This is a genomic window from Marinococcus luteus (assembly GCF_034497705.1).
GTDB classification, from domain to species: domain Bacteria; phylum Bacillota; class Bacilli; order Bacillales; family Marinococcaceae; genus Marinococcus; species Marinococcus luteus_A.
On record NZ_JAXRUV010000001.1, the window covers coordinates 688569 to 744300 of the forward strand.

63 protein-coding genes and 2 riboswitches (2 of these 65 only partly in view) are annotated in these 55732 nt (G+C 49.8%); of the genes, 7 read left to right on the top strand and 56 right to left on the bottom strand.

From position 1 onward, the window contains the following. The 19 genes from aroB to cmk form a co-directional block, all read right to left on the bottom strand. On the bottom strand, positions 1-864 hold the 5' portion of the coding sequence (gene aroB, locus Q9M42_RS03505) for a 3-dehydroquinate synthase (protein ID WP_322525139.1). Its footprint begins 216 nt before the window's first position; 864 of the gene's 1080 nt are visible here — the first part of the coding sequence; its start codon is at positions 862-864; the stop codon falls past the left edge of the window. Between the two features lie 3 nt (positions 865-867). Next, positions 868-2040, bottom strand: coding sequence for a chorismate synthase (aroC, locus tag Q9M42_RS03510; protein WP_322525140.1), 1173 nt, complete (start codon positions 2038-2040; stop codon positions 868-870). Between the two features lie 113 nt (positions 2041-2153). After that, positions 2154-2969 (bottom strand): CheR family methyltransferase, encoded by an 816-nt coding sequence (locus tag Q9M42_RS03515; protein WP_322525141.1) that lies wholly within the window; start codon positions 2967-2969, stop codon positions 2154-2156. A 173-nt stretch (positions 2970-3142) separates the two neighbouring features. Next, positions 3143-3316, bottom strand: coding sequence for a YqaE/Pmp3 family membrane protein (locus Q9M42_RS03520; RefSeq protein ID WP_322525142.1), 174 nt, complete (start codon positions 3314-3316; stop codon positions 3143-3145). A gap of 69 nt (positions 3317-3385) precedes the next feature. Then, positions 3386-3835, bottom strand: coding sequence for a nucleoside-diphosphate kinase (gene ndk / locus Q9M42_RS03525; protein ID WP_322525143.1), 450 nt, complete (start codon positions 3833-3835; stop codon positions 3386-3388). 85 nt (positions 3836-3920) lie between these two features. After that, complete coding sequence (gene hepT / locus Q9M42_RS03530; RefSeq protein WP_322525144.1) at positions 3921-4892, bottom strand: heptaprenyl diphosphate synthase component II; 972 nt, start codon at positions 4890-4892, stop codon at positions 3921-3923. A gap of 11 nt (positions 4893-4903) precedes the next feature. After that, positions 4904-5764 (bottom strand): menaquinone biosynthesis protein, encoded by an 861-nt coding sequence (locus tag Q9M42_RS03535; RefSeq protein WP_322525145.1) that lies wholly within the window; start codon positions 5762-5764, stop codon positions 4904-4906. 50 nt (positions 5765-5814) lie between these two features. After that, on the bottom strand, positions 5815-6675 hold the full coding sequence (locus Q9M42_RS03540; RefSeq protein WP_322525146.1) for a UbiA-like polyprenyltransferase: 861 nt from the start codon (positions 6673-6675) through the stop codon (positions 5815-5817). Between the two features lie 30 nt (positions 6676-6705). After that, positions 6706-7410: a demethylmenaquinone methyltransferase gene (locus Q9M42_RS03545; RefSeq protein ID WP_322525147.1), complete on the bottom strand. Its 705-nt coding sequence runs from the start codon at positions 7408-7410 to the stop codon at positions 6706-6708. Between the two features lie 15 nt (positions 7411-7425). Next, positions 7426-8184 carry a heptaprenyl diphosphate synthase component 1 gene (locus tag Q9M42_RS03550; protein WP_322525148.1) on the bottom strand — a complete coding sequence of 253 codons (759 nt, stop codon included), beginning with the start codon at positions 8182-8184 and terminating at the stop codon, positions 7426-7428. Positions 8185-8282: 98 nt separating this feature from the next. Continuing rightward, positions 8283-8510, bottom strand: a complete 228-nt coding sequence (mtrB, locus tag Q9M42_RS03555) for a trp RNA-binding attenuation protein MtrB (RefSeq protein WP_298785985.1) — start codon at positions 8508-8510, stop codon at positions 8283-8285. Positions 8511-8591: 81 nt separating this feature from the next. Continuing rightward, positions 8592-9158 carry a GTP cyclohydrolase I FolE gene (gene folE / locus Q9M42_RS03560; protein WP_322525149.1) on the bottom strand — a complete coding sequence of 189 codons (567 nt, stop codon included), beginning with the start codon at positions 9156-9158 and terminating at the stop codon, positions 8592-8594. Between the two features lie 114 nt (positions 9159-9272). Then, complete coding sequence (locus Q9M42_RS03565; protein WP_322525150.1) at positions 9273-10310, bottom strand: NAD(P)H-dependent glycerol-3-phosphate dehydrogenase; 1038 nt, start codon at positions 10308-10310, stop codon at positions 9273-9275. Positions 10311-10324: 14 nt separating this feature from the next. Further along, positions 10325-10981 carry a glycerol-3-phosphate 1-O-acyltransferase PlsY gene (plsY, locus tag Q9M42_RS03570; RefSeq protein ID WP_322525151.1) on the bottom strand — a complete coding sequence of 219 codons (657 nt, stop codon included), beginning with the start codon at positions 10979-10981 and terminating at the stop codon, positions 10325-10327. Between the two features lie 33 nt (positions 10982-11014). Continuing rightward, positions 11015-12328 carry a ribosome biogenesis GTPase Der gene (gene der / locus Q9M42_RS03575; protein WP_322525152.1) on the bottom strand — a complete coding sequence of 438 codons (1314 nt, stop codon included), beginning with the start codon at positions 12326-12328 and terminating at the stop codon, positions 11015-11017. 144 nt (positions 12329-12472) lie between these two features. Continuing rightward, positions 12473-13528 (bottom strand): type 2 isopentenyl-diphosphate Delta-isomerase, encoded by a 1056-nt coding sequence (gene fni, locus Q9M42_RS03580; RefSeq protein ID WP_322525153.1) that lies wholly within the window; start codon positions 13526-13528, stop codon positions 12473-12475. 12 nt (positions 13529-13540) lie between these two features. Continuing rightward, positions 13541-14695, bottom strand: a complete 1155-nt coding sequence (rpsA, locus tag Q9M42_RS03585; RefSeq protein ID WP_091611240.1) for a 30S ribosomal protein S1 — start codon at positions 14693-14695, stop codon at positions 13541-13543. A 63-nt stretch (positions 14696-14758) separates the two neighbouring features. After that, positions 14759-15364 carry a lysophospholipid acyltransferase family protein gene (locus Q9M42_RS03590; RefSeq protein WP_322525154.1) on the bottom strand — a complete coding sequence of 202 codons (606 nt, stop codon included), beginning with the start codon at positions 15362-15364 and terminating at the stop codon, positions 14759-14761. Next, positions 15354-16040 carry a (d)CMP kinase gene (gene cmk, locus Q9M42_RS03595; RefSeq protein ID WP_322525155.1) on the bottom strand — a complete coding sequence of 229 codons (687 nt, stop codon included), beginning with the start codon at positions 16038-16040 and terminating at the stop codon, positions 15354-15356. Before cmk ends, Q9M42_RS03590 begins: the two co-directional genes overlap by 11 nt. A gap of 245 nt (positions 16041-16285) precedes the next feature. On the opposite strand from cmk, the gene Q9M42_RS03600 reads away from it, so the two are divergent. Beyond that, positions 16286-17719: an IS1182 family transposase gene (locus Q9M42_RS03600; protein ID WP_322525156.1), complete on the top strand. Its 1434-nt coding sequence runs from the start codon at positions 16286-16288 to the stop codon at positions 17717-17719. A 23-nt stretch (positions 17720-17742) separates the two neighbouring features. On the opposite strand, the gene Q9M42_RS03605 is transcribed toward Q9M42_RS03600, so the two are convergent. The 5 genes from Q9M42_RS03605 to prsW form a co-directional block, all read right to left on the bottom strand. Then, positions 17743-18417, bottom strand: coding sequence for a flagellar brake protein (locus Q9M42_RS03605; RefSeq protein ID WP_322525157.1), 675 nt, complete (start codon positions 18415-18417; stop codon positions 17743-17745). A gap of 47 nt (positions 18418-18464) precedes the next feature. Then, positions 18465-20306 carry a bifunctional homocysteine S-methyltransferase/methylenetetrahydrofolate reductase gene (locus tag Q9M42_RS03610; RefSeq protein WP_322525158.1) on the bottom strand — a complete coding sequence of 614 codons (1842 nt, stop codon included), beginning with the start codon at positions 20304-20306 and terminating at the stop codon, positions 18465-18467. 26 nt (positions 20307-20332) lie between these two features. Further along, positions 20333-21436, bottom strand: a complete 1104-nt coding sequence (locus tag Q9M42_RS03615) for a methionine biosynthesis PLP-dependent protein (RefSeq protein WP_322525159.1) — start codon at positions 21434-21436, stop codon at positions 20333-20335. Positions 21437-21528: 92 nt separating this feature from the next. Beyond that, positions 21529-21635, bottom strand: a riboswitch (SAM riboswitch). Between the two features lie 58 nt (positions 21636-21693). After that, entirely contained in the window at positions 21694-21858 is a 165-nt protein-coding gene (locus tag Q9M42_RS03620; protein ID WP_322525160.1) for a hypothetical protein, read from the bottom strand. 23 nt (positions 21859-21881) lie between these two features. Continuing rightward, positions 21882-22529 (bottom strand): glutamic-type intramembrane protease PrsW, encoded by a 648-nt coding sequence (gene prsW, locus Q9M42_RS03625; protein ID WP_322525161.1) that lies wholly within the window; start codon positions 22527-22529, stop codon positions 21882-21884. 103 nt (positions 22530-22632) lie between these two features. Between prsW and Q9M42_RS03630 the strand changes: the two genes are divergently transcribed. Further along, on the top strand, positions 22633-23607 hold the full coding sequence (locus tag Q9M42_RS03630; protein WP_322525162.1) for an asparaginase: 975 nt from the start codon (positions 22633-22635) through the stop codon (positions 23605-23607). Positions 23608-23640: 33 nt separating this feature from the next. On the opposite strand, the gene Q9M42_RS03635 is transcribed toward Q9M42_RS03630, so the two are convergent. From Q9M42_RS03635 to Q9M42_RS03660, 6 genes are all read right to left on the bottom strand, one after another. Then, positions 23641-24627 carry a YpdA family putative bacillithiol disulfide reductase gene (locus tag Q9M42_RS03635; protein ID WP_322525163.1) on the bottom strand — a complete coding sequence of 329 codons (987 nt, stop codon included), beginning with the start codon at positions 24625-24627 and terminating at the stop codon, positions 23641-23643. A 12-nt stretch (positions 24628-24639) separates the two neighbouring features. Continuing rightward, positions 24640-25404 carry a metallophosphoesterase gene (locus Q9M42_RS03640; protein WP_322525164.1) on the bottom strand — a complete coding sequence of 255 codons (765 nt, stop codon included), beginning with the start codon at positions 25402-25404 and terminating at the stop codon, positions 24640-24642. 123 nt (positions 25405-25527) lie between these two features. Then, entirely contained in the window at positions 25528-25698 is a 171-nt protein-coding gene (locus Q9M42_RS03645; protein WP_322525165.1) for a hypothetical protein, read from the bottom strand. Between the two features lie 23 nt (positions 25699-25721). Beyond that, positions 25722-26012, bottom strand: a complete 291-nt coding sequence (locus tag Q9M42_RS03650) for a hypothetical protein (RefSeq protein ID WP_322525166.1) — start codon at positions 26010-26012, stop codon at positions 25722-25724. After that, a complete protein-coding gene (locus Q9M42_RS03655; protein ID WP_322525167.1) occupies positions 26005-27498 on the bottom strand; it encodes a RecQ family ATP-dependent DNA helicase in 1494 nt (497 codons plus the stop codon). The genes Q9M42_RS03650 and Q9M42_RS03655 overlap by 8 nt, the downstream gene beginning before the upstream one ends. Further along, entirely contained in the window at positions 27470-28507 is a 1038-nt protein-coding gene (locus tag Q9M42_RS03660) for a helix-turn-helix domain-containing protein (RefSeq protein WP_322525168.1), read from the bottom strand. Before Q9M42_RS03660 ends, Q9M42_RS03655 begins: the two co-directional genes overlap by 29 nt. A 190-nt stretch (positions 28508-28697) precedes the next feature. On the opposite strand from Q9M42_RS03660, the gene Q9M42_RS03665 reads away from it, so the two are divergent. The 3 genes from Q9M42_RS03665 to serA all read left to right on the top strand — a co-directional run bounded on the left by Q9M42_RS03665 (position 28698) and on the right by serA (position 31432). Further along, entirely contained in the window at positions 28698-28946 is a 249-nt protein-coding gene (locus Q9M42_RS03665; RefSeq protein ID WP_022792296.1) for a ferredoxin, read from the top strand. A 121-nt stretch (positions 28947-29067) separates the two neighbouring features. Continuing rightward, complete coding sequence (locus tag Q9M42_RS03670) at positions 29068-29559, top strand: inorganic diphosphatase (protein WP_022792297.1); 492 nt, start codon at positions 29068-29070, stop codon at positions 29557-29559. Between the two features lie 256 nt (positions 29560-29815). Then, the gene (gene serA, locus Q9M42_RS03675; protein WP_322525169.1) at positions 29816-31432 is read left to right on the top strand and encodes a phosphoglycerate dehydrogenase; all 1617 of its coding nucleotides are present in this window, start codon (positions 29816-29818) and stop codon (positions 31430-31432) included. A 55-nt stretch (positions 31433-31487) separates the two neighbouring features. On the opposite strand, the gene Q9M42_RS03680 is transcribed toward serA, so the two are convergent. From Q9M42_RS03680 to Q9M42_RS03725, 10 genes are all read right to left on the bottom strand, one after another. Further along, on the bottom strand, positions 31488-31958 hold the full coding sequence (locus Q9M42_RS03680; protein WP_322525170.1) for a GNAT family N-acetyltransferase: 471 nt from the start codon (positions 31956-31958) through the stop codon (positions 31488-31490). A 156-nt stretch (positions 31959-32114) separates the two neighbouring features. Continuing rightward, positions 32115-32549 carry a hypothetical protein gene (locus Q9M42_RS03685; protein ID WP_322525171.1) on the bottom strand — a complete coding sequence of 145 codons (435 nt, stop codon included), beginning with the start codon at positions 32547-32549 and terminating at the stop codon, positions 32115-32117. Continuing rightward, entirely contained in the window at positions 32546-33133 is a 588-nt protein-coding gene (locus Q9M42_RS03690; RefSeq protein ID WP_322525172.1) for a cob(I)yrinic acid a,c-diamide adenosyltransferase, read from the bottom strand. The genes Q9M42_RS03685 and Q9M42_RS03690 overlap by 4 nt, the downstream gene beginning before the upstream one ends. A 14-nt stretch (positions 33134-33147) precedes the next feature. After that, positions 33148-34479: an ABC transporter ATP-binding protein gene (locus Q9M42_RS03695; RefSeq protein ID WP_322525173.1), complete on the bottom strand. Its 1332-nt coding sequence runs from the start codon at positions 34477-34479 to the stop codon at positions 33148-33150. After that, entirely contained in the window at positions 34479-35525 is a 1047-nt protein-coding gene (locus Q9M42_RS03700; RefSeq protein WP_322525174.1) for a FecCD family ABC transporter permease, read from the bottom strand. The genes Q9M42_RS03695 and Q9M42_RS03700 overlap by 1 nt, the downstream gene beginning before the upstream one ends. Next, positions 35506-36456 carry an ABC transporter substrate-binding protein gene (locus Q9M42_RS03705; protein ID WP_322525175.1) on the bottom strand — a complete coding sequence of 317 codons (951 nt, stop codon included), beginning with the start codon at positions 36454-36456 and terminating at the stop codon, positions 35506-35508. The genes Q9M42_RS03700 and Q9M42_RS03705 overlap by 20 nt, the downstream gene beginning before the upstream one ends. Before the next feature lie 22 nt (positions 36457-36478). Further along, on the bottom strand, positions 36479-37210 hold the full coding sequence (locus Q9M42_RS03710; protein WP_322525176.1) for a class I SAM-dependent methyltransferase: 732 nt from the start codon (positions 37208-37210) through the stop codon (positions 36479-36481). A gap of 20 nt (positions 37211-37230) precedes the next feature. Further along, the gene (locus Q9M42_RS03715; RefSeq protein ID WP_322525177.1) at positions 37231-38976 is read right to left on the bottom strand and encodes an ATP-binding protein; all 1746 of its coding nucleotides are present in this window, start codon (positions 38974-38976) and stop codon (positions 37231-37233) included. Then, positions 38973-39692, bottom strand: coding sequence for a response regulator transcription factor (locus Q9M42_RS03720; protein WP_022792306.1), 720 nt, complete (start codon positions 39690-39692; stop codon positions 38973-38975). Before Q9M42_RS03720 ends, Q9M42_RS03715 begins: the two co-directional genes overlap by 4 nt. Before the next feature lie 92 nt (positions 39693-39784). Continuing rightward, positions 39785-40498 (bottom strand): pseudouridine synthase, encoded by a 714-nt coding sequence (locus Q9M42_RS03725; RefSeq protein ID WP_322525178.1) that lies wholly within the window; start codon positions 40496-40498, stop codon positions 39785-39787. 83 nt (positions 40499-40581) lie between these two features. On the opposite strand from Q9M42_RS03725, the gene Q9M42_RS03730 reads away from it, so the two are divergent. Then, positions 40582-41109 carry a hypothetical protein gene (locus Q9M42_RS03730; RefSeq protein ID WP_322525179.1) on the top strand — a complete coding sequence of 176 codons (528 nt, stop codon included), beginning with the start codon at positions 40582-40584 and terminating at the stop codon, positions 41107-41109. Here Q9M42_RS03730 and scpB read toward each other — a convergent pair. Further along, a complete protein-coding gene (scpB, locus tag Q9M42_RS03735; protein ID WP_322525180.1) occupies positions 41094-41666 on the bottom strand; it encodes an SMC-Scp complex subunit ScpB in 573 nt (190 codons plus the stop codon). The two genes, Q9M42_RS03730 and scpB, sit on opposite strands and share 16 nt — an antisense overlap. Then, complete coding sequence (locus Q9M42_RS03740; protein WP_322525181.1) at positions 41663-42403, bottom strand: segregation/condensation protein A; 741 nt, start codon at positions 42401-42403, stop codon at positions 41663-41665. Before Q9M42_RS03740 ends, scpB begins: the two co-directional genes overlap by 4 nt. Positions 42404-42537: 134 nt before the next feature. On the opposite strand from Q9M42_RS03740, the gene Q9M42_RS03745 reads away from it, so the two are divergent. Further along, a complete protein-coding gene (locus Q9M42_RS03745; protein WP_322525182.1) occupies positions 42538-43068 on the top strand; it encodes a DUF309 domain-containing protein in 531 nt (176 codons plus the stop codon). A gap of 56 nt (positions 43069-43124) precedes the next feature. Here Q9M42_RS03745 and Q9M42_RS03750 read toward each other — a convergent pair whose 3' ends face one another. From Q9M42_RS03750 to Q9M42_RS03815, 14 genes are all read right to left on the bottom strand, one after another. After that, entirely contained in the window at positions 43125-43502 is a 378-nt protein-coding gene (locus tag Q9M42_RS03750) for a GNAT family N-acetyltransferase (RefSeq protein WP_322525183.1), read from the bottom strand. A 219-nt stretch (positions 43503-43721) separates the two neighbouring features. Next, the gene (gene ribH / locus Q9M42_RS03755; protein ID WP_322525184.1) at positions 43722-44195 is read right to left on the bottom strand and encodes a 6,7-dimethyl-8-ribityllumazine synthase; all 474 of its coding nucleotides are present in this window, start codon (positions 44193-44195) and stop codon (positions 43722-43724) included. Positions 44196-44207: 12 nt separating this feature from the next. Next, complete coding sequence (locus Q9M42_RS03760) at positions 44208-45416, bottom strand: bifunctional 3,4-dihydroxy-2-butanone-4-phosphate synthase/GTP cyclohydrolase II (protein WP_322525185.1); 1209 nt, start codon at positions 45414-45416, stop codon at positions 44208-44210. A 30-nt stretch (positions 45417-45446) separates the two neighbouring features. Then, on the bottom strand, positions 45447-46046 hold the full coding sequence (locus Q9M42_RS03765; protein ID WP_322525186.1) for a riboflavin synthase: 600 nt from the start codon (positions 46044-46046) through the stop codon (positions 45447-45449). Between the two features lie 4 nt (positions 46047-46050). Further along, positions 46051-47133, bottom strand: a complete 1083-nt coding sequence (ribD, locus tag Q9M42_RS03770; protein WP_322525187.1) for a bifunctional diaminohydroxyphosphoribosylaminopyrimidine deaminase/5-amino-6-(5-phosphoribosylamino)uracil reductase RibD — start codon at positions 47131-47133, stop codon at positions 46051-46053. Positions 47134-47303: 170 nt separating this feature from the next. Continuing rightward, a riboswitch (FMN riboswitch) is annotated at positions 47304-47453 on the bottom strand. Positions 47454-47527: 74 nt separating this feature from the next. Next, on the bottom strand, positions 47528-47965 hold the full coding sequence (locus tag Q9M42_RS03775; RefSeq protein WP_022792317.1) for a peptidylprolyl isomerase: 438 nt from the start codon (positions 47963-47965) through the stop codon (positions 47528-47530). Between the two features lie 16 nt (positions 47966-47981). Beyond that, entirely contained in the window at positions 47982-49307 is a 1326-nt protein-coding gene (lysA, locus tag Q9M42_RS03780) for a diaminopimelate decarboxylase (RefSeq protein ID WP_322525188.1), read from the bottom strand. Between the two features lie 93 nt (positions 49308-49400). After that, the gene (locus Q9M42_RS03785; RefSeq protein ID WP_322525189.1) at positions 49401-50702 is read right to left on the bottom strand and encodes a pyrimidine-nucleoside phosphorylase; all 1302 of its coding nucleotides are present in this window, start codon (positions 50700-50702) and stop codon (positions 49401-49403) included. 29 nt (positions 50703-50731) lie between these two features. Next, on the bottom strand, positions 50732-51547 hold the full coding sequence (locus tag Q9M42_RS03790; RefSeq protein ID WP_322525190.1) for a purine-nucleoside phosphorylase: 816 nt from the start codon (positions 51545-51547) through the stop codon (positions 50732-50734). Then, entirely contained in the window at positions 51548-52390 is an 843-nt protein-coding gene (locus Q9M42_RS03795; RefSeq protein WP_440972303.1) for a purine-nucleoside phosphorylase, read from the bottom strand. Beyond that, positions 52383-53537 carry a phosphopentomutase gene (gene deoB / locus Q9M42_RS03800; protein WP_440972306.1) on the bottom strand — a complete coding sequence of 385 codons (1155 nt, stop codon included), beginning with the start codon at positions 53535-53537 and terminating at the stop codon, positions 52383-52385. The genes Q9M42_RS03795 and deoB overlap by 8 nt, the downstream gene beginning before the upstream one ends. Positions 53538-53595: 58 nt before the next feature. Further along, the gene (gene xerD / locus Q9M42_RS03805; RefSeq protein ID WP_322525192.1) at positions 53596-54483 is read right to left on the bottom strand and encodes a site-specific tyrosine recombinase XerD; all 888 of its coding nucleotides are present in this window, start codon (positions 54481-54483) and stop codon (positions 53596-53598) included. Positions 54484-54638: 155 nt separating this feature from the next. Beyond that, positions 54639-55127, bottom strand: coding sequence for a ferric iron uptake transcriptional regulator (fur, locus tag Q9M42_RS03810; RefSeq protein WP_322525193.1), 489 nt, complete (start codon positions 55125-55127; stop codon positions 54639-54641). A gap of 226 nt (positions 55128-55353) precedes the next feature. Then, positions 55354-55732, bottom strand: the 3' portion of a protein-coding gene (locus tag Q9M42_RS03815; RefSeq protein ID WP_322525194.1) for an NUDIX hydrolase. It continues 161 nt past the right edge of the window; the window shows 379 of its 540 coding nt (coding positions 162-540); the start codon falls outside the window, past its right edge — the gene reads right to left on this strand; the stop codon is at positions 55354-55356.

Below are 55732 nucleotides of genomic sequence, written 5' to 3' on the forward strand. Positions count from 1 at the left end.
CTCCCAGTCGCCTGCGCTTTCATTATTACTTACCGCAAGAGCAAACCACAGGCCGGCGGCCACTCCTTCTCCGTGAGTGATGCGTCCGTAGCCCATTTCTTTCTCCAGGGCGTGTCCAAGGGTGTGCCCGAGATTTAAAAATGCCCGCACTCCCTGCTCGCGTTCATCTTCTTCGACAATACGCGCTTTAACTTCAATCGACCGTTTAATCCACGAAGCAACCTCCGGCGACTTCATGTCCTCCACGCTCTGTACGCGGGCTTTTAAATCCTGTAAAAAGGCCTCCCCGTCGAGGTAGGCGTGTTTGATCATTTCGGCAAAGCCGGAGCGCCACTCTGCATCGGGCAGGGTATGAAGCGTCGCGGTATCATATATGACAGCCAGAGGCGGATGGAAAGCGCCGGCCAGATTTTTGCCTGCTTTCAGGTTAATGCCCGTCTTTCCACCTACGCTGCTGTCCTGGGCAAGAAGAGTAGTGGGAAGTTGAATATAGTCCACACCCCGCATGTATCCGGCCGCTGCAAAGCCGGTCAAATCACCGGCCACTCCGCCGCCGAGCGCCACAAAGACAGATTTTCTGTCCATTTCGTTTTCAGCTGCGAATTCCCACAGCCGGGAAAGCTCCTCCACCGATTTGGACTGCTCACCCGAAGGCATTACATAGGTGCTTACGGGCAGCAGCCGTGCGAGCTGGCTTTCTGTCTCTTCCCGGTAAAGAGCGTCCACGGCCTTGTCCACGACGAGCAGGAAGCGGCTCTTGCCCGCCGCTGTTTCCTTTAAAACATCTGCAAGCTGATAGCGCAGCCCTTCCCCGATTATTACCGGGTAACTTCTTTTCTCCGCCTGTATCTGAACAGTTTCCATTAGTTAAAAATCCTTGGCTTCCTGTACATATTCTTCAAAGTTCCGGCGGATACGGTCCACATTATCTGTACCGAACATATCCAAAAAGGAAACGGCTACTTCAAATGCTACAACGTTTTCCATTACAACTGAAGCCGCAGGCACTGCACAGCTGTCCGAGCGCTCAATGCTCGCTTTAAACGGTTCCTTGGAATCAATGTCTACGCTTTGCAATGGCTTATAGAGGGTCGGAATCGGCTTCATCACGCCCTGGATAACCACCGGCATCCCGTTGGTCATTCCGCCTTCAAATCCGCCAAGGTTGTTGGTGCTCCGGTAATATCCGTTCTTTTCGTCCCAGACAATTTCATCATGCACCTGGCTGCCCGGCCGGTTTGCCGCTTCAAAGCCGATACCTACTTCAGCCCCTTTAAAAGCGTTAATGCTCGCAACCGCTCCGACGATTTTGCCGTCAAGCTTATGGTCATATTGCACGTGACTGCCTAGTCCCACTGGCAGTCCTTCCACTACGGTCTGTACGACGCCGCCAATGGAATCGCCATCCGCCTTCGCCTTGTCGATCGCTTCCATCATTTGTTTTTCCGCCTCCGGATCGAGACAGCGGACCGGAGAGGCTTCTGATTTTTCCTGAAGCTCCTGCATGGAGGAATAAGACGTCTCTGCTGAATGGATCCCGCCTATCGTAAGAACCTGACCGCCTACCTCTATTCCGAAGGTTTTGAGAATTTTTTTCGCCAGTGCCCCTGCCATTACCCGAGCAGTTGTTTCTCTTGCCGAGGAACGCTCGAGCACGTTTCTCATGTCACGGTGCCCGTATTTAATAGCCCCGTTCAGATCTGCATGCCCGGGGCGGGGACGTGTAATTTTCCGCTTCACTTTTTCCGCTTCCTCTTCGGAGAGCGGTTCGGTGCCCATAATCTTTTCCCAGTGCACGAAATCGTCATTTTCGACGACCATAGTAATCGGTGCTCCGGTTGTTTTCCCATGCCGGACCCCGCTTAAAAATTTCACTTTATCTTTTTCAATCTGCATTCTGCGGCCCCGGCCATATCCGCCCTGGCGTCTGGCGAGTTCCTGGTTGATATCTTCTTCAAGAAGCTCCATCTGTGCCGGGACTCCCTCAACGATCGTTGTCTGCTGTGGTCCATGTGATTCTCCTGCGGTTAAAAATCTCATATGCGTCTTCTCTCTCCTTTGCTCCATACGTATCTCTTTAGTGCTTTTATGCAGTAAATGATAACATAATCCTTTATTTAGCGAAACTGCCTTCTTTCATCTTCCTGAAAAGCTTAGCTTTTTCGGTAAAAAAAAGTTCCGGCCGGCTCAAACTTATACTTTTCCGGATGAAACATCTGCTCCGTGCTTCCGACAAACAGCACGCCGCCCGGGCGAAGCGCACTGTAAAACTGGTGGTAAATATAATCCTTAGCTTCCTCTGTAAAATAGATCATCACATTTCTGCAAATGATAATATCTACATCCCCCACCGGTTTGTCCGCAAGCAGATTCTGCTTTTTAAAGCGAATATCCCGGGCAGCCGCTTTTGTGTCAAACTGGTAGGCTGGCGGACTCGCTTCAAAATATTTCTGCAGATACGCCGCTGGAACGTTTTCTATGGCCCGGCTTGAATAGATACCCATCTGCGCCTTTTCAAGAATACTGGTGTCAATATCTGTCGCCGTAATGGAAAAGGAGACCCCCGGAAATGCTTCTTTCATCATCATCCAGAGCGAGTATGGTTCTTCACCTGTAGAACACGCTGCAGACCATATGTGCAGATTGCTGCGTTTGTTAAGTATTTCCGGAAGAACCGATGTCTGAAGCACCTCCCACCGGGAAGGGTTACGGAAAAACTCGGAAACATTGATAGTCATCCGCTCAAGTATTTCCTTCAGAAGCGCTTCGTCTTTTTGAAGCCCCCGGTCAAATAAATCTGTAAATGAATGAAAACCTTTTTTCTGCAAAAAGGAAAACAGCCGCCGCTTCATCTGCGCCTCTTTGTATAAATGCAGGTCCAGGCCGGTCAGTGCCTTCATCTTTTGCACGAATAGACCGTAATCCTCGGCCATTTGATTTTCCACTGCTGTATGTTGTCTGCTTGTCATCGTATCCCCACTTTGCTGAGTATTATTATATCACGGCGGCCTTGTTTCTTCAGGTTCCGCCCAAAGATCTTTTTCATTATATCGACCAGCAGAAAGGGAATTTTCACTTGATAAACAGGTGGAAGGCCCGGTGAATTAAAAAAAGCGGGCCCCCTGAAGGGACACGCTTTAGATTAATATCTTTTCGCCCGTTTTTCCGCTTTGGAATCCGCTACGACGAAGCAGGCGTGAATGGATGCCGGCACCCAGAAAAGCAGGAGCAGCAGGAAATTGATAAATGCCTGAAACGGCCGGCCGACGAGCAGCACCGCTACCGGCGGCAAAAGTATTGCAAGTAAATACATCATTAGTTATCACCCTTATCTTGAATTGTCTATAAGAGTGTATTCCCAAAAGCGTAGCAGCTTAATCTTATTTTACAGCCAGACATCAATGGAACGTTCATATTCGATCACTTCTTCCGGATCAAAAAACAAACCAATCTCTCGATCCGCGCTCTCAAGGGAATCTGAGCCGTGGATAACATTTTTCTCCTTCACATGCCCATAATCGCCGCGGATCGTTCCTGCCGGTGCTTCTTTTGGATCAGTTTTCCCGATCAGCAGCCGGGAAATATGTATAGCATCCTGGCCTTCGAGTACTAAGGCAAACACGGGGCCCGACGTAATAAAACCGACCAGATCATTGAAAAAAGGTTTTTCTTTATGTTCTTCGTAATGCTTTTGGGCCAATTCAGGTGAAATGTGCATAAATTTACCGGCGGCGATTTTCAGTCCTTTTTCTTCAAAACGCTGAACAATTCTGCCAACCAGTCCGCGCTGGACTCCGTCCGGCTTTACCATTACAAACGTGCGTTCACTCGTCATATTTCTTCCCCCATCCATTACTATTTACCAAAATTAGTATAGCAAAAGTTGAAAGCGTTAGCAATTACCGGCTGGACGGGGAGAATCAATATTTTCTGCCACCAATATAGGCAGCAATATCTTTTAAAGAATCCTTTGCCTCTATGTCCGGCAAAGCGGCAATAGCTTCGTAGGCTTTCTCCAGATACCGCTCACTCATTTTTTTTGCATATTCGATACCCCCGGAATTGTTGATTTCCGAAAGAATGCGGGTGACCTGCTCTTCGTCGACGGCTTCTTCCTGAATGGCTGCACTGATGTTTTCCTGAAGCTGCGGGTTCTGATGCATAGCATACAGCGCAGGCAGCGTTACATTTCCCTGTCTTAGATCACCACCGGCGGGCTTTCCAAGCTCTTTTTCGCTTCCGGTAAAGTCGAGAATATCATCGATAATCTGATAGGACATACCAAGGTGATAGCCGTACCGGTAAAGCTGGCGCTGCGTCTTTTTTGATGCTCCGGCGCTTGCAGCACCGAGTTCACAGCCGGCCGCAATCAAAACTGCTGTTTTTCTCCGGATTCTGCGCAGGTACGTCCGCAGTGGCTGCTCCCAGTTGTACTGGTCCCGGATCTGTTCGATCTCGCCGACACATATTTCGATCAGCGTTTTTGAGATAATCCGGTTGATAACAGGATCGCGGTAGTAGGCTGCGCGCTCAACAGCACTTCCAAAAATATAATCACCGGTATACATCGCTACTTTGTTATCCCAGGCAGCCTTGACTGTAGACTCACCCCGGCGCAGTTCAGCATCATCTATCACATCGTCATGAACGAGGGAAGCCATGTGTATCAGTTCAAGCGAAGCGGCCGCATGTTTGATATGTTCAATATCATAATTTCCAAATTTCGCACTGAGCAGCACTAAAACCGGCCGGATACGTTTGCCTCCAGCTTTTAATAAGTGATTTGACGCTTCAGTCAAGACGGCGTGTTTCGAATCCACCGCTTCTTCAAGCGTTTTTTCAATCACTTTAATATCCGGTTTTAAATCTCTGTACAGATCCATCAGCTTCATCTTATTCACCTTCAAAATAAATAATGCACCTCGTCTCCCGGCTGCAAAATATCTAAACTTTCAACTGCTTCATTTAAATATCCATACTTATAAGCGAGATGGTAATAATAAAGCAGGCCTTCCTGCTCCCTGGCCCCAAGCGTGAAATGAAGTCCCCGGAAGTACTCCTGCCAATACGAACTGCTGCCTCCGAGCCGATGACTGTAATCACTGGCCATTCCGGCAAAATCGTCCTGCTGTGCTGTGCGGCGGCTTTGTAAAAAACCCTGATAGAGGGTGGACCACATGCTTTCGGCCTGATGGAACGACTCGTTTTGAACGGCAAATACAGCGTAAACCATCGGCAGACCGGTATGAGCATACCATAACTCACCGAGATCGTAACGGTACCAGTCACTTTCCTCCCAGGAAGCCTTGATGGCGTCATCGCCAATTAACAGGTAAGCGTCATTCTCCTCTTTCATTTTCACCGGGTCCGGTGCCTGCGTTTGATAATCCGCCTCTGTCACCTGATAGAATTCCTGCAGTATAATTTTCAGCAGATGAACGCTTGTCGCACTTGTCGATGTCAAAGCAATCCGCTTTCCCGTAAGCTCATCAAGAGGATAATGGGAGTAGAACAAAATGGACCGTACTTTGCCTGCAGAAGCTACACAAAGAGACGGCAGAAGCGAAAGAGCACGCGTACTGGACCCAAAAGCAAACGAAGATACAGCGCTTCCGCTCAGCTTTTGTTCTTCAAGCTTTCGGTTCAGTGAAGCGGGTACGTCCTGTTCGAACTGCACCCCTTCCTGCTCGAGCTTTTGCCGTTCAAGATAATAAAAAAACGGTTTTGCATTCGTATAAGCAATTTCTCCCATTGTTATGGACATAACCATCTCTCCAAATCGTATACATCTTCCTTACGCAGGTGTACATATCTTTACATTAAAATATCTCCAAGGGTAAATACTAATATCACAATACTTATAATCCCGTTCATGGGGAAAAAGGCGACCCCGACCTTTGACAGATCGTAAGGCTTCACCAGTGAATGCTCATAGATCATGATTGCAGCGGCTGCAGAAACTCCAACAAGGTAAAACCAGCTGAGCGGCGAAAGCAGATACAGTGCCAGAAGAGAAATCAGACTGACGAGATGAAATCCCCGGGAAATGTAAAGAGCTTTTGCAATCCCGAAACGGGCCGGGATGGAATTCAGTCCGGCGCGCTTATCATACTCTGCATCCTGTGTCGCGTAAATAATGTCAAATCCGCCAATCCACATCGCCACCGCTGTAAAAAGCAGAAATGCCTCCGGCTGAAGCGTGCCTGTCACTCCTACCCATCCGCCGAGCGGAGCGATGCCAATTGTTACTCCTAAAAACACATGGCAGAGCCAGGTGAAGCGCTTCGTGTAGGAATACAGCGTCATAAAAAATACAGGAATTGGCAGAAGATAGACTGCCAGCATATTTAACTGGAACGCAGCGACAAATAAAATAAAAAAAGATCCAAGCACAAACAAAATGGCTTGACCTCGTGAAACCTCTCCTGCAGGAATGGCTCGTGTTTCCGTTCGCGGATTGCGGGCGTCTATTTCTGCATCGATCAGGCGGTTCAATGTCATTGCAGCGCTGCGGGCACCAAACATTGCCAGTGTAATCCAGATCCAGTCAGCAATGGAGGGCCAGGAGCCGTTGATCATCAGGCCGCCGAGCGCCGCTCCCAAAAATGCAAACGGGAGGGCGAATACGGTATGCTCGAATTTTATCATTTCTAAAATAGTTTTAATTTTACTCATTGGTTCAACTTCCTTATCACTGTCATCTTATCATTTTTTGCGGGCGATATGGGCGCAGACTGTGCCGGCAGAAAAAGGAGAAATCTGTACCTGGCTGAACCCTGCTTCCATGAACATAACTCCAAGCGTTTCTTTCGACGGAAATACCATCGTCGATTCCTGTAGCCAGCGGTATTCGTCGTATCGGTTAATCAATACTTTTCCTATCACCGGCATGACTGATTGAAAATAAAAGGAATAAAATTTTTCCACGATGCTGTTTTCCGGCCAGGACGTTTCCAGGCACACAGCGGTGCCTCCAGGCTTCAGCACCCGCTGCATTTCCTTAAGCACCCGCAGATAATCGGATACGTTCCGGAGGCCGAAGCCTATCGTTACGTAATCAAACGAGTTATCAGGAAACGGCAGGCTGTTTACATTGCCATGTATTAAATCGATGTTTCTGAGCTGTTCCCGGTGCACCTTCTCCCGACCGACTTCAAGCATTTTTTCACTGAAGTCGATGCCGGTGGCGCTGCCGCCTTTTCCTACTGCTTTACCAAGCTGGATCGTCCAGTCTGCCGTGCCGCAGCATAAATCGAGCGCTTTTGAGCCGCGGCGGACGTTCATCTGCTTCATGGTTTTTTTACGCCAACGCTTATGCAGCCGGAAGCTGATCACGCTGTTCATATGGTCGTAGTTTCCTGAAATAGACTGGAATACCTGATATACTTTATTTTCTTTTTGGGTAGCCATCATTGAAACCCCTTTTTACTCAATACCTACAGCTATCCATTCATCCATTAACGATTGCAGCGTATCAGAGAGCTGTTCGTCTTTTTCAACCTGCTGATGAAAAAAGCTGTGTTCTTGATCGATTAGTTGTTTTAATATTTGCTGTGCGCTCTGCGATTGACCTTCCCAGTACTGCACCTGGGCGGCACAGGCTGAAAATTCTTCGGTACGGCCAAACCACTCCCATTCATGAAGCAGCCTTTTCAAGGCAAAAATAGACGAGGAAGCCACTGCAAGATGCGGGCGTCCGTAAAAATGGATGACCTCTTCCACAATACCCGCTTCACTCGTTCTTAGTGTTTGAAGCATGTCGGTATGGTCCCGGCACTCGCCAAAATGCAGCTTCATTTTCGCTTCATTCATGCTTCGGATTGCTGATGTAAAAACAAGAAGGATTTCCTGATGAAAGGCAGTACTGAGCAGACGGTAGTAGAGACTGCTCATCAAATCCCCGTTCAGAATCGTCAGCTGCCTTATTTTTTTATCATCGCCGTCGTTATGCAGCTGGATCTGTTCATGAGCTTTAAACGCCGATTGAACGAGCAGTACAGCTGCAATTTGTTCCCCCATCCGTTCCCGGGGCACTTTGGCTTCTTTTAACGCCTCAAGCAGAAGGTGGATCGTCTCTTCGTGCGCTTCCGGCAGCCCGATTTTCTCCTCAATATACGAGTGCTGGGTCAGGCGCTGAAACTCTTTTTTTATTTCCTCTGCACATGGTGTCCAGTAGTTGTTCATGCCGCTTCCCCCAACCCCTTAAATGCTGGTGATTTCATTTCTTGCGTTCTATGCTCTCCAATTATAGCACAGCCTCTTTGTTTCCAAGAAAGATTACGTTAATCTTCCCCGCTACCTGCCTTTATTTCGCCGTAGCTCGTTTGTATAACCGCGTTGCCCCGCACCTTGATCGCAGACGTATGTTCGGTAAACTGGGCGATGAGCACTTCTCCGCCGTCTAATTTCTCCAAGTGATGGAAACGGGTGTCCTTGCCGCGGGTCAAGCCCATGACGTTGACACCGTCTTCTTCTGCACGGATGACGATAAAATCATCTCCATTCTGCATTTAAGACCCTCCCTGTTTTCGTTTTGTTCCCATGGTAAAGCGCCCGCTCTCTGCAGGCGCCTCGTTTTTATCTGCTGGGGATCAGTGCTTAATGAGCGAAAGAACCTCGCTCCTTGCCGCCTGATCTCCTTCAAATGTTCCTCTCACTGCAGAAGTTACCGTCATAGATCCAGGTTTCTTCACGCCGCGCATGGTCATACACATATGTTCTGCTTCAAGCACGACCATCACTCCGTGAGGTTCAAGCGTCGAAACAATTTCATTTGCGATAGTATAGGTGATACGTTCCTGAAGCTGTGGACGTTTGGCAATCGTTTCTACAGTCCGGGCCAGCTTGCTGAGACCTGTCACCATTCCGCCTTTCGGGATGTAGGCTACGTGAGCCTTACCGAAAAAAGGAACTAAGTGATGCTCGCACATCGAAAAAAACGGTATGTCTTTTACCAGAACCAGTTCCTCGTGATCTTCCCCAAAGACAGTTTTTAAATGCTCGTCTGCTGATTCATGCAGCCCGGCAAAAACCTCCTGATATAAACGGGCTACTCTGTCCGGGGTGTCAAGCAGGCCTTCACGGCCGGCATCTTCACCAACTCCTTCAAGAATCAGCCTGACACCTTCTTTTATTTTTTCGTGATCGAAATTAGCCACCGTAAGTCCTCCAATCAACTTCTGCTGCCTTCAGCCGCTGCTGTTTGTCTTGAAAAATTTTAGCACAAGCCCTTTTAGAAAGCAAAAGGGGCGCCTTTAAACGTAACTGGCGCATTAATTATTATCATCAAGCAGCATGATGGAGTGCTCTTTCTCATTTTTCTTCCCACGCTCCATCAGGGATTTCGCCATTTTTTCCGGTGGCACGTGCTCAAACAGTACTTTGTACAACCCTTCTGTAATCGGCATTTCCACTCCAAGCGAACGGGACCAGTGATATACAGCTTCAGTGGTGCGCACGCCTTCAACAACCATCCCCATCTGCTCCAGGACGTCTTCAAGGCTTTTACCTGAACCGATTTGATTTCCAGCCCGCCAGTTCCGGCTGTGTTCACTTGTACATGTAACGATCAAATCCCCAAGACCCGAAAGGCCGGTAAAAGTGAGCGGAGATGCGCCCAGATGCGTGCCGAGCCGAGTGATTTCCGCCAGCCCTCTAGTCATTAAAGCGGCTTTTGCATTATCACCGTATCCAAGTCCTGACGTAAGACCGATACCGAGGGCAATAATGTTTTTCAATGCCCCGCCAAGCTCGACACCGAGAAAATCATCGTTGGTGTATACACGGAAAGCCTGATTCATAAACAGCTCCTGAACACGGGTCTGTACGTGTTCAGACGTGCCGGACACTGCGACAGTGGTCGGCTGCTGCTCTGCCACTTCTTCTGCGTGGCTTGGTCCTGAAAGCACTGCCATTCCCTGAAAAGAAAGACCGGCCCACTCTTCTTCGAGAATTTGCGATACCCTTAAAAACGATTCAGGCTCGATACCTTTAGCCGCGTGTACGACAATAGTGTCCTGCTGAAGATACGGCATTAAATCCCGGGCGATTTTTCTGACGGCTCCACTCGGGACTGCAAGAACAATAAAGGAAGCCTCTACTGCTGCTTCCTTTATGTCCGTTGTAGCCACTATATTTTCCGGCAGTACGATCCCTTTTAGATAGCCTTCGTTTCTGTGTGTGGTATTAATTTCTTCAGCCAGCGCTTCTCTGCGGCACCAAAGACGCACCGCATGCTGATTTTGTCCTAACACAGAAGCCAGGGCCGTTCCCCAGCTCCCTGCTCCGATAACAGCTGCCTGTTTTTTCATGCTTTTAACTCCTTTTATCCTTCACTGCTCTTTTTATACAATGAGCTTTCATTGCCACGCAGCAGGCGGACGATATTTGTACGGTGCTTCCATATCGAAAGAAGGCCGAGAAAAACGGTTAAATACAAATAGGTCTCTGGATGTCCGTTGGTCGACTGGGTATAAAAAACCGCAACCGGGGTTAAAACAGCAAACAATAGAGAACCAAGAGACACATAACCGGTAACTGCAATAGCTGCAATCGCTATAATTCCGACATAAATTGCCGGAAAAAAGACGAGTACGCTGATAACTCCGATGGCAGTGGCCACGCCTTTGCCCCCCCGGAAGCCGAAATAGACCGGCCAGTTATGCCCAAGCACAGCGGCAAGACCGCCAAGAGCGGGAGCCAGGCCATCCACCTGGCTTAACGACAAAAATCCTGGCAGCAGGCCCAAGGCTGCCCATTGAAAAAAGAAGCCGAGCCACACCGCCACCATACCCTTCAGCACGTCCAAAAGCAGCACCACAACCGCCCATTTCGTGCCCAGGACCCGGCGGGTGTTAGTGGCACCGGCATTGCCGCTTCCAACAGAACGGACGTCCACCTTTTTTATACGCTGTACAAATAGATAACTAAAACTAACTGAGCCGATTAGATAACCAATCACAACTGCAAGAATTACTCCCATTGTACTCTCCCCTTACCAAACCATTTCCGTCTGCTATTCGTTTTTCTTTCTGGCCACGATCCGAAGCGGTGTGCCTTCAAACGAGAAAGCTTCACGGCATTTGTTTTCCAAATACCTGCGATATGAAAAATGCAGAAGCTCCGGGTCATTTACAAACAACACAATGACTGGAGGGCCCGAGGCGACCTGTGTTGCAAAATTAATACGCAGGCGTTTGTTACTATGGGTCGGGGTCGGGTTCATAATCACCGCATCCATAATAACTTCATTTAACACGTTGGTAGGCACACGTACGTGATGATTTTCAGCCACCTGACGAACTACCGGCAGCAGGTTCTGCATTCTCCGCTTCGTTTTGGCAGACAGGAAAACGATCGGTGCGTAGTCCAGGAACTGGAACTCCTCCCTGATTTCTTCGGTGAACCGGTGCATCGTTTTGTCGTCTTTTTCAACTACATCCCATTTATTAACGACAATAACGATTGCCCGGCCGGAGTCGTGCGCGTAGCCTGCTACTTTTTTGTCCTGCTCCCGAATGCCTGCTTCGCCGTCGAGAACGACAACAGCTACATCGGCCCGTTCCATAGCACGCATCGCCCGGAGAACACTGTATTTTTCTGCTTTTTCATACACTTTTCCCCGACGGCGCATACCTGCCGTATCAATGATGCTATATTTCTGTTCGTCTTTTTCGAACTCCGTGTCCACCGCATCCCTCGTTGTACCGGGAATTTCGCTCACAATGACGCGTTCTTCTCCGAGTACTGCGTTCACAAGAGAGGATTTCCCTACGTTCGGCTGACCGATGACTGCCATATGAATCGTGTCATCGTCCTTTTCTTCTTCATCCTCCACAGGAAACCGTTCGAGTACTTCATCAAGCAGGTCACCAAGGCCAAGCCCGTGCGATCCGGAAATTGGAAATACTTCTCCGAGTCCAAGGGAGTAAAACTCATACATCTGCTCCCGCATTTCATAGTTGTCTATTTTATTCACGGCCGTGATGACCGGTTTTTTGGATCGAAGCAGAATATCTGCGACTTCTTCATCTGAAGCCGTAATACCGTCCCGCCCGTTTACGATAAAAATAATGACGTCTGCCTCATCGATAGCAAGCTTAGCCTGCTCCCGAATTTGAGTGAGCAGCGGTTCATCGTTCAGTTCGATGCCTCCGGTGTCAATCACGTGAAAGAAGCGATGCAGCCATTCACCTTCCCCGTAAAGCCTGTCTCTTGTAATACCCGGCTCGTCTTCGACGATAGCCATTCGTTCTCCGATAATACGGTTAAATATTGTTGATTTGCCAACATTTGGCCTGCCGACAATGGCGACTGTAGGTTTTACCATCATTTTGATTCCTTTCTGTCTCTAAATCTATCTTCATTATCATAACATGAAACAGATCCGTTCCTCTCCCCCAAATTTGTATCCGGCGGGTAAAACAAGGAAAAAACCAGGCACGAAAAACGCGCCTGGTTGCTTTTACGAAATTTATATCGAACGCCGGCTGTATAAAGAAGTGTCAATGCCACGCTCTTTCAGCCAGTGGGCCGTTTCTCCACGCAGAACAATTGGAGCCTTTTGCAGTTCATTAATGTTTTGAGCCCCCACCGCTGTCATTACTGTTTTCAGTTCCTCCTGTATCTGCCGGAGAAAAGAAGCGGCGCCCTCTGCTCCGTGGTCTTTCGCTTCCCGCAGGACGGCACCTGCCATTCCGCTGGCACTGCCTCCAAGTGCAATAATCCTTGCGACGTCCAGGCCGTGCCTTACGCCTCCTGAGCCAATAACACTGCCAGGGCGCCAGGCGTGTACGGTTTCGGCGATGGCCGCCGCTGTCGGAATACCCCATTGATCGAAAAAAGCAAACGGACGATCTCGTCTTTTGTTTTCAATCATGGAAAAATTCGTCCCTCCGCTGCCGCCCGCGTCAATAATGGCTACTCCTGAGTTCCGCAGCTTGGCTGCCGTTTCAAAAGAAATGCCAAACCCTACTTCTTTTACAATTACCGGAACAGAAAGCTCATTCGCAATACGTCCGATGCGGTCCAGGGCTCCCTGGAAATCCCTGTCTCCTTCAGGCATAACAAGCTCCTGAATGACATTCAAATGAATCTGAAGAGCATCAGCCTGAATCATTTCAACCGCCTGGCCAGCCTGCTCTACGCTTACTTCACTTCCTGTATTGGCAAAAATAACACCGTCAGGATTTTTTTCCCGTACGATTTTATATGTATAGGATTCCTGCTCATTTTTGATGGCCGATGTTTGGGACCCGACTGCCATAGCAACGCCAGTTGCTGCTGCAGCTTCTGCCAGTGACGCGTTAACAGCGGCTGTTTCACTGCCGCCTCCACCCGTCATTGCATTAATAAGAATCGGCGAACTTAACGAAAGTCCGCCGATTTCTACTGATGCATCTGTATAAAGAGAAGCTGAGTCAGGCAGACTTTGATGGACAAATTGAATGTCATCTAAACTGCTTTCGGCTGAAAAACCTGTTGATAAAGCATATTCAATGTGATCCTGTTTCCGCCTAGCCCGCGACACAAGCAAATCTCCTTACTTTTTATATTTTTTCAACTGATCGCCGACCATATCTCCAAGGGAGAAGCCAGCGTGATCTTCTTCCGGTGCTTCGTATTCGCTTTGAACTTTCGAATCGCTGGTTTCAGGATTTTCAAGTTCTCTGATGCTTAGGGAAATACGATGTTCGGCAGGATTAATATCAAGTACTTTTGCTGTAACTGCCTGCCCTTCTTCAAGCACCTCTCCCGGCGTTCCGATGTGACGGTTCGCGATTTGGGAAATGTGGACAAGACCTTCCACTCCGGGAGCCACTTCAACAAATGCGCCGAAGCTGACCAGTCGTTTCACCTGACCATCAATAACATCTCCGGCTTCGATTTGTCCTTCAATAGTCGTCCATGGTCCAGGAAGGGTATCTTTAATCGAAAGAGAAACTCTTTCGCTGTCCGGATCAACAGCTAAGATTTTTACTTCGATCTCATCGCCTTCGTTGACGATTTCTCCTGGTGATTCCACACGGTGATGAGCCATCTGCGAAATGTGGACAAGACCGTCGACACCGCCGACATCCACAAATGCGCCAAAGTTAGTCAGGCGCTGCACTGTTCCTTTCACCGTATCTCCTACATTCAAGTTTTCAAGCACTTCTTTCTTCTTCACTTCGGCCTCCTCGTCCAGAACGGCACGCTGAGATAAAATCAGCTTGTTTTCTTCCGGATCTATTTCTGCAATTTTTAGTCTTAATGTTTTTCCCTGATAATCTGAAAAATCTTCCACATAATATCTTTCCACGAGCGAAGCCGGGATAAAGCCGCGCACGCCTAGATCGACCACAAGCCCGCCTTTGACAATTTCAGCCACCTGGGCTTCAATAACATCGCCGGATTCATACTTTTCCTGAAGCTCGCCCCAGGATTTATCAGCAAGTGCTGCCCGGCGGGAGAGAACCAGCTCATCATCTTCCATTTTAGTCACTTTGAATTCGAGCTGATCTCCTTCCTTGAGCACATCGTCTACTTTTTCTACGTGCAGGCTTGAAAGTTCGCTGATCGGAATAACCGCATCTACTTTATAACCAGCATCCGCATACGCCTGTTTTTCTTCTACCTTTGTTACTGTGGCAGTAATGATATCTCCCACGTTAAACTCTTTCATACCTTCAAGTTCGTTGTTCATTTCATCTGCCATTGACCATTGCCTCCTTCAGTGTCCTTAAATCCTGTCTATGGGGTTTTTGGGGATTTTGAAGTATTAACCGGACTGTAGCTGGCTGGTGCCTGTTTTTGCCTGGTGGTGAACGGCTTTAATTTCTTCCATGATTACTTCGGTCGCTTCTTCAGCTTTTGCTTTATTCGTCCGAAGATCCTGCATGGGCACCGGCCGGCCTATCACTACATTCACACGCCTGAACAGACCGTAACGACCACTGATAGCAACCGGAACTACTGCTGCGTCTGAACGGAGAGCAAAAAACCCGGCACCGGTTAATCCTTTTCCTATTTCCCCGCTTTTACTCCTAGTACCCTCAGGAAAAAGACATAAAACCTGTCCCTCGTTTAAAAATTGAATTCCCTGTTTTAATGACTTTCGGTCTACCACGCCTCTGCGGACGGGAAAAGCTCCGACAAAATACATAATAAAACCCAGAATTTTTTTATTAAACAATTCGCTTTTAGCCATAAAGTGCACTTTTCTGCGAATATGAGTGGCAAGCAGAGGCGGATCAAAGTTGCTTATATGATTCGAACAGATCAGAACCGGCCCTTCCTTCGGCACGTTCTCTCTTCCGGTCACCCGGACACGCATAAAAATGACCGCAAGAAAGTAGGCAGAATACTTTACGATATTATACATCATGAGACTGATTCACCTTCTCTTCTGCGAGCGCTGTGATCCTCGTGATAACTTCCGGGATAGTAAGAGCAGTCGTGTCAATCTCCACAGCATCCTCTGCTTTTTTTAACGGCGAATGCTTCCTGGCTTTATCGAACTCGTCCCGGTGAATGATCGCTTCATAAATTTCATCGTAATCCGCCGGGGTGCCACGCTCCTGCACCTCCTTGTACCTTCGCATTGCACGCTCTTCTGCTGAAGCAACCAGGAATATTTTTAATTCCGCATCCGGAAGAATGGTAGTGCCGATATCCCGGCCATCGAGCACCGCCCCTTTTTCTGCCGCAAGCCGGCGCTGCTTCAAAGCCATTTCCTCACGTACACCAAGGTGGGCCGCGGTCAGAGATACAACGCTGTCCACCTCGCTCGTACGGATAGCTTCAGACACGTCTTCTCCGTCGAGGTATACTTCGCTCACCCTCGGGTTGCCGACAAGACGGATACTGGCGGCTTTTAACAGCTCCGTCATTTTTCCGCCGTCGTCCAGGGGCGTGCCTGTGCGCAGTGCCTTTAATGACAGCGCCCGGTACATGGCTCCTGTATCGATGTATGTATAATTAAGCTGCACGGCACATCCTTTCGATACAGTGCTTTTTCCAGCACCGGCCGGCCCGTCAATAGCAATATTGATTTTCCTCATCCTCCTGCACCCCGCCCATTAGATTGTTGAACATGTAGCATCTGCTCATCATTTTCAAAACTAACATATTTCCTCCCGTTTGCATATATTGTACCCGCCGAACTTTTCATTTCCCGGTACTTTACGAAAAGAAAAAGACCGCTTCGGCGGTCTCAGACTGTCGACAATGGCTCTCATTTTAGAGCGTGTCGGCAGTTTTTTTGTGCTATGATAAAAAGAAAAAGCCTGGAAAGGGGTTATCGCGCATGATGAGGCGGGATACGGAAGAAGCTCGTTACCGGGAAGCCACCATGCCGTTGGATCAGTTAGTGCCTGCGGACCACCTGGTCCGCCAGATCGAGGCCGCGCTGGATTTTTCCTTTATTTACGACGAAGTTGCGTCCCTCTATGCCCCCATCGGCCGGCCGAGTATTGACCCGGTCCGGCTGGTGAAAATGGTGCTGCTCCAGTATTTGTTCGGCATTCGCTCCATGCGTCAGACCGTTCGGGAGATCGAAACGAATGTGGCCTACCGATGGTTCCTCGGGTTGGACCTCCTGGAGCCCGTGCCGCATTTCTCCACCTTCGGCAAGAACTACACCCGCCGGTTTCGGGACAGCGGGTTGTTCGAAGCGATATTTGAACGGGTGCTGGGAGAAGCCGTGGCCGCCGGCTTTGTGGATCCGTCCGTCTTTTACATCGATGCTACCCACGTGAAAGCGAACGCCAACAAGAAAAAATTTGATCGGGTTCAGTTGGCAGCCGAAGCCCGGGCCTACCAGGATCAACTGGACGCCGAAATTCACCGGGACCGCGAGGTCCACGGAAAAAAGCCCCTGCCTCCCGCCCGCCGCGAACCGGGCGGACGGGAGGTCAAACAAAGCACGACGGATCCTGACAGCGGCTATTACGTCAAAGATGAACGGGAGAAAATGTTTGCCTACAGCTGGCATACCGCCTGCGACCGGCACGGGTTTGTCCTCGGAGCGATCGTGACCGGAGCCAATGTTCATGACAGCCGGATCTTTCATGAGCTGTTGGCGCAGGTGATGGCCCGGGCGGGCCGTCCGTACGCCGTCGCGGTGGATGCCGGCTATAAAACCCCGGCCATTGCTCATCTGCTTCGCGAGCAGGCCATTCGCCCGGTTATGCCTTATACCCGTCCCAAGGGCCCGCCGGGACGCTTGCGCAAACAGGACTTTGTGTATGATGCCTACCTGGACGCGTATCTCTGTCCCGAGCATCAGGCCCTGCGCTACCGCACCACGAATCGGGACGGTTATCAGGAGTATGTCTCGGATCCCGTCCTTTGTCAGTCCTGCCCGCTGCTCGAGACCTGTACCCAAAGCCGGGATCACCGGAAGGTGATCCTCCGCCACGTCTGGCAGGACGATCTGGACGAAGCCGAACACCTTCGGCACACCCCGTGGAACCGGAGGACCTATGCGGAACGAAAAGAAACCATCGAACGGATTTTTGCGGATCTCAAACAAAAGCATGGCTTGCGCTGGACGCTCCTCGCCGGAGGGGCACGAAACACCGCGCAGGCGATGCTTGTTTATGCGGTGATGAACCTCAAAAAACTCGCCACCTGGCGGTGGCGACAGACGTGCGCCGGCCGTTGGATGCTTCTTTTTCCCTCCATGGCACAAACAAAGGCCTCCGAAAATGAATTTCGGAGGCCTTTGTCTACAATCTGAGACCGCTTCGGCGGTCTAACATACTAGCTCCCGAGTCGTTTTTCATGTTTCGCTGCGGAGCGCTGTCGTTCAAAGCAGTATCGGATTACTGCCTGACGCTCTTTTTCGGCCAGATCCAAAAACTCCATGCTTGCCCGCTTCGGCCTGCGCTCTTCTTTTTCCAGCACTCTTCTAACCGCAGCAGTACAATGCAGGTAATGCATCGTCCCGTCCTCCATTGGGAAAGCAAGCGTAATCTGCACCTGTTCATCTTCAAGCAGCTTCGATTTTGGCGGCACGACGATCATGCATCCACCGCCGCTCACATTTACCGTCACCGTGGTGAACGGACGGTAATGGCCATGCACAGCTGTATTGACGCTTGTTTCCACGCGCACATAGTTTCTGCGCTGTACCCGCTGCCATTCCTTTTTTGCAGGGCGTTCAATGATCAGGGCCGGTATACGTCCCTTTTGACGTGAAAGCACTGTAGAACGAAACGAATAAACAGCACTGTCTTCCCCGACAAACCATACATGGACTGCCCTGCCTGCCTGAAAGGAAGTAATCTTACCAGTCTCTTTTTCTGCAGGCATGGCAATTGTGAACGTATGTTCATCTGCATCAAGCAGCTGGGATTTATATTGGGTATCGTTATCATGTGGTTCTTTCGTTTTTATATTTTCATGCAGATGCCAAACGCTTCCAATCTCGTACAATAGCTAAAACCCCTTTTACTATATATATCGGATAAAAAGAAACAGTGTTAAATCTCTGTTGCGCTGGCCCCAGCCTGCTCCCGCACATATTTTGTCAGCTCGGCCGTGATTTCATAGCGCAGAAACGGCGTGATTAAATAAATGCCGTTAAAATAGCGGAGCGTTTCATCAATTAGTTCTTTTGCGATAGCGATGCCTTCCCGTTGGGCTGCTTCGGAATCGTTCGCGCAGGCCGCCATCCGCTTCCGCGTATCCCCGGTTAACTGAATGCCCGGAACCTCATTATGAAGAAACTCCGCATTTCCCGCGCTCACCAGGGGCATAATGCCAATAAACACGGGCGCTCCAAGCCCCCTGACCGCTTCATGAATAGTCTTAATCCGTTCAATGTCATACACCGGCTGGCTCATAAAATAATGCGCCCCTGCATTCACTTTCTTTTCCAGCCTTTTTACAGCTTTATCGATATGAAGCACATTCGGGTTAAACGCTCCTCCGATGGAGAAATTCGTTTTTTCTCCAAGAGACTTCCCGGAAAACAGCCGCCCTTCGTTCATTTCCCTTATTAGGGAAATAAGGGATACGGAGTTGGCATCATATACAGACTTCGCCCCTGGAAAATCCCCTACCTTCGAAGGATCACCGGTAATTGCCAGCAGGTCCCGCACCCCGATTGTGTGAAGCCCCAGCAGGTGGGACTGCAGGCCAATCAGGTTCCGGTCCCGGCAGGCGATATGCAAAAGCGGCCTTGCAGAGGTCTGCTGCTTGAGCATCGCTCCCATTGCGAGATTGTCAATCCTGGGGGAAGCCAGGGAGTTATCAGCAAGCGTAACTGCATCCGCTCCTGCGTCATGAAGTGCCTGGGAGCCGCGTATAAATTTTCCTGTTTTCAGTTTTTTCGGCGGATCAAGCTCCACAATAACCGTTTTTTCGGTTTTTACTTTTTCATGGAGGGGCAAAAACGCTTCCTTATCGGCTGTCGCCTCAGCCGCCGGAGCCTCCACCTTTACCGGGTGCTTCGTCTTTTCCGGCACGTCGTGTTTAACGGCTTCCGCTATCATGCGGACATGCTCAGGCGTCGTGCCGCAGCAGCCGCCAATCAGGCGGATACCCTGTTCTTTAAAACGGAAAGCCTGCTTATAAAAGTACTCAGGGTTGGACTGATACACGTAACGACCGTCATACCAGTTTGGAAGACTGGCGTTGGGATAAGCGGAATAATATGCCCGTTCGGTTAATTCCGCCTGCTCAAGCGATTTCAATATATGATACGGACCCATCCGGCAGTTGAGTCCGACCACTGAAGCGCCGGCATCCTCGAGCCGGCTGAAGGCTTCACTGATCTGCACTCCCCCGTGCATGACGCCGACGTCTCCAAGCGCCACCTGGGCAATAACAGGAATCCCTTCATCTTTGCTGCGGATGTAACGGACGATCTGCAGAAGCTCGGGAAGGTCGTAAAACGTTTCGAGCAGCAGACCGTCCACCGGTTCCGTCAAAAAGACATTCACCTGCTCCTGCAGCGCCTGACTTAGAAACTCATCTGAATGTTCGCTCACCTGAACACCCTTTATTCCTCCGACTGTAGCAAATACATACGCCGATCCGCCGGAAGCATTCCTCGCCAGCCGCACACCGGCCCGGTTAATATCCTGTACTTTATCTTCAAGGCCGTAGCCTTCAAGCTTCACCCGGTTCGCTGCGTAGGTGTTTGTCTGCAGAATATCCGCCCCGGCTTCTGCATATTCCCGGTGAGCATGCTCCACCGCCTCAGGGTCCGTTAAATTCATAGCTTCAAACGAGCCCTTATAGCCCTTCTGATAAAGATACGTGCCCATAGCCCCATCGCCGATTAAAATCGAGGAATCGAGTCTTTCGAGTACGTTCATAGCTTTGCCCCTCTCTAGCTTATGAGTTACAGCGCTCTGAGCGCCTGTTCGAGATCTTCAATTAAATCCTCCTTATTCTCTATGCCTATACTGAAGCGGAGCAGGCGGTTATCCACACCGTTATGGACCCTTACTGCTTCCGGCATATCTGCATGCGTCTGTGTGGCGGGGTACGTAATAAAGCTTTCGACTCCGCCCAGACTTTCTGCGAATGTGATAATTTTAATGTTTCGTAAAAATGAATCCACCCAATCTTCGTTTTCAAGACGGAAGGAAAGCATGCCTCCCCGTCCCGAGTAAAGCACGTCTGTTACCTTTTCGTGACCGCTGAGATACTCTGCGATTGCTTTACCGTTTTCTGTATGCTGCTTCATGCGGAGATTCAGGGTTTTCATTCCGCGCATGAGCAGCCAGGAATCAAACGGGCTTAAAATTGTTCCCATGCCGTTTTGAAGTGCCCCAATTTTCTCAGAAAGCTCGTCTACGTTGGATACAATCAGTCCGGCAATCAAATCATTGTGGCCGCCTAAATATTTCGAAGCCGAGTGCACCACAATGTCAGCACCTTCTTCTATTGGACGCTGAAGCACCGGGGTATAAAACGTATTGTCCACAATAAGCCAGGCACCGTGCTTTTTCGCGAGCAGCGAAAGCGCCTTCAGATCCGCCTCCTGCATCAGCGGGTTCGTCGGCGTTTCAATAAACAGCGCCTTTGTTTTATCTGTTATCAGCTGTTCAAAAGCTTCGAGATCTCTCGGGTCACCGTATGTAACCGTGACGCCCCAGTGCCGCCATCCTTCTTCGAACAGACGATACGTACCGCCGTAAATATCGCTTGTTGCAATCACTTCATCACCTGTTTCAAATATTGCAAACAGCGTCTGGATCGCAGCCATCCCCGAGCTGAGGGCAAACCCGTGTTTTCCTCCTTCAAGCGCGGCAATACCGTTTTCAAGCAGGTCTCTCGTCGGGTTGGCTGTCCGGGAATAGTCGTACCCTGTGGATTCTCCAATGCCCGTATGTTTATACGCTGTGGAAAAATAAACAGGAGGATTGATCGCTCCAGTCCGCGGGTCGGAATTATTACCCAGTTGTGCCAGGATGGTTTCTATCTGCAGTTGCTTTGACATATCACAGTCCTCATTTCTTTAAAATTAATGCATTAAATGTACGAAAAGGCCTTCTTCCTTAGACAGAAGAAGACCTTGGCATGCAATACTTCTTCTCATCTCGCAAGCACAGCTTGCAGGAGTTAGCACCTGACCGCATCACCTGCGGCTGGTTGCTGAGACTTCCAAGGGCCGATCCCTCCATCTCTCTTGATAAGAAACGTTATATGATTACTTTCCAAAGTACATGAAACGAATCGATATTGCAAGTAACCTTTTTATTCCGGGGCAATATCAATATGCAGCTGGTTTTCATTGCCGCAGACGCAGCGGCGAAAACCTGTTTCCATCTCCCCGGCCTTATTCTTTCTGCCGCGGAGAATGTACTTTTCACCGCATTTTGGACAGCGGATAACAACGCGGTAACGGCGGTCTTCTGACATAGTAGCTTCGTCCTTTCGAGTTGTTATTTCGCATTGGCTTTATTTGCTTTCGACAACGCAAACCACCACAAAAATAGCATGAACGGGATAAGATAATACAGAATATTGCCTAAAGAAGCACTTAATATATAGTCGTACAGCCCGTGGAAGATAAGCGGAATCGCGAAAGCAAGAAAAAAAGAGAAGAGGCGCCTGCCATGACGGGAGGCGCGCTTCGCTGATACCGCATAGTAGCCCATAATCACACCCAGGAGCGCATGCACCGTTACCGGTAGCAGGGCTCTGGTAACAGCTGTTTCAATGCCGTTTGCAATTAAGTACAGGATGTTTTCAAGCGAAGCAAAGCCAAGCGACAGGGAAAGCCCGTAAATAACACCGTCGTAAGTATTTTTAATCGGGGCAAATCGAAGCACAAACGTATACAGGAGGAAAAACTTGATGCCTTCCTCGAGCAGGGCAGCCTGGGTATACTGCGCCGCAAAAAGCGGCATGCTTACCCCTTCTGTTTCAAGCGCATGTTCGATCACAAGCACCGGGAATACAATCAATACCCCTATGACAAACGCACGGATGACCGGCAGCCTCCGCTCCACGTCCGCACGGCGTTTTAATGTGAAATATATCAGTAAAGCAACAGCCGGCGCCAGAGCCGCCATAATCAGTGCGATCACCTTTCGTTCTCACCCTCTCTTGTTAAACGTATCGTATCATGCTATGTTCAAATTCGTAAAAGAATAATGCCAGCCACAGCCGGGCCGACGAGGAGGAATTGAAATGAAAAAAATACTAGTTATTCACACAGGCGGCACGATCGCCATGACCCAGATGGAAGAAAGCGGCGTAGAGCCGGGGCTTCACAATCCTTTAAGTCACTGGAGCCGCATTGCCAATCAAATTGCTGAAATTGTTACGAGCGATTTCCTGCACCTCCCGTCTCCTCAAATTACTCCGGAGCACATGCTTTCTTTACACGAGCATATGCTTGAGAAGCTTTCCGAGGATACATATGACGGTGTCGTCATTACGCACGGCACCGACACCCTGGAAGAAACCGCCTATGCGCTCGATCTTTTTCATGACAAAGACCTGCCGGTGGTAGTTACAGGAGCAATGCGTTCAAGCAATGAAATCAGCGCTGACGGCCCCCAGAATTTCCTGGCAGCGGTCCGTACTGCCGCAAGCGATAAAGCCCGGGGCATCGGCGTTCTCGTCGTTTTAAACGAAGAAATTCATTCTGCAAAAAACGTGACAAAAACCCATTCGTCTAACATTGCCACATTTCAGAGTCCGCAATACGGTCCGCTCGGCTTTGTGACGAACAACGAAATATTTATCCATCACTACCCGGCAAGCCGTGAGCATTTTTCGCCGGTCCATATGAATAAGAAGGTTCTCCTTTTAAAAATGGCAGCCGGCATGGATGCTGCTTTGCTTTCCCCGCTGCTTGACCAGCCGCTTGACGGTATTATTATCGAAGCATTCGGCCAGGGTAACATTCCTCCAACCATTGTGCCGCTGCTTGAGGATTCGATTGCCAAAAAGGTGCCTGTGGTTCTTGTCTCCCGCTGCCACAGCGGTGTCGTCCAGGCTACCTACAGCTATGAAGGAGGCGGCTACCAGCTGAAGCAAAAGGGTGTTATCTTTACGAATGGGCTGAACGGCCAGAAAGCGCGCCTGAAGCTGCTTGCGGCCCTCGATGAAAAACGTCCGCTCGAAGCTATCCGCGACTGCTTTGAACACATTGAGTAGCATAGCCGGCACACTAAAAAAGCCACCAGTTTATCAAAACGAAGTGGCTTTTTTTCGTGCTATATTTTCCGCTATTTTCTCTCCATGAAAGCGTCCGTTTTCGATAAATATCTCGTTCGCTTCATCTCCTGCGGCTATAACTCCGGCAATATAAACGTTTTCCCGGTTTGTTTCCATCGTTTCCTCATCAAAGGACGGACGGCCTGACTGTTCATCCACAGCAATACCGAGCTGGCGGAAAAAAGCTCTCGACGGATGATAGCCGGTCATGGCGAAAACAAAATCAGCCGGCACGGAATGGGAGACGCCTCCCTGTTCATAAATGACATGATCGGGCTCAATACGCACCACATCTGCTTCAAATTCCATCCGGGCTGCGCCGCGCCGGACCATTGCCTGAAAATCAGGGAGGATCCACGGCTTAATGCTTTTAGAATACTCCTCTCCCCGGTAGAGAACCGTCACCTGAGCGTTCACCTGCTCAAGGGCAAGAGCAGCGTCTACAGCTGAATTTCTTCCGCCGATAATAACGATTTTCTGATTAAAATGAGGATGGGCTTCTTCAAAGTAATGCTTTACATGCGGCAGGCTTTCTCCAGGCACGCCCATATGATTTGGGTTATCATAGTAGCCGGTGGCTATGATAACGTGAGAAGCTTCCCACTCCCGGGTCCCGCCCTGCAGCGTTTCAGTTTGCACCAGATAACCTTCCTCCGTTTCCAGGATCGTCTGCACTTCTTCGTAATTATAAATACGCAGCTTTTCCGCTTCCGCTACTTTGCGGTAATAAACTAAAGCCTCCTGGCGCCGGGGTTTTCGGTCTACAACCGGAAAAGGATGGCCGCCGATTTCAAGTTTATCCGCAGAGCTGAAAAACGTCTGGTGGACGGGGTACTCATAAATGCTGTGGACGATATTTTTCTTTTCAATAATGGCTGCATCAATTCCACGGCGCTTTAATGCGATCGCCGCCGCCAGACCGCAGGGCCCGCCCCCAATAATAATTACTTGCTCCTTCATATTCATACTCCTTTATTCACTGTTAAAATGACTGTTTGTCAGCACAAACAGGTGCGTTTCCGCTGGGGCACCGTGACGCATCGGAATGCTGGTCGTGCCATAGCCATTACTGATAAACAAAGCCTGATTTTGTTCACTGTACCAGCCCCCCTTTAATTTCGGCCCCCAGCCGAACAGCCGGATTTGACCGCCATGGGTATGTCCGGTAAGCATATAGACCGCCCGTTCGGAAAAAGGGCCGTACCGGTAATACGCTTCCGGATTGTGGGCAATAAGCAGGTCTGCCTCCGGCACAAGTGCCGGATTACGGTAGGATTCGTAAAAGCGTTCCTCTCCGAAGGAAGCGATCGTAAAATCACTTTCCTTTAACGTGTATGCCTGTTTTTCAATAATTTCGATCCCCTCCTGATGCAGAAGCGGCCTCAGCCATCTGCGGCCCACCTGCAGATCGTGGTTTCCCCAGACAAATACGACCGGCGCATGACTGCGGAGCAGGCGGAGATTCTGTCTGACACGTTCAGCCGGTACACCCAGCTCGGTCAGGTCGCCGCCAATAATAATCAGATCTGGCTTCCGTTCGAGCTGCCGGAATAATGCAGGCGACACCCGTCGGCGGTGAATATCGGTAATGAAAAAAATGGAGAAGCCCTCCACCTCCGCCGGCAGATTTTCATATTCAAGCTCATGAGTTCTCACTTTATTCTGCCATGTTTCCTGCAGGACTCTGCCGGCATACAGCACAGAAAAAAGAAGAGGAGCCAGCAGCCATTTCTTCATGATGGAACCCCTCTTTCCCTTTATAAAATTTGAACGTTTCCGGACAATTTAAAAACGAGTATACGTATACCGTTTATCTCCGCTATACTTATGTAAGGGAAAAATTGACCGGAAAGAAGGTATTTAAACGATGGATCTTATTGTCTTTTTAGCAGGAGCCGCTTTATTTGGAGGAGGCTTTTTTTTGCTTTTATATTTTTTATTCAGAAAAAAACCGCTAACCTGGCCGTTTGTATTAATGATTTTTGGCGTGATTGCCTGTTTTGTCGGTCTTCTTCTATCTTCACCACTCACAGAAACGTCTGCCGCGTTCATTTCTACTGAAACATATTTATGATGAACGGGGACGCCAGGGCGGTAATGACAATCAATATAAACGCGGCCAACAGTGTATGGGGAAGAGTCAGCATTGGACTCTCTTCTTCCTCCGGTTCTTCATCTCTTCCGGAGTAGCGTGAGCGCCTTAAAGCCTCCTGGTGCTCCTCTTCATCCGAAGTCTCCCCACCTGCACTGCCACGACGGCGGCTGAGGCGGCTCCGGTCTGCGTCCGGATGCTTTGCATTTTCCTCCGTACCGGCGTTTCGCTTTTCCATACGTGTTTTACTCATGCTTCTCTCTCTCCCTTCCGAAAAACAGCTCCTCCAGTCGTATTTCCCATGGGGCTGTTTCTTTTTCTTTCTCTGCTCCCCTATGCTCACGAAAAGGAAGCCTGTGCCCGCACATATCGCAGCAGGGTTCGGGACGTTTCATTAACGCTTCCCCAAAAACCTGCAGTAATAAACGTCTCCGGCAGGCTTCGTTATTTTCTAACCATTGTATCATAACCTTCAGCTTTTTCTGCTTTTCAAATGATCGCTGCTGCACCTGCTTTTCCAGTTCTTCCAGAAGTTCTGCCTCTGGTTTCCCCGGGCATTTTTCAAGATAGTACGTAAGAAAACGGGCAGCAGTTTCTGTCCATCCCATTCTGTTTATTAGGTTATCTGTTATTTTTCCCCGATTGCTTTCGGCTGCCACAGTCAATGCGGAGCCGAGCTCATTCACAGGAGGGAGCTCGGCTTCCATCAGCATCTGCGGAATAATAATGTCTTCCTCCAGGTAGAGCACCGCCGCCCATGCCTGTCTTCCGTCCCTTCCAGCTCTTCCGATTTCCTGAATATACGATTCTGCATCTTTTGGAAAATGATAATGAAGAACAAATTCGACGTTAGCTTTATTCAGTCCCATGCCGAAGGAATTGGTGCACACTACGACGTCCAGGTCGCCGTGTAAAAACTGCTGCTGAATCATCAGCCTGGCCTCATTTTCAAGCCCACCGTGGTATGCCTCCACCCGGTGGGAGGTTTTTTCCTGGAGCAGCGCTTTAAGCTCTTCGCATTTTTTCCGGCTCGATACGTAAACCAGGCCGGGACCGGGAGCCTTCTGAACGAGCTCCACCATATCTTTTTTCTTTTCCCGCTCGCTCGTGCACCGTTGAACAAACAGAGCGATATTTGCACGATCCACCGAATGAATGAATTCTTTCGGCGCTTTCATCTGCAGCTGTTTTTTAATATCAAGCTGCACTTCCGGAGTCGCCGTTGCCGTAAAAGCTGCCATACAGGGACGTCCCAGCGCTTGCCGTACCGGGCCGATTTTCAAATAATCCGTCCGGAACTCATGCCCCCACTGGGAAATACAGTGAGCCTCGTCCACTACCATCATTGACACTTTTACACTCTTCAGCCGCTCTACAATAAACGGCAGGGAGAGAGCTTCTGGAGAAATATACAAAAGCTTTAATGACGAAAGCCGGCTGAGCACCCGGGATTTCTCCTCCGGGCTCATAAAGCTGTTGTAGGCGGCGGCTGCTTTAATATGTTTCGCCCGCAGCTCCTGGAGCTGATTATCCATTAAGGACAGAAGCGGAGAAACAATAACTGTCAGACCGCTCTTCATTAAAGCAGGCAGCTGAAAGCAGATGGACTTGCCGCTTCCGGTCGGCAGAACAGCCAGGGTGTCCGTATCTGCAAGCAGCGCATCCACGATCGGCTCCTGGTACTCGTGCAGAGAAGGAAAGCCAAAGTATTTATTCAGCGCTTCTGTTTTTCCGCTCACCTTTCTCCCCTCCTTTTGCCAGTGCAAGCCGGATCGCAAAATATGTCACTTCCCCGCCCAGCTTTTCTTTAAGCGCCTTCAGCTTAAACGTGTCAAGAGAAGCAGCAACCCGGCGTATTGCTTCCTGCTGCTTTGTCGGCACCAGATCGTCAATGGAAAATCCTTCGACCTCGCCGGCAATTTCCACAAAATGGTCTTCAATGGTACTTTCCTTTAACCGGCGGGCACGGGCGATTTCCTCGAGCGACAGTCCTCTGTTTATAAAATCAAGCGTCTTTTCAGCTGTGACGGTAAGCTGAGAATTTCCTACGGCATCCAGGCATTCATAAAGAACGGTGCCCGGCCGGCTTTCCGCTTTTTTTATTAAGGTGTGCACCGTGCCCAGAAACAAATACTCAATTTCGGCCTTTTCCATACCCTGGATGCGCGCTATCTGCTCTGTCGTTTTACCGAGAGTTTCCGCTCCCGTCAGCTTGTATACAAATATAAATGCCTGTATCTCCTTCAGTTCATGCAAGCAGCCCTTTATTTCTTCATATAACCTGTTCATGGCAGAGTATCTTTCCGCTCCCCAGACCGCAAGCTTCCGTTTTACCCACTCCTGTGCTGACACATCCTGAATAATAGGCACAAACTGTTTTTTCTGCTGATACAGGTGGGAGAGCGTCTGAATCAACAGAGCAATCCTTCTCCAAAACTTCCCTCCCATGTCTCGGTACGCCCATCCGTCAAAGCCTGCTTCTTCCAATATTTTCTCCCACGGTTCAATGGCAGCGGAAGCCTCAACACCCGGGACTCCTCCGGCCTCCAGCCAGCCGCGTTGATAAAAAGAGGCGGTAATGTGTTCAAACTTTGACTTATTGAGCTTTCCCAGCGCCCCGAACAGGTCCTTTGATTGAAACCACTTGGCATCTGTGATCGTCTGGGAGGAGCGCTTTCCAGACAAAAGGTGATAAGCAGAAGCGTCTGTACGTTCTCCGCGGAGCCTTTTTAATGCTATCAGGATCATCGCTTCTTGAAACAGCAATACGCCTCTTCCTTTCTATTCGTTCATCAAAATGCCACAAGTTAGGCTATGTGGAGCATTTCATATCTGTTGAAAAGTTTATCATGAAGAAATACAATATGGAATAGACCTTACGACGCTCTTCACTCAAGCGCATAAGTTTATAGATATTCGATCACATGGAGGGACACAGATGGCGAAATACACCATTGTTGATAAAGATACATGTATCGCCTGCGGTGCCTGCGGAGCAGCAGCTCCCGATATTTTCGATTACGATGAAGAAGGCCTGGCCGAAAACATCGTCGATGACAACCAGGGAACAGAAAGCATCCCGGACGACCTTGAAGAAGATATGATCGACGCTTTTGAAGGCTGCCCAACCGATTCCATTAAAGTCGCGGAGGAGCCGTTCGGCGGTGACCCGTTTAAATTCGAATAAGCACCGCGCCCCCGGTTACCGGGGGTTTTTTTACAGATTCTGTTCCCTGCCTTTCTTCCGGGTTTCATTCCTGCTATAATGCAGGAGATGTTTACTATACATATTGAAGGAGGAGATTGCCTTGGCAGAAAACAAAGAAGTGGAAGTGCTCATTGAAATTCCGACAGGCAGCCAGAACAAATACGAATTTGATAAAGATAAAGGTGTCTTTAAACTCGACCGCGTGCTTTTCTCTCCGATGTTCTACCCAGCTGAATACGGATACATCGACGACACGCTTGCGCTTGACGGAGACCCACTTGACGTACTTGTACTCGTCACCAACCCAACATTCCCAGGCTGCGTCATTGACGCCCGGGTCATTGGCTATTTAAACATGATCGATGATGGGGACGAGGATCAGAAGCTGCTGGCTGTACCAACAGAGGATCCACGCTTTGAAGGAGTAACTACGCTTGATGATGTGCCGCAGCACAAGCTCGATGAAATCTCCCACTTTTTCCAGACGTACAAAGAGCTTGAAAAGAAAACAACTAAAATCGGCGGCTGGGAAAACGAAGCAGAAGCAGCTAAGCTTGTACAGGAATCCATCGATCGCTATAACAACCAGTAATTATCAGACGGGCCGGCAGCGGGATACTTTTCTGCTGCCGTCGGTTTTTATACATGCGCGAAACCTAAGAGGCTGAATACCAGTCTCTTTTCGTGTTTTCAGCGGCGTCAGGTAAATTGACACCTGTACTGGAGTATGATAAAGTTCTTCCCAACTAAGCATAGACATTTGTCCTCCAGAGAAATACATTTGGGCATTTAAAGCACAAAACGTCAACGGACTTTTTGTGAATGAACGAACAAGGGAGTGGAGTAACATGCAGAAAACTATGAACGAAGAAGAAACAGCGACAAGCAATCAGACGTTTCGTGTGCTTGTATCCGATTCGATGAGCAGCGAAGGCCTGTCGCCGCTGCTTGAAAGTGACCAGGTACAGTGCGTGCAGCAGCACGTTGATGATGCAGAAGGACTCGATTCGTTCGATGCCCTGCTCGTCCGGAGCGGTACGACCGTCACGGCGGAAGTAATGGATTCCATGCCGAACCTCCGCATTGTAGCCCGCGCCGGTGTCGGAGTGGACAATATTGACATTGATGCCGCCACCAAAAGAGGGATTGTGGTCATTAACGCCCCGGACGGTAATACCATCTCCACAGCCGAGCACACATTTGCAATGATGGCTTCGCTCGCCCGTAAAATCCCACAGGCGAACGCTTCATTAAAATCCGGTGAATGGAACCGTAAAGGCTTCCAGGGCACAGAGCTTCGCGGAAAGACGCTTGGCATTGTAGGCTTTGGCCGTATCGGCTCGGAGCTGTCCAAACGGGCCCAGAGCTTTGAAATGAGCGTCATCGTATATGACCCATTTTTGACAAAGGAAAGGGCAAGCGAAATGGGCGTAGACCTCCGGGGCTTTGAAGAGCTGCTCGGGCAGGCGGACGTAATTACCGTTCATACACCGCTCACCAAAGATACGAAAGGCATGCTTGGCCACGAGAACCTTGGCAAAACAAAGCCCGGAGTGATGCTTTTAAACTGCGCCCGCGGTGGTATTATTGATGAGGACGCCCTCGTTCATTATCTTGAAAGCGGCCATGTGGCAGGCGCGGCTCTTGATGTTTACGAAGAGGAGCCGGCGAATGAAAATCCACTCGTCGCATTTGATCAGGTCGTCAGCACGCCGCACATTGCGGCTTCAACAAAAGAAGCCCAGTTAAACGTCGCTTCCCAGGTTTCAGACGAAGTGCTTCAGTTTCTGCAGGGGCTGCCGGCCTTAAACTCCATTAACCTCCCGACCATGTCGAAAGAAAAGTTTGAAGCGATACGCCCGTACTATGAATTTGCCCGCCGCATGGGTAATATCATGTCCCAGAGCGTAAAAACGCCTGTTCAGGAGCTGAACGTACGTTACAGTGGCAATGTCACCGACCTTGAAACATCTATTCTGACCCGCTCCCTTCTCGCCGGCTTTCTCCAGAGCCGCATCGACGCACCGGTCAATGATGTGAATGCTTCCACGATCGCCAAGGAACGGGGCATTGACTACGGAGAGCAGTTCGGCTCCCAGTCGCTTGGCTACTCCAACCTAATCCAGGCAACCGTCGAAGGCGAAGGTCGTTCGTTTGCGCTGTACGGCACATATGTGAAGGAATACGGCCCGCGTATTGTACGTATCAATGACTTTAATGTTGACTTCTATCCGACCGGCCACCTTATTTATATCCAGCATACGGATAAGCCGGGGGTTATCGGTAAGATGGGACAAATTCTCGGAAAGCATCAGATCAACATTGCCACCATGCAGGTGGGACGCCGCGAGGAAGGTGGCGAAGCTATCATGATGCTCGCCGTAGACCGTGAAGCCAATCAGGATGTGGTAAAAGATTTAACGTCCATTGAAGAAATTTCTCTTGCCGATACGATCGAACTGTAGCAATAATACAAAAAAGACGCGCCCGCGGGCACGTCTTTTTTGTATAGTTTTCCTACTATTTTTTCTCGTTTTTTAAATAAATATCAAAGTGATATACTTCTTCGCGTGCCCCCATTGATTCGTAAAGAGCAACAGCGGGCGCATCTTCCTTGTCTGCCTGAATGAAAACAGCGGAAGCATTAAGGTTTTCCGCTTCCTTCATGAAAAAGATTAATAGATTTGTGGCGATTTTCTGCCTGCGGAACCGGGCATCCACAGCGAGATCATAAGTGTAGATTTCACATGTTTCCTCTTCCATTTTATTCATCACGTAAGCCGTAAGGCCGGCAACAAGCCGCTCGCCATAGACCGCTGTACAGACAATCACCCTGTCATTTGAAAGCTGAGTCAAAAGATAGGCATCCGAGGGCTTTTTCTCCGTATACCTCTCCTTTTCTTCAAACGCCTCACCATAAAGCTCGTTTAATTTCCTCATCTGCTTTACACCCGCCCCATTGTTTTCCAGCCGCTGGCAGGTAACCACCATAGGAAAACTCCTCCTTCCCGGATCTGTAATGCTCCGCTGCATTAACTGTGAATCACTTCAAGCTTCCTTTAATATATCCAGTTTTATTGAACTTTACAATTTAAATTCTTTTAGTGATAAAAAAACGACGGGCCCCGGCCCATCGCTTTCACTTATTTATGCTTTCGGCCACAAATAGCCAAGCAGCTCGTTAAGCTGTTTTTCCCGGTTTTCGTTTAAAAAAACATCGCCGCTCGGGGTAATAAATGCATATTCCCCGTCTTTTTGAATCCACTGCTTCTGCATGGCCATCTGCTCCAAAAAGCAGTAGATAAAAATATGTTTCGTTTTGATATGCTTACCGTGCTTCTCCAATTTCAGCGATTTCTCCATGACTTTCCAGAAGCGCCGGTGGATATGGCCGTCTTCATCAAGCCGGATACGTCCATGCACCCTCAGGCGAGTCAGAAAAAACAAACATGCATTCAGCAGCCAGTTGTCCCGTTCCACCGGCCCGCTCTGCTCATTCAGCCAGCGGAGCAGCCCAACGTCAATGAACACATCTTCACCACTCAGCTGTGTTTGAATCGTCTGTGCCGGAAGCTGCTTCATTTTTTGTTTTTCCTTTCCTGTTCAGTCGTAAATACTTCTGCGCTTCGTTCGTATTCAACGTCCGTTTTCCCAGCCCGGCTGTTCGCAATTCTCGCGGCGCTGAACAGGTAATCCGACAGACGATTCATATATATAAGCACCGGGGCAGGGACTTCTTCAGTTTCGCCTGCGCGAACAAGCTCCCGTTCTGCCCGTCGGCAGACGGTACGGGCAAGATGAAGCTCTGCCGACAGCGGCGTGCCTCCGGGGAGAATAAATTTTTTCAGCGCCGGGGCTTCCTCCGTATATTGATCAATCCGGTGCTCGAGCCATTCCACAGTCGAAGCTGTAACTTTATTTACAGCTTCCGGACGGATGTCAGCTGTATCACTGCCACAGTCAAATAATTCATGCTGAATACGCTCAAGATCCTTCTGCAGATCTGAGCCGCTTTTTTCCTCCACCGCTATCAGCCGTGCCTTGCCAACCAACGCGTTTACTTCTTCAAAGCTTCCAAATGCTTCAATTCTCGCATCGCCTTTGTTTCTTTTCCCACCTACTACGGAGGTGTCTCCACGGTCTCCCTGTTTGGTATACAGCTTCATATTTATCACCCTTTCTATCCGGAAGCCGAATTGTAGTCATCTAACAATGATTCTATCAATTTTCCGATGTGAAGGTAGTGCCAATGTAACTGTTCTTCCGGGAATGCTTCAATCTTTTTTACCGGTGCTGTCACCATAATCTCTTTGAGCTCCCCGTGGGAAAGCCCGGTAATTCCGCGGGCATGCATCCATTCGAAGGCCTTTCTTTGGATGTACAGCTGTAAAGATGAAATCTCCTGGGCCGGCCAGCCTTCGGCCATGTGGATCCATAGAAAGCATGACTGTCCAGATCCAAAAACTGCCTCCCGGCTGCCTGTGCTTTTTCTCCATACCCGCATCCCCGGGGAGCATTGAATGGTATGGGCCGGCCGTTTCCCTGTCCCGTCAGTGAAAATATGTACAGCACCTTTTATTTTGTCCACTGAAAGCACCGATCCATAAACCAGTTTTTTTAACGAAGGGGCGTAAACATTTAAAGCTGTACGCGAAACTGCTTCGGTTTGATACGCTGTTTCCGACCATGAAAGCGGGACATCCTCCGCACCGTTACCTTCTGGCTGCGGTGGGCGCCAGTGCACAGCTGGTGCTTTTATTTCATGCTGCAGGCTGACATGAATATCGGCCTGATACACTTCCGCCAGCCGTTTTTCGGTAAAAACAGCCGCCGGTTCATCAAACGCTTCCGTTCGGCCCCTTGAGAGCATCAGCACCCGATCGCAGTATAGAGCAGCCGCCTGAATATCGTGCATTACGACTACCACGGTCCGGTTTTGTTCCGAAGCCCATCTGCGAATGTAGTTTAACAACTCAATGCGGTAGTGTATGTCCAGGTGGTTAGTCGGCTCATCGAGCAGCAGACACTCCGGTTCCTGCGCAAGCAGTCTTGCAATCAGTACCCGCTGTTTTTCGCCACCGCTTAAAGCGTGAAACGAATGAAATCTTTTGGACCATACGTGCACCTGCTGCATCGCATTTTGAATGACTCGTTCATCTTCTTTATTACTTGCTGCCGGCCACAGGCTTTTTTGATAGGCATACCTTCCCATCTCTACGACCTGGCGCGCCGAATAAGCCGCTGTCAGTTCGCCAAACTGCGGCAGGTAGGCGACAGTCTTAGCCCGCTGTGAAGAAGTGAACGAGCTCAGCAGTTTATTTTTATACCGGATGCTTCCGGATGACACCTCATGCAGACCGGCCATCACACGGAGCAGTGTAGACTTCCCGCTGCCGTTCGGGCCAACAATGCCGATCATCTCCCCGGCCGTAGCGTGAAAGGAGACCTGGTCAACGACCGTACTGCTTTTCCCGTAGCCGGCAGTTACGTTTTCGACTTGCACTTCCGCCATTACTGCCACCGCCTTCTTCGCTGATAAAATAAAAGCAGAGCAAATACAGGCGCTCCGGCCAGAGCCGTAATCACCCCGACCGGCACCTCTGCCGGAGCGGCTGCCGTGCGTGCTATCAAATCCGCAAGCATTAAAAACACTGCTCCGCCGCCAAAAGAAAGCGGCAGCAGATGTCTATGATCCGGCCCCCACAAAAGCCGGATCATATGCGGAATCACGAGCCCTACAAAGCCGATGGTGCCTGAAACAGCGACCGCTCCTCCTGTTAGAACCGATGCGCCGATTAAAAGCAGCAGCCTTACTCCCGGTACATTCACCCCTACCGAGGAAGCACTGTCTTCGCCAAACGCAAAGGCGTTGAGCGCTCGGGCCTGCGGAAGCAGAAGCAGCATTCCTGCAAGCAGACAAGGAACGATCAGTTGAAAATAATCCCATCCTCTGCGGCTCACGCTGCCAAGCAGCCACTGAATAATCTGCCGGAGTTCTTCTCCGCTGAACGCAATTAACAGCGACATGAACGCGCTGAGAAATGCGGTAATGATAATACCCGCAAGAATCATCGTTTCAGTGCGCGCTGCCCGCTCCACCGAATAAACAAAAAGAAGCAGGACAGCAAGCGTTAAAAAACCGCAGATGATACTGACTACCGGCAGAGTAAACCCACCGAGCAGAGGTATCTGCCATCCAAAATACAATACGGCTACCGCCCCGAGCGAGGATCCGGAGGAAACGCCGAGCGTATAAGGATCGGCAAGCGGGTTCCGCAGCAGTCCCTGAAAAACAGCCCCGGCGAGTCCCAACGCCCCTCCTACTGCGGACGCCAGAAGTACACGTGGCAGCCGCACCTCCTGAATAATCGCTGCAGTATCGGCCTCTGCTTCAAGTGAAACAGGAAGAAAAGGAAAAAACTGGATCAATATCGCCTTGATGCTTACAGACAAAGGCACTGCCACGCTCCCGACGGAAACGGCGAGAAGCAGCGCGCCGATAAAAGCTGCGAGCATCAGAAAATACGCACTGGTGTAATTAGTTTTCAGCCATCGCATCCGGATGAATTCTTTCTGCCATTTCCTTAAGCCCTCCAGTAAGACGCGGACCCGGACGGCTCACTTTATCGCTGCTCAATGCGTATACTTCTTCATTTTCCACTGCAGGCACGGTCCCCCAGCCTTCTCTTGAAGCAATCATTTCAAGCGGCTCCTCTTCTGTCGGGTATGTCGTTAAAATGATATCCGGGGAAGCATCAATGATTTCTTCTTCGCTCACCATCGACCATCCTTCCAATTCGCCGGCAGCGTTCTCTGCATGCACAGCAGCGAGCATCTCATCAATAAACGTGCCGCTTCCTGCGGTATACAGATCAGGGGAGGCTCCTACTTCCACATACACCTGCCGATCAGCCTCTGCTTCTTCGGTCGCCTGCTTTACTTCTGAGACGTCTTCTTTCATTTCATCGATAACTTCAGCGGCTTCCCCTTCTTCTCCGATAGTGCTCCCGATCAATTCAATGCTTTCATATACAGCTTCAAACGACTGCGCGTCCGGGACGGTAACTACCGGAATGCCCGCTTCCTCCACCTGGGAAAGAGAGTCTTCAATGCCCGAGGACGCGTGGGCAAGTACCACGTCCGGCTCCATCGAAATAATCTCTTCAATATTTGGTTCGAGGCCTGAACCGACGCTTTCGATGTCTGTAACTTCCTCCGGATATGTATCCGCATCGGTTCTTGCTTCGACCCGGTCGAGCGCTCCCAGCTCATAAACTATTTCTGTATTGCTAGGTATCAGACTGACAATATCTTCAGGAGCCTCGTCGAGCGTAACTGTCTCTCCCGAAGCGTCCGTAACTTCAATCGCTTCCGTATTTTCATTACTGTTGCCCCCGTCTCCGCCCTGACTCCCGCTTTCTTCATCAGTGCTGCAGGCAGCAAGCGCCCCTGCTGCCGGTATTATCATCATCAGTGCTTTGAGTTTCATCCATGTTCTTCCTTCCTGCTTATTATTCTGCAAGCTGGGCGATAAATATCTGCCTTGGGGAAGTTTCAAGTTGAAAAGGAGAAGCATCGTAATCGCCGTAAAAAGCATGTATCTTCAGGCCGTGCGCTTCCATCATGCTGCGAAGCTGGCTTTCCTGATACATTTTCACTTTTTCCATGTATCTCCTGGTGGAATCTCCTTCTACGATGCTGATGCGTTTTACGACAAATTCATCCTGAATGCTCCGCTCCTGATAAATTTTCAGTCCATCCTTCACCGTTTCATCCCGGGGAACAATATGCTGTTTAATATAATCGGGATTCAAATAATCAAAAACAAACCATCCACCCGGCTTTAACGCAGAGGCCGCCTGTTGGAATATTAACTCATTTTCTTCATCGTCCGGAAAGTAGCCAAAGCTTGTAAACAAATTAAAAGCCAGGTCGTATTCTTTCCGGATATGCACGTTGCGAATATCACCTCGCTGGTATTGCACCGCCAGTCCGTTCGTCAATTCAATTGCTTTTTTCAGTAGTGCCGGCGAAAGATCGATGCCGGTAACATCCACCCCTTTTCTCGCCAGCCAGCGTGCATGACGCCCATTTCCACAGCAAAGATCAATAGCCTTTGCGCCCGGCGTCAACGGGACTTTTTCCATAATCGTGTTTAACTCACTGGCCGCCTTCGTTTCGTCGCGGTGATCGTACACCCGCAAATAGTCTTCCTGAAAATGCTCTTCGTACCAAGCTTTCATGCTGAACCGCTCCTCTGGCTTTACTTATTCGGCAGATCAATATAAAACGTCGTCCCTTCCCCCGGCTCACTTTCTGCTGCAATAGCCCCTTGATGGGCGTCGACAATATTTTTAACTATGGCAAGTCCGAGCCCGGTGCCTCCCTTGCCACGCGTTCTTGCTTTGTCTGCTTTATAAAAACGTTCAAATACATATGGGAGATCCTCTTTTGAGATTCCGCTGCCTGTATCGCTGACTTCCATATGCAGTGAATCGTCGTTTACAGCCCTGATGGTAATAGTTCCCCCTGCTTCGGTATGACGAATCGCATTGTGGACCAGGTTTGTCAGAATTTGCTCTACCCGGTCAACATCAATATAGGCGTATGGTTCCGGGGCATGCAGATCCAGCTCGAGCTGCACCTCCGATTCATCAGCAAGTCCCTGGAATTTCCGTTCCACCCGCTGAAAGAAGGATGTCACTTCCCCCTCCTCTTTTTCGAGCTTCAGGTAGCCGGCTTCCATCCGGGCAAGATCAAGCAGTTCATTCACCAGACGCCCCATGCGCAGCGATTCATCATAAATGATGCGTCCGATCTCTTTCTTTTCTTCCTCCGTCGCTGCAATATCATCCACAATGGCTTCACTGTACCCCTGGAGCATGCTTATTGGTGTCCGCAGCTCGTGGGATACGTTGGCGATAAAGTCCTTACGCAGCTTATCGTGCCGGCGTTCTTCTGTCATATCCCTGACTACAGCTACTGCACCACGGACGTCTTCGTTGCCATAAAGCGGGGTAACCAGCACCGCAAAGCTCCGGCCCTGCACCTCAAACTCATCAAGCTGCTCCATCTCTGTCTCCACCGCTTTTTCAAACAAGCTGGTAACCTCCGCTGGTAGCGAGCTTGTTTCCTGTTTATTCTCAAGCTGGTTCAAACGGATAAAGTAGTCCGCCGGGGGATTGGTCAGCACCATCGTCCCTCCCCGGTCAAAGGTGATGACGCCATCAGCCATGCTGTGCAGGATGCGGCTCAGCTGCTCTTTTTCCTGGTTCAGCGCTGTAAGGTTATGTGAAAGCTCCCGCCGCATCCGATTAAATGCATTGCCGAGCTGTCCGATCTCATCGTTGCTTACTACAGGCACCTTAGAGTCGAAATCCCCTTTCAGCACATTGAGGGCAAGCTCGCGCATTTTCCGGAGTGGTGCTGTAATACGGGTACTCAGAAAAAATGCAAAAACGGTGGTTAAAATAATTGCAATACCAGCCGAAAGCAGAATAATCTGCTTCGTTTCCCCCGTGGTCTCTTCAATGACCGAGAGCGATTGGTACACATATACTTCCCCCTCGCGGCCGTCGTTAGTTGTAAACGGCTCGCCGACAGCAAAAATTTCGTCCTCTCCGCCGTCCATGGAAAAGGTATCATGAACCGTCACCTGCTCCCGTTCTCCTGCCACCCGTCCGAGCTCATTACTATTTTGAATATCAGAGGCCGCCAGGCCATCCCCGCCCCCGGAGCCGTACCAGAGGTCTCCATCGATAAATACCATCACTTCCGAATTGTACGTGCCGGCAATCTGATCAATGACCGGCTGCGAACTCTCCGGGGAGTTTTCTTCCTGAAGCGCTGTGGCAATGATTTCAGCATTGTTGGTCAGCTGGTTTTCTGCTTCCGAAATATTAAACTGCTCGAAAAACTGAAGCAGCAGGATCGTAAGAATTAACAGGACTACCGTTAACAGTCCCAGTATAGTCAGCCAAAGCTTTCCGACGACACTGCGCCAGATCATTGCTTTTGCTCCACCTCGAATTTATAGCCGACGCCCCATACTGTGGAGATCATATCCGCTGCATCTTCAGAAACCTTATTCAGCTTTTCACGCAGGCGCTTCACGTGCGTATCCACTGTCCGGAGGTCTCCAAAGAAATCGTATTTCCATACGTCTTTCAACAGCTGCTCGCGGGAGAATACTTTATCCGGCGACTGGGCCAGATACAGAAGCAGCTCGTACTCCTTCGGCGTCAGACCGATGATTTTATTGTCCACCGTCACCCGGTGGGCATCGTTATCAATCGTTAAATGCGGAAAAACCAATACTTCATTGGCAGATGCTTCCGGCTTCATATATTTGGTGGACGATGAGCGCCGGAGCAGGGCCTTTACGCGCAGCGTTACCTCGCGCGGGCTGAATGGCTTGACAATGTAGTCATCAGCCCCTACCTCAAACCCCTGTACCCTGTTGGATTCCTCTCCCTTGGCTGTCAGCATAATAACCGGCGTCGCTTTCGTTTCACGCAGCTGTTCGCACACTTCTTCGCCGTCCATGCCGGGAAGCATTAAATCAAGCAGGATAACGTCGTAGTCCTTTTCCAGAGCCATCGCAAGAGCGTCCTCCCCGTTTTCCGCCTCTTCAATCAAAAAATCTTCGCGCTCCAAATACATCCGGATAAGCCGGCGGATCCGGGCTTCATCGTCTACGACTAATATGGTTGTCTGCTGGTCCATGAAATCCTCTCCTGTCTAAAAAGCTTATGCATTCATTTTACCCGCCGCCAGACTGATATTCCAAGCGGCAGGCCTGAAACATCGATGAACTTTCAGGCCAGATCCTTGAGCTGCTTAACTTCTTTAGGCTTCAGCGGGCGGGTTTCCCCCGGATTCATTCCGAGCAGATCGAGCATGGCGTACTGCTCGCGCTTCAGCTTTTCCACCGGGTGTCCGATCTTTTCGAACATGCGGCGGATCTGATGATTTCTACCTTCATGAATCACAATTTCAATAATCGAGCTGTTGCCTTTTTTGTTGGCGGATTTAACGTTCACTTTCGCAGGGGCCGTTTTTACCCCGTCAAGCTCAATCCCGTGACGGAGAAGCTGCAGCTTTTCTGCGGACGGCTTCCCCGTCACCTTCGCGATATACGTCTTTTTTACGTTGCTTTTTGGGTGCATCATTTTATTGGCGAATTCGCCGTCATTAGTTAAAAGCAGCAGCCCGGAAGTGTCGTAATCCAGCCGGCCGACAGGGAAAATACGCGCCTTTACTTCGGGAAAGAAATCGGTGACCACTTTGCGGTTTTTATCATCCGCTACCGCGGAAATAACCTGCTTCGGCTTGTACAGTAAATAATAGACCGGTTCTTCCTTTGTGAGCGGAATGCCGTCCACTTCCACCTGGTCATTAATACCGACTTTACTGCCGAGCTCTTTAACTGTTTTGCCGTTCACCTTCACCCGGCCGTCCGTAATATAGTCTTCTGCTTTTCTTCTTGAAGTGATGCCGGCCTGGGCAATCACTTTTTGTAATCTTTCCATAGATAGGCCTCCTCATACAGTTTTTTCTGCTTATTTTATTTTCGTCCTGCTTCCGCTACAATACGGAGAAAGGAGCGTTCCATATGACATTTCATTTTCTGATTCTTTATGCAGTCCTGCTGCTTCTTACCGGTATAACCGCCTGGTCCGCTGTGCGCACCTACCATACATATAGACAGCTGCGGGAAGTGAAACTGCGCGTAAACCGACTCGAGACCGAGGCAGAAACCGCCCGGACACAGGCTTATTCTGCCTCCATCGAGCAGGACATCTACATTCGGTTCATGACAGTGAAAGATGCTTTGTTCCGGCAGTTCAATGCGCCCCACCCCCGGGCTGTCCGGGAGTCCGAGCACGCTCTGCATTTTTCGGAAGAACAGCTTCACACTGCCTTTCCGTCCCACGAAGCAGATGAACTGCAGCAATTTTTCCAGCGATACCGCATATACCTTGATTCGTACTGGAAAACTGGTACGAGCAGCTGGAAAACCGTATTTGTGTCAAACGCACAAAACGGCGCTGACAGTTGGGAAACTGTCCACGCCGCCACTAAGTCACTGTACCAGGAAGCAGAGCGCTTATCAGCGCTTTTCACTTATTCTTCATCTTGATACAGTTCCCGGAAAAACAGATCCGCCTGTTCCGGCTGCTCTGCATCCTCGAGCGGCGGCAGTTCTTCCAGGGTTTCAAGTCCAAAATACTCTAAAAAGCGGGTGGACGTTACAAAAGACATCGGTCTCCCCGGCTTCTGGGTACGCTCAAATTCTTTGACGAGTCCTTTTGTGAGAAGGGTCTGAAGCGCCCGGTCCGATTTTACTCCACGCACCTGATCGATGTCCGCCCGCAGCACCGGCTGATTGTACGCAATAATGGCAAGTGTCTCCAGAGCTGCCTGGCTGAGCGTCTGCCGGTTCTGCTGCTCACTGAACTGCTCAATCGCTTCCGCCGCCCCGGGCACCGTCGCGAAGAAAAATGTATTTTCCGCCTGAGTAATCTGCAGGCCGCCTTCCCGCTCCGCCCAGGCATCCTTTAAGGAGATTAAGTGTTCGCGGGCCGTTTCCGTTTCTATACCGAGCGCTCTGGCAGCCTGTTCTGCCTCCAGGCCTTCATCTCCGCTAATATACAGCAGGGATTCCAGCGTCCCCTCTATCGTTTTTTCCCGTTTCATACCTTCACCTTTTCTGCCAGTTGAATCGTTATATCATCAAAATTGTGCACCTGCTCGCAGCGAATTTGCTTTTGTTTCATCAGTTCGAGCAGAGCAAGAAAAGTTACCACCATCTGCGGTCTGGTTCTCGTTTCTTCAAACAGCTGGTAAAACGAACAGGCATCGAGTCGTTCGACTTCTCCCATTACCTCTGTCATCCGGTCTTCCACCGAATATTCATCCGCCCGGACAGTGGCCTGCGGAGGATGGGCATTTTTCGCCCGTTCTTTCATCTTCTGAAACGCTGCCACCATGTCATACACTGTCAGCCCCTCCGGAAGACTTTCTTCCTTTTCTTCCCCAGTACTCCATTCGCTCAGCGGTTTTTTGTACACCTGTTGCTGCTGCTCTTCTTTTTGCTGAAGCTTCCCGGCTGCTTCTTTATAGCGCCTGTATTCTTCAAGCTGCTCAATCAGCTGTTCTTTCGGGTCTTCTTCCTCAATCCAGGCCTCTTCATCAGCTGTCACGGGAAGCAGAGTCTGGCTTTTGATCTGCAAAAGCGTAGCAGCCATCACGAGGTACTCACCCGCCACATCAAGCTCAAGCTCCTGCATAGTCCGGACATATTGCAAATACTGATCCGTAATTGCAGCGAGCGGAATATCCTGAATATCCATCTCCGCCTGCTGGACAAAATGAAGCAGCACATCAAGCGGCCCTTCAAATTGATCAATTTTTACTTTATACTGCTCGGACATAGTTCCCATCCTTCATCACTTGTTGAGTGCTGTTGCAAGTATATCATATCCGCTGTAAGCAGGGCATGCGTTTTCCCCGTATGTTTTTGATACAATCAGTTCTATCAATGATTTTTGAAAGGAGAAACCACTGTATGTATCCAGACGCCTATATTCTGTTTCTTGTCGAATTTCACAGCACCCGCGATTACTTTGAATGCCATGAAATACTTGAGGACCACTGGAAAGAAGCTCCTTCCGGAGAACGTGATCCTGTATGGCCCGGCCTGATTCAGATCGCTGTTGGTCTGTACCACGAGCGGAGAGGAAACCTTACTGGTGCTTCCAAGTGCCTGAAAAACGCCGGCGTGATTCTCGGGCCGCTTCCCGGGCGTCTGCAGGAGCTCGGGCTCGACGCCGGGAGGCTGCTGCAGGCTACCCGGGAACAGCTCGAACACCTCGGAGAGCCGTTCCGGGACATGAACCTGCCGATGATGGATCCCGAACTGGAAGCCCAGTGCATACGTCTGTGTGAACAAAAAAGAATACCGTGGCTCCAGGCCTCTCCGCTTGAAGATACGGACCTCATCCACAAGCACGTGCTCCGTGACCGCACCGATATCGTTCATGAACGAGACAAACAGCTTCGCATCCGGGACAAGCAGCGCCGGAGTGGCGGTCTGTAATCCGGGTATTCTTCGTATTTCCATTAAAAAACCCGCCGTTCACCGGCGGGTGGGTATTAGTGCACTTCATTTTCCAGAATATCTTTTTGGTGCTCATCGCACACCTGCAGGAACTGGACCGTTTCCTTGCTTGCAACCAGGTCCTGGTCGAGACGGCCTCTGACCGCCTGCACCATTTTTTTGCCGATGCCTTCATCCCGGTAGGATGGATTCACGCATACATGGCGAAGCTCTGCTTGTCCGTTTTCGGTGTAACGCAGACCGACGACTCCGACAATATCATCGTCTTCCTTCCACATAAACAGCTGCCAGTCATCTGTTTCTTCATACTGCTGGACCGTTTCCTGGAGCTTTTTTACATCTTTTTCTTCCGGCATGTATGAAAGAAGCCCCATCGCTATTTTTTTATAGGATTGTTTATACTTAATCAACATAACCAATTATCCCTCATTGTGATCAGAATTTCAGACAAATTTGTCTTCATTTCCATAATTTACGCAAACCATTATCCAAATTCACCATTGACCATACACGCTTTTAGACAGAAATGCAAGAGGAATATAGGTAATTATAACTGAAAGCCGCTCATCACCGCTCATGCGCGTGTAATCACTCAAACCAAAATCACACGGCTTTAAACCGTGTGATTTATTTTACTCCATGCGGATTTTTTTTGCAAGACTGGCCATTTCCACGGCGCCCATAGCTGCCTCGGAACCTTTATTTCCAGCTTTTGTGCCGGCCCGTTCAATCGCCTGTTCAATGGATTCCACCGTGATAATGCCGTTAATGACCGGAAGCTCTTCCTGAAGGGATACATTTGCGACTCCTTTGGCGGATTCGCTGCATACATAGTCAAAATGTGGAGTAGCGCCGCGGATAACGGTGCCAATAGCCACAATCGCGTCGTATTTTTTCGTTTTTGCTGCCTGCTGGGCAGCAAAAGGAATTTCAAATGCCCCGGGCACCCAGATAACATCTATATCTTCTTCCTTCAGCCCGCTGCGTATCAGCGTGCTTTCCGCTCCTTCAAGCAGCTGTTTGTTAATAAATTCATTAAAACGTGCTACAACGATCGCAATTTTTTGTCCACTGCCGTTTACGTTGCCCTCAATAGTAGTTGTCATTCTATTTTCCTCCTAAAAATGAAGCATGTGTCCCAATTTTTGAAACTTCGTACGCATATATTTCTCGTTTTCCTCCTGCAGCGGCAGCTGTATTGCAATCCGCTGCGTCACTTCAAGGCCGTAGCCGGAGATACCCGTTATTTTCCTCGGATTGTTGGTGAGCAGCTTCATTTTTCCTACACCGATGTCGCGGAGCACCTGGGCACCGATCCCGTATTCACGCAGATCGTCCGGGAAACCGAGCTTTTTGTTTGCTTCCACTGTATCATAGCCCGCCTCCTGCAGCTCATAAGCTTTTAACTTATTGATCAACCCAATGCCGCGTCCTTCCTGGCGCATATAAAGCAGTACACCTTTTCCTTCTTTTTCAATCTGCATCAGCGCTGCCTGCAGCTGCGGTCCGCAGTCACAACGCTTGGAACCGAAGACGTCCCCAGTCAGACATTCCGAATGAACCCGGACCAGTGTTTCTTCCTCCGGATCGATCTCCCCTTTTACAAGTGCCATCATTTCTTTCCCATCAATGGAGGAAGTAAAACCAAGCGCTCGGAAATCACCGAATTCGGTCGGAAGGCTCGTATCCGCCTCCCGCTTCACTAGTTTTTCGCGGTGGCGGCGGTAGCTGATTAAATCTTTGATCGTTACCATTTTCAACCCGAACCGGTCAGCGATTTCGCGCAGCTCCGGCACCCGGGCCATTTCCCCGTCTTCCCGTGTGATTTCACAAATTGTCCCTGACGCTGTTTTTCCGGACAGGCGTGCAAGGTCAATCGCAGCCTCCGTATGACCGGCCCGCTGCAGGACTCCGCCTTCTTTTGCAATAAGTGGAAACACATGGCCCGGACGCTGAAAGTCTCCCGGTTCTGCGGTCTGATTGGCAAGGTGCTGGATCGTCAGCGCCCGCTCGGAAGCACTGATACCGGTTTTGGACGACACGTGGTCGACGCTCACCGTAAAAGCAGTGCCGTGCGGATCAGTATTTTGATCAGCCATCGGCTGAAGCTGCAGACGCCCGGCCTGCTCTTCTGTAATCGGCGTGCAAACGAGACCGCGGCCATACGTAATCATAAAGTTAATTGTCTGGGCATCAATGTTTTCCGACAGGGCGACGAAATCTCCTTCGTTTTCCCGGTCTTCGTCATCACAGACGATCACAACCTGCCCGTTTCTCAGTTCATCTAACGCTTCTTCAATGGGGTCAAACCAGCGTCGTTCCTCCATGGTATCGTTCCTACTTTCTTTGCAAAGGTTTTATTTATCTACAGTTAACAGACGTTCTGTATATTTGGCAAGCATGTCACATTCAATGTTGACCAGATCACCAGCCTGTTTATCTGCCAGGTTGGTTACCTGCCATGTATGCGGAATAATCGACAAAGTAAAGGTTTCTTTTTCGTCGTCCACTCCGAAAATTGTCAAACTGATGCCATCAACTGTGACGGAGCCTTTATTGGTCATGTAGCGGAGCTGCTCCTTCGGTGTCTGCACGCACACGTAAATCATGTTTTCTTCCTCTTCAATGGAAGCAATGGTTCCCGTTGCATCTACATGGCCCTGAACGAAGTGCCCGCCAAACCGTCCTCCGGCCTGCATCGCAAGCTCAAGATTTACTCGTGTTCCTTCTTTCATATATTTCAGACTCGTATGCTTGAGCGTTTCAGCCATCACGTCTACGTAGACGCACCGTCCTTTTTTAGCCGTCGCCGTGAGGCAGATGCCATTTACCGAGATGCTGTCGCCAATGCGAATACTGTCCATATCCAGATCACTCTCAAGCTCCAGCTGAATTAAATTTTCCTGATGCGTCATTTTTGATACTGTTCCTGTCGCTTCTACAATACCTGTAAACATGCTTTCACTCCCCGGCCTGCAGTGTATATTTTCGGTCCTGCCCGAATGTTTCTTCCTTTATCAATGAAAATGCCCGGGCTTCCTGAAGCGTCGAAATACCATTTCCGTGATAGACTCCGGGTGCATTTTCCCCGCCAATCACTATCGGCGCTACATACATTAAATATTCCTGAATCAGTTCGGCTTCCAGGAAGGAGCCGAGAACCCCGGCCCCTCCTTCCACAAACAATGAAACGATTTTCTTTTCACCGAGCACATCCAGCACCGCGGAGATATTTTTCACACCGGAAGCGACTGGAATTACTTCAGCCCCCGCTTCTTCCAGGCGGTGCTGCCTCTCAGCATCAGCCGGACCGTTCGTCAAAACGTAGACCGGAGCTGAGGAGTCCTTCAGCATCCGGCTGTTTTCCGGCATCCGGAGCTCACTGTCAAGTACTATCCGTGCCGGCGTCACTCCCGTTTCAGGAACACGGGCCGTAAGGGACGGATCATCGCTCAGCACAGTTCCGAGGCCGACTAATATGCCATCGCACCGGCGCCTCTCCCGGTGGACGTCCTCCCGGGCTGGTTTTCCGGTAATCCACTGGCTTTCGCCTGTGGCCGTAGCAGTCTTTCCGTCAAGGGAAGAAGCTGTTTTAGCCGTGACGTAAGGTTTTCCAGTTTTAATAAAATGAAAAAATTTCCGGTTTAAGTAAGCCGCTTCTTCCTGTCTGACTCCGGTCACCACTTCAAGGCCTGCTTCTTCCATCATCTGTATGCCTTTTCCGGCTACAAGCGGATTCGGGTCTGACGCTGCCACCACTACTTTTACAATGCCCGCTTCAATAATCTGTTTGGCACATGGCGGAGTACGGCCGTAATGGCTGCAGGGCTCAAGGGTGACGTAAATCGATGCTCCTTCAGCTTCATCCCCTGCCATCTCGAGCGCATGGACTTCTGCATGTGCTTCCCCGGAGCGAAGATGAGCTCCCATCCCCACGATTCTTCCATCTTTAACGACGACGGCACCGACCATTGGATTCGGGTAAGTCTGCCCTTCCGTCGAGCGTGCTAGTTCGAGTGCTGTGTGCATCCAGGTATGATCCATATGGCCGGACCTCCTTTATTTTTAATTGCTGCTATTGATTACAGAAACAAAAAAAGCCCCCGAATGAACATCCGGGGGCTTTTATACATACGTATCCAAAATAATATTCCAGTTCTCTTCAGCGGCCGTTGCGGCTGCGGACAGAAAAACAGAATTTTTTCGAATACGGTTTTTTCCTTCTCCCATCCAGACTGTTACTGTCGGCTTCAGAGTTGCACTGAATCCACCGTCCACGCCAGCAGCGCTTACCGGGTCACGGACTGAAAAGCATTCGCTTTATCACCGTCGGTTGGGACTTGCACCCGACCCCGAAGGATGTTGATCGCAATCAACGTACCGTATGAAGTTAAAATACATTTTATTACGTTCTCATATATCCGTCAAAAGATTCAGCTTATGCTTCGTCCCAGACCCGCACTTCCTTCATAACATCCTGCGCCTGGATACGGTCCACCTGGTCCATGTTATCTGTCACACGGCCAAATACCGTATGCACGCCGTTCAGGTGCGGCTGCTGGTCAAACAGAATAAAGAACTGGCTGCCACCGGTGTCTTTTCCGGCATGCGCCATCGACAAATAGCCTCTTTCGTGAGTGCGCGGGTTCCCTTCCGTTTCACAAGGAATCGTGTATCCCGGGCCGCCGTCTCCGCGGTTATTCGGGCATCCGCCCTGGGCAACAAAGCCCGGGATGACGCGGTGGAACGTAAGGCCATCATAGAAGCCGTCATTTGCCAGACTTTCAAAGTTTTTCACCGTGCCCGGCGCGTCCTCCGGGAAAAATTCCAATGTTACTGTTTCTCCGTTTTCAAATGCGATTTTACCTTTTTTCATCTCTCTATACCCCTTTTTATTTTGTTTTTGCCTTTGCGGGCGCATAGGACAGGTCATACTGAAGAATGTCCTCGTACGTTTCTCCGCGAACGACCAGGTGCGATTCGCCGTCTTCGGCGAAGACGACCGGCGGGCGCGGGAGACGGTTGTAATTGTTGGCCATGGAATACCCGTAGGCTCCTGTACAGAAAACCGCCAGCGTATCATTAGTTTTCACTTCCGGAAGCGGTAGATTCCAAATCAGCATATCGCCGCTTTCACAAAGCTTACCGGCAACCGAAAACGTATCATCGGCTTTTTCATGACCGCGGTTGGCAAGAATGCCTTCATACTCTGCCTGATACAATGCCGGACGTATGTTGTCGGACATGCCGCCGTCCACCGAAATGTACCGGCGGACGCCGGGAATATCTTTTTTCGACCCTACGTCATATAACGTCGTGCCGGCATCGCCGCTGATGGAGCGCCCAGGCTCAATCCAGATCTCCGGCACGTCCATGCCGGTACGGAGCGCTTCCTGTTTGACCGACTGGATCATATCCTGCACGTACTGCTCCGGTGCGAGCGGTTCATCCCCTTCCACATAGCGGATCCCAAAGCCGCCGCCGCAGTTCAGTACATCCGGCGTGAACTGCAGATGCTCCTGCCAATGCACAAACTGGTCAAACAGCTTTTTGATAGCCATTGTAAATCCGCTCGTTTCAAAAATCTGCGAACCGATATGACAATGCACGCCTTTAATGTTGATGGACGGACTCTGCTGCAGGCGGTAAATAGCCTGGTCTGCCTGACCGGACGTCAGGTCAAAGCCAAACTTTGAATCCTCCTGCCCAGTGGAAATGTATTCATGTGTGTGCGCCTCGATGCCCGGAGTCGTCCGGATCAACGCTTCCACATGCGTCTGCTGCCTGACCGCCTGCTGCTCAATCAATTGAATTTCATGAAAATTATCAATCACAAAACAGCCGATGCCAAGCTCAATGGCGAGAGCGATTTCTGCTTCGCTTTTATTATTACCGTGAAAATGAACCTTTTCCATCGGAAAACCGGCTTTTGATGCCGTCATCAGCTCTCCCCCGGAAACCACGTCCAGACTGAGTCCCATTTCTTTCGCCAGCTGTGACATTGCAACACAGCTAAAGGCCTTGCTTGCGTAGGCCACCTGATACGTCATCCCGTTATCTTCAAAAGCCTGCTGAAACCCCCGGGCCCGCTCCCGCATCAAAGCGACGTCGTAGACGTAAACCGGGCTCCCGTATTCCTGCTTTATGTTAACGGTATCCACCCCGCCAATCTCCAGGTGGCCGTGTTCATTTATATGGTGCGTTCCATGAAGCTGCATATTATTCTCTCCTTCGTTGCTCCTCCTCGTTCGTTTATTTTAGCACGCTTCCGAAAAAGACAAAAGCTTTATGCAAGTAAAGAAACCGTGCAATTACTGCACGGTTTCATAAATGAGGACTGGTTTTTCCACCGCAGCTTCTGCAATCGTAAAGGCTTCAGAAATTTTCCTGGCGCTCTCAGCGCTGTCCTGGGCATTTACGTGCATGACCGCAATTGTATCGCCTTTTTGTACAGGGTCACCGATTTTTTTCGTCAGTTCGATGCCCACACTGTAATCAAGCACATCGTCCTTGGTGGCCCTTCCGGCTCCGAGAAGCATCGCACTTACGCCGATTTCTTCGGCTTCAATGCCGTGTACGTAGCCGGAGGCTTCCGCCTTCACTTCTACCCGGTGCTCAGCAGCAGCAAGGCTCTCCGGATGATCTACAGCGGAGGCATCACCGTGCTGATTTTTCACAAATGCTTTCATTTTTTCAAGCGCGTCCCCGTTTTCAATCACCTGAAGCACCATTTTTTCCGCCTGCTCGAGCGTGTCGGCTTTGCCGCCTGCTACAAGCATATAGGAAGAAAGCGTGACGCTCAGCTCATGCAGGTCCTCCGGGCCGTTGCCCTGCAGCGTTTCAATTGCTTCTTTTACTTCGAGCGCGTTACCGACGGTCCGGCCGAGCGGCTGATCCATATTGGAAATGACCGCCATCGTTTTACGATCGAGTGACTGGCCGATTTCCACCATTGCTTCCGCCAGACGCTTTGCTTCCTCCACTTCTTTCATAAAGGCGCCTGACCCTGCCTTTACGTCAAGCACGATCGCATCTGCGCCAGCAGCGATTTTTTTACTCATCACCGAGCTTGCAATCAGCGGAATGGAGTTTACAGTTGCCGTCACGTCCCGGAGTGCGTAAAGCTTTTTGTCTGCCGGGGTGAGGTTGCCGCTTTGGCCTGCGACAGCTATTTTATGCTCATTAACAAGACTGACGAACTCTTCCTTTGGAATCTCTGTTTCAAATCCACGGAAGCTTTCCAGCTTATCAATCGTGCCGCCGGTGTGCCCGAGTCCGCGTCCGGACATCTTCGCTACAGGAACACCGCACGCTGCTACAATCGGTCCTATAATCAGCGTCGTTTTGTCGCCGACGCCTCCGGTAGAGTGCTTGTCCACCTTGATTCCTTCGATTGCCGAAAGGTCGAGCTGATCGCCGGACTCAGCCATCGCGTAGGTGAGGGCGGCAGATTCCTTCTGGGTCATATCCTGAAAGTAAATCGCCATCGCAAACGCCGATGCCTGGTAATCCGGTACCTCGCCGTTGCTGTATGATTCCACAAACCAGCGGATTTCTTCTTCATTCAGTTCTTTTCCATCGCGCTTTTTTGCAATAATATCCACCATTCTCATAGTATGGCCCCTTTACACATTGCTGTTAATTACGTATTTTTGACGATTTCTTTCATTAAAGAAATAAAAATCGGCTTGGTTTTGGCCGCCGTTTCCATCACTTCCTCGTGGGATATGCTGACAATTTCTTCGCCGACAGCCATATCAGTAATGCATGAAACACCTAACACGCGCAGCCCTGCATGCTGAGCCACAATTACCTCTGGCACCGTGGACATGCCCACTACATCAGCGCCGACGTTCCGAAGCAGAATTAACTCTGCCCGGCTCAGAAAGTTTGGACCGCTAATGCCGCCGTAGACGCCGCGTTTCAAGTCAATTTCAAGTGTTTCAGCGGCCTGAAACGCTTTACCGCGGAGTACTGGATCGTACGCCTGGCTCATATCGGGAAAGCGCGGTCCGAGATCGCTGTCGTTCCGGCCGATCAGCGGGTTGGTGCCGGTAAAGTTTATGTGATCTTCAATCACCATTAAGTCCCCTGGCCGAAACGACGACTGCATTCCTCCGCACGCATTGGTGACAAATAAAAACTCGGCGCCGAGCGCTTTCATCACCCGGACCGGGAATGTCACCTCCTGCATCGAATAGCCTTCATAGTAATGAAAGCGGCCCTGCATCGCTACGACTGTTTTTCCTTCGAGCTCGCCAAGTACTAGACGCCCCGCATGGCCTTCCACTGTGGAGACAGGAAAATGAGGAATGTCTTCATAAGGGATCACAGTAGCCGCTTCAATATCATCAGCCAGGTCGCCGAGCCCGGAGCCAAGAATCATGCCGACCTCAGGCGCTGCACTATATTTCGACTGGATGTACTCCTTTGCTTCCTGTGTTTTTACAGCATCCATTCAGGCATCCTCCCGTGCGATCCGGCGAAGGGTTTCTTTCATTAATTTCAAGAAATCTTCCTGGACCTTTGAAGTCGTGTCCATGACTTCATCATGGCTTAACGGCTGGTCAAGCATGCCGGCAGCGAGGTTTGAAATGCAGGAAATACCGAGCACTTCCATGCCTCCGTGAACGGCAACGATCACTTCCGGCACCGTGGACATACCAACGGCGTCTGCCCCAAGCACACGTGCCATGCGGACCTCTGCCGGGGTTTCATAGGCCGGTCCCGTATTTGCCATATACGTGCCGCGCTGAATACGGATGTTCAGCGACAGCGCCGCTTCGTCAGCAATTTTGGCGAGTCCTTTCGAATACGCTGAACTCATATCCGGAAAGCGGGGGCCGAGCTCTGCATCATTTTTTCCAATAAGCGGGTTATCGCCGAGCCAGTTGATGTGATCATCGATAATCATTAAATCACCCGGTTCAAAGTCGTGGTTCACGCCGCCCGCAGCATTGGTGACAAGAAGCCGTTTCACTCCGAGCGCGTTCATTACGCGAATCGGAAACGTCACTTCCTGGAGGGAATAGCCTTCATAGTAATGAAAACGTCCCTGCATCGCTGCCACCTGCATACCCTCAAGTTCACCGAATACAAGCTGGCCCGCGTGGCCCTCCACCGTAGAAACGGGAAAGCCGGGAATGTCTTCATATTTTAGAACGACTGGGTTTTTAATTTCATCGGCCAGCACCCCCAGGCCGGAACCGAGCACGAGCCCGGTCGTCGGTACAGTGGAGATATTGGACTGAATGTATTGAACTGCTTCTTTGGTTTGCTGCTGGATACTCAAATTATTCACCCTTCCTTTTTAATTGCTGTAAGAAGCTTGTACCGTACTTTGGCATGGATAGATGGAAATTATCCGCCACCGTAGCACCGATATCGGCAAATGTTTTACGGGTGCCCAGTGGAGCAGAGCCAGTGCTTTTGCTGTAGGCAATCAGCGGCACGATTTCACGGGTATGGTCAGTGCCGTGATGCACGGGATCGTTTCCGTGATCGGCAGTAATAATAAGAAGGTCACTTTCGTCCATCGCTTCCAGCAGCTCCGGAAGCCTGGCGTCAAACTCCTCGAGCGCCTCTCCGTATCCCTGCGGGTCACGGCGGTGGCCGAACTTAGCGTCAAAATCCACCAGATTTAAAAAGCTGAGACCCGTAAAGGATTTCTGCGCCGTTTCTGTGACACGATCCATGCCATCCATATTGGAGGAGGTACGGATCGACTCCGTCACCCCTTCGCCGTCATATATATCGCTGATTTTTCCGATAGCAATGCTGTCAAGACCGGCATCCTCTAGGTCGTTCATGACCGTGCGGCCAAATGGCTTAAGCGCGTAATCATGGCGGTTCGATGTACGTTCATAATTTCCGGGGGACCCGATGAACGGGCGGGCAATCACGCGGCCGATCATATACGGAGCTTCATACGTCATCGCCCGGGCTTTTTCGCAGATGTCGTACAGTTCTTCAATCGGTACCTCATCCTCATGTGCGGCGATTTGAAGCACTGAATCCGCCGAGGTGTAGACAATCAACTTCCCGGTTTTTTGATGCTCTTCGCCTAGCTCTTCAATGATCTCGGTACCTGAAGCCACTTTGTTTCCGAGAACGCCCCGGCCTGTTTCCTGTTCAAGCTGCTGCAAAAGCTCATCCGGAAAGCCATCCGGAAATGTGCGGAAAGGCTCGTCAATATAAAGGCCCATGATTTCCCAGTGGCCGGTCATCGTATCTTTGCTTCGCGACATCTCTTCCATATAACCATACGAAGCTGTTGGTGACGCTGATGCCTCCACTCCCGGGATTTCCCGGATATTTCCAAGGCCGAGCCGTTCAAGGTTCGGAATTTTGATTCCGTTCATATGCTGGGCGATATGACCGAGCGTGTCGGCCCCCTTGTCCCCGTATTCTTCAGCGTCAGGAGCTTCGCCAATGCCGACGGAATCCATAACAACTAAAAAAACGCGTGGGTACTTGTAGTTTTCCAATACTCTCTCTCCTTTTCTGCTAAGCTCTCGGATGCGCCTGCAGGTATACATCTTTTAATTTATGGTTGGATACATGGGTGTAAATCTGGGTGGTGGAAATATCGGCGTGTCCGAGCATCTCCTGGACCGCCCGCAGATCTGCCCCGTTTTCAAGCAAATGGGTGGCGAAGGAATGCCTCAGAGTATGCGGAGTTAATGCTTTTTCGATCCCTGCTTGGCCTGCTGTTGCTTTTAATATTTTCCAAAAACCCTGCCTCGAAAGCGGATTGCCGTGATGATTAACAAATAACAGCTCATGACGTTTGTTTTTCATCAGCGTACTGCGTCCGTGATGTATGTACGTGTCAATTGCCTCGGAAGCCACTTTCCCAAGCGGAACGATCCTTTCTTTGTTTCCTTTACCGACACAGCGGATAAATCCCATCTGCAGATGTACATCAGACATTTTCAATTCACACAGTTCAGTTACCCGCAAACCGGTAGCGTACATGCACTCAAGCATCGCATGATTCCGCTTTGCAAAGGCTGTCGTGCCCTCAGCTGCTGTGAGCAGCCGCTCAACTTCCTGAGTGGACAGTACGGTCGGAAGCTTCTTTTCCCCTTTCGGAATTTCAATCAACTCCGCCGGATCCTTTTTTACCACCTGTTCACGCAGAAGAAACTGGTGAAACGCCCGGACCGATGACAAAAAGCGAGCCAGCGTAGCTGTAGAGCGTCCGGCTTCTTTTTGGGCATACAAAAAATCCACAATGTCCGCACGCTCAGTTTCCGCCCACGATTTCTTCTCCCGGAGCTGCATAAATTTTCTATAGTGTTCCAGGTCTCTTTGATACGACTGAATCGTGTTTTTGGAGAGGCCTTTTTCAACTTGGCAATAATGAATAAAGTCCAGTACCTCCGTGGTCATACGACCGCCTCCTGCTTCCCAATCTTCCCTTCTAAGAATAGCATAGTCGCTTATTACTAGGAAAGGGCGAATGCGCCAGTAAATATACCGCTTTCATTCTACTGTACAATAAAAAAAGCACCGCTTTTTGTCAAAAGACGATGCCCGTACATATGTTAATTCGTGTGCAGCGAAGGAGCCTCCGCACTTTCTTTGTTCTTTTTTGCCTTCGCCTGACAGCGGTGGCAGACACCGTGGAACGTTAAACGATGATCTTTTACCTTAAATTGATAGTCTTTTTCTACAATCTTTTCGACCTCTGCAAGCAGGTCCTCCTGGATTTCATCAACTGTTCCGCATTCAATGCAGACGAGATGGTGGTGAGAGTGGCTGGCTCCTTCTTTCCGAAGGTCATACCGTGAAACTCCGTCACCAAAGTTGATTTTGTCCACAACTTCAAGTTCATTAAGTAATTCCAGTGTTCTGTACACGGTGGCAAGACCAATCTCCGGCGCTTTTTCCTTCACCAGAAGGTACACATCTTCTGCACTTAAATGATCTTCTTCATTTTCCAAAAGCACCTGTACGGTTGCTTCCCTTTGCGGGGTCAACTTGTAGCTCTGTTCATGCAGCTGTTTTTTAATACGTTCTACCCGATTTTCCAATTATCGCTACCTCCCTTATTCCTTCAAGGGTAATAAACTTATTATAATAATTTTAAATAAGCCTGTCAATATAAAACCGATAACCGCTCTCAGTTTAAAATCATTATAAATAAATTGGCATGAAAATTGCATATAAACCTTATTTTGTCCCGTATTTTCAGTAATTCAGGCGTTGATTATCAATGAAATCCCTATGTGACAGATAAATGACGATATTCAATCTCAATTACCGCTGACCGAGAATCGTTTTTACATACTGCACTGCATACATGGTTTTAGCGTCATGAATTTCTTCTCTCTGGATCAATTCATCTGCTTCCTTCACACTTACTTCCATCAGTTCAATAAATTCATCCTCTTCGGTTTCCGGTTCTCCGGACTCCAGTTCGAAAGCCTCATATAGATGAACAATTTCGTCTGCGAATCCGGGAGAGGTATAAAATGAAGCAATTTTTTGCAGGCGCCCTGCTGTGTACCCGGTTTCTTCTTTTAATTCCCGGGCTGCTGTTTCTTCAGGACTGTCAGTACCTTCGAGTTTCCCGGCCGGTATTTCCACCAGCGGCTTTTCGAGCGGCTTCCGGTACTGCTTCACCATAACGATTTTC

Bases quoted from the DNA above. Each gene is read 5' to 3' on its own strand.
- Q9M42_RS03565 (WP_322525150.1), bottom strand. From the start codon at position 10,310: ATGAAAAAACAGGCAGCTGTTATCGGAGCAGGGAGCTGGGGAACGGCC.
- Q9M42_RS03650 (WP_322525166.1), bottom strand. From the start codon at position 26,012: ATGAGTAAAACACGTATGGAAAAGCGAAACGCCGGTACGGAGGAAAAT.
- Q9M42_RS03725 (WP_322525178.1), bottom strand. From the start codon at position 40,498: ATGGAAAGATTACAAAAAGTGATTGCCCAGGCCGGCATCACTTCAAGA.
- aroC (WP_322525140.1), bottom strand. From the start codon at position 2,040: ATGAGATTTTTAACCGCAGGAGAATCACATGGACCACAGCAGACAACG.
- scpB (WP_322525180.1), bottom strand. From the start codon at position 41,666: ATGAAACGGGAAAAAACGATAGAGGGGACGCTGGAATCCCTGCTGTAT.
- Q9M42_RS03715 (WP_322525177.1), bottom strand. From the start codon at position 38,976: ATGATCTGGCGCAGTGTCGTCGGAAAGCTTTGGCTGACTATACTGGGA.
- Q9M42_RS03590 (WP_322525154.1), bottom strand. From the start codon at position 15,364: ATGATGTATAATATCGTAAAGTATTCTGCCTACTTTCTTGCGGTCATT.
- Q9M42_RS03680 (WP_322525170.1), bottom strand. From the start codon at position 31,958: ATGGTGGTTACCTGCCAGCGGCTGGAAAACAATGGGGCGGGTGTAAAG.
- Q9M42_RS03750 (WP_322525183.1), bottom strand. From the start codon at position 43,502: ATGTTGATTAAGTATAAACAATCCTATAAAAAAATAGCGATGGGGCTT.
- ndk (WP_322525143.1), bottom strand. From the start codon at position 3,835: ATGACGAGTGAACGCACGTTTGTAATGGTAAAGCCGGACGGAGTCCAG.
- mtrB (WP_298785985.1), bottom strand. From the start codon at position 8,510: ATGCAGAATGGAGATGATTTTATCGTCATCCGTGCAGAAGAAGACGGT.
- Q9M42_RS03690 (WP_322525172.1), bottom strand. From the start codon at position 33,133: ATGAAGCTGTATACCAAACAGGGAGACCGTGGAGACACCTCCGTAGTA.
- Q9M42_RS03710 (WP_322525176.1), bottom strand. From the start codon at position 37,210: ATGAAAGCTTGGTACGAAGAGCATTTTCAGGAAGACTATTTGCGGGTG.
- Q9M42_RS03520 (WP_322525142.1), bottom strand. From the start codon at position 3,316: ATGATGTATTTACTTGCAATACTTTTGCCGCCGGTAGCGGTGCTGCTC.
- Q9M42_RS03695 (WP_322525173.1), bottom strand. From the start codon at position 34,479: ATGGCGGAAGTGCAAGTCGAAAACGTAACTGCCGGCTACGGGAAAAGC.
- deoB (WP_440972306.1), bottom strand. From the start codon at position 53,537: ATGGATTCCGTCGGCATTGGCGAAGCTCCTGACGCTGAAGAATACGGG.
- ribD (WP_322525187.1), bottom strand. From the start codon at position 47,133: ATGGATCATACCTGGATGCACACAGCACTCGAACTAGCACGCTCGACG.
- Q9M42_RS03535 (WP_322525145.1), bottom strand. From the start codon at position 5,764: ATGTCCATAACAATGGGAGAAATTGCTTATACGAATGCAAAACCGTTT.
- Q9M42_RS03620 (WP_322525160.1), bottom strand. From the start codon at position 21,858: ATGTCAGAAGACCGCCGTTACCGCGTTGTTATCCGCTGTCCAAAATGC.
- rpsA (WP_091611240.1), bottom strand. From the start codon at position 14,695: ATGGCAGATGAAATGAACAACGAACTTGAAGGTATGAAAGAGTTTAAC.
- Q9M42_RS03765 (WP_322525186.1), bottom strand. From the start codon at position 46,046: ATGTTTACAGGTATTGTAGAAGCGACAGGAACAGTATCAAAAATGACG.
- Q9M42_RS03760 (WP_322525185.1), bottom strand. From the start codon at position 45,416: ATGGAGGAACGACGCTGGTTTGACCCCATTGAAGAAGCGTTAGATGAA.
- Q9M42_RS03610 (WP_322525158.1), bottom strand. From the start codon at position 20,306: ATGAACGTACTCGAAAGACTCGATTCCTCGATTTTAATCGGCGATGGG.
- Q9M42_RS03745 (WP_322525182.1), top strand. From the start codon at position 42,538: ATGTATCCAGACGCCTATATTCTGTTTCTTGTCGAATTTCACAGCACC.
- Q9M42_RS03700 (WP_322525174.1), bottom strand. From the start codon at position 35,525: ATGCGATGGCTGAAAACTAATTACACCAGTGCGTATTTTCTGATGCTC.
- Q9M42_RS03785 (WP_322525189.1), bottom strand. From the start codon at position 50,702: ATGAGAATGGTGGATATTATTGCAAAAAAGCGCGATGGAAAAGAACTG.
- Q9M42_RS03705 (WP_322525175.1), bottom strand. From the start codon at position 36,456: ATGAAACTCAAAGCACTGATGATGATAATACCGGCAGCAGGGGCGCTT.
- Q9M42_RS03720 (WP_022792306.1), bottom strand. From the start codon at position 39,692: ATGGACCAGCAGACAACCATATTAGTCGTAGACGATGAAGCCCGGATC.
- xerD (WP_322525192.1), bottom strand. From the start codon at position 54,483: ATGACCACGGAGGTACTGGACTTTATTCATTATTGCCAAGTTGAAAAA.
- der (WP_322525152.1), bottom strand. From the start codon at position 12,328: ATGGTAAAACCTACAGTCGCCATTGTCGGCAGGCCAAATGTTGGCAAA.
- Q9M42_RS03740 (WP_322525181.1), bottom strand. From the start codon at position 42,403: ATGTCCGAGCAGTATAAAGTAAAAATTGATCAATTTGAAGGGCCGCTT.
- Q9M42_RS03600 (WP_322525156.1), top strand. From the start codon at position 16,286: ATGATGAGGCGGGATACGGAAGAAGCTCGTTACCGGGAAGCCACCATG.
- Q9M42_RS03540 (WP_322525146.1), bottom strand. From the start codon at position 6,675: ATGAGTAAAATTAAAACTATTTTAGAAATGATAAAATTCGAGCATACC.
- plsY (WP_322525151.1), bottom strand. From the start codon at position 10,981: ATGGGAGTAATTCTTGCAGTTGTGATTGGTTATCTAATCGGCTCAGTT.
- Q9M42_RS03685 (WP_322525171.1), bottom strand. From the start codon at position 32,549: ATGAAGCAGCTTCCGGCACAGACGATTCAAACACAGCTGAGTGGTGAA.
- cmk (WP_322525155.1), bottom strand. From the start codon at position 16,040: ATGAGGAAAATCAATATTGCTATTGACGGGCCGGCCGGTGCTGGAAAA.
- Q9M42_RS03730 (WP_322525179.1), top strand. From the start codon at position 40,582: ATGACATTTCATTTTCTGATTCTTTATGCAGTCCTGCTGCTTCTTACC.
- Q9M42_RS03550 (WP_322525148.1), bottom strand. From the start codon at position 8,184: ATGAACAACTACTGGACACCATGTGCAGAGGAAATAAAAAAAGAGTTT.
- Q9M42_RS03660 (WP_322525168.1), bottom strand. From the start codon at position 28,507: ATGATCCTGATAGCATTAAAAAGGCTCCGCGGAGAACGTACAGACGCT.
- lysA (WP_322525188.1), bottom strand. From the start codon at position 49,307: ATGCAGCTTCATGGAACGCACCATATAAATGAACACGGCCACCTGGAG.
- Q9M42_RS03775 (WP_022792317.1), bottom strand. From the start codon at position 47,965: ATGAAAAAAGGTAAAATCGCATTTGAAAACGGAGAAACAGTAACATTG.
- Q9M42_RS03545 (WP_322525147.1), bottom strand. From the start codon at position 7,410: ATGGCTACCCAAAAAGAAAATAAAGTATATCAGGTATTCCAGTCTATT.
- Q9M42_RS03515 (WP_322525141.1), bottom strand. From the start codon at position 2,969: ATGACAAGCAGACAACATACAGCAGTGGAAAATCAAATGGCCGAGGAT.
- Q9M42_RS03630 (WP_322525162.1), top strand. From the start codon at position 22,633: ATGAAAAAAATACTAGTTATTCACACAGGCGGCACGATCGCCATGACC.
- Q9M42_RS03640 (WP_322525164.1), bottom strand. From the start codon at position 25,404: ATGAAGAAATGGCTGCTGGCTCCTCTTCTTTTTTCTGTGCTGTATGCC.
- hepT (WP_322525144.1), bottom strand. From the start codon at position 4,892: ATGAAGCTGATGGATCTGTACAGAGATTTAAAACCGGATATTAAAGTG.
- Q9M42_RS03665 (WP_022792296.1), top strand. From the start codon at position 28,698: ATGGCGAAATACACCATTGTTGATAAAGATACATGTATCGCCTGCGGT.
- Q9M42_RS03790 (WP_322525190.1), bottom strand. From the start codon at position 51,547: ATGGATGCTGTAAAAACACAGGAAGCAAAGGAGTACATCCAGTCGAAA.
- serA (WP_322525169.1), top strand. From the start codon at position 29,816: ATGCAGAAAACTATGAACGAAGAAGAAACAGCGACAAGCAATCAGACG.
- Q9M42_RS03635 (WP_322525163.1), bottom strand. From the start codon at position 24,627: ATGAAGGAGCAAGTAATTATTATTGGGGGCGGGCCCTGCGGTCTGGCG.
- Q9M42_RS03615 (WP_322525159.1), bottom strand. From the start codon at position 21,436: ATGTCAAAGCAACTGCAGATAGAAACCATCCTGGCACAACTGGGTAAT.
- ribH (WP_322525184.1), bottom strand. From the start codon at position 44,195: ATGACAACTACTATTGAGGGCAACGTAAACGGCAGTGGACAAAAAATT.